The organism is Streptomyces sindenensis (assembly GCF_014649035.1).
GTDB classification, from domain to species: Bacteria; Actinomycetota; Actinomycetes; order Streptomycetales; family Streptomycetaceae; genus Streptomyces; species Streptomyces sindenensis.
Genome location: NZ_BMSG01000004.1, coordinates 284537 through 337734, shown reverse-complemented (window position 1 = coordinate 337734; position 53198 = coordinate 284537). Strand labels below are relative to the sequence as shown.

43 protein-coding genes and 1 pseudogene (1 of these 44 cut by a window edge) are annotated in these 53198 nt (G+C 71.5%); 20 read left to right on the top strand and 24 right to left on the bottom strand.

Annotation, left to right across the window (positions count from 1 at the left end):
- Window positions 1–612 precede the first annotated feature (612 nt).
- Entirely contained in the window at window positions 613–4236 is a 3624-nt protein-coding gene (locus tag IE145_RS08270; RefSeq protein ID WP_229825410.1) for an amino acid adenylation domain-containing protein, read from the bottom strand.
- A 495-nt stretch (window positions 4237–4731) separates the two neighbouring features.
- On the opposite strand from IE145_RS08270, the gene IE145_RS08265 reads away from it, so the two are divergent.
- Together IE145_RS08265 and IE145_RS08260 are read left to right on the top strand one after the other, a co-directional pair.
- Window positions 4732–7734: a 3-keto-alpha-glucoside-1,2-lyase-like domain-containing protein gene (locus IE145_RS08265; RefSeq protein ID WP_189520224.1), complete on the top strand. Its 3003-nt coding sequence runs from the start codon at window positions 4732–4734 to the stop codon at window positions 7732–7734.
- A gap of 79 nt (window positions 7735–7813) precedes the next feature.
- On the top strand, window positions 7814–8362 hold the full coding sequence (locus IE145_RS08260) for an HAD domain-containing protein (protein WP_189520223.1): 549 nt from the start codon (window positions 7814–7816) through the stop codon (window positions 8360–8362).
- Window positions 8363–8386: 24 nt separating this feature from the next.
- Here the strand turns inward: IE145_RS08260 and IE145_RS08255 are convergent, their stop codons facing one another.
- From IE145_RS08255 to IE145_RS08245, 3 genes are all read right to left on the bottom strand, one after another.
- Window positions 8387–8986, bottom strand: coding sequence for a DUF998 domain-containing protein (locus IE145_RS08255; RefSeq protein WP_189520222.1), 600 nt, complete (start codon window positions 8984–8986; stop codon window positions 8387–8389).
- A 469-nt stretch (window positions 8987–9455) separates the two neighbouring features.
- Entirely contained in the window at window positions 9456–10253 is a 798-nt protein-coding gene (locus IE145_RS08250) for an alpha/beta fold hydrolase (RefSeq protein WP_189520221.1), read from the bottom strand.
- 116 nt (window positions 10254–10369) lie between these two features.
- Window positions 10370–11098 carry a TetR/AcrR family transcriptional regulator gene (locus IE145_RS08245; RefSeq protein ID WP_189520245.1) on the bottom strand — a complete coding sequence of 243 codons (729 nt, stop codon included), beginning with the start codon at window positions 11096–11098 and terminating at the stop codon, window positions 10370–10372.
- Between the two features lie 166 nt (window positions 11099–11264).
- On the opposite strand from IE145_RS08245, the gene IE145_RS08240 reads away from it, so the two are divergent.
- The 3 genes from IE145_RS08240 (at window position 11265) to IE145_RS08230 (ending at window position 14197) form a co-directional block, all read left to right on the top strand.
- A complete protein-coding gene (locus tag IE145_RS08240) occupies window positions 11265–12473 on the top strand; it encodes a saccharopine dehydrogenase family protein (RefSeq protein WP_189520220.1) in 1209 nt (402 codons plus the stop codon).
- A gap of 163 nt (window positions 12474–12636) precedes the next feature.
- Window positions 12637–13044, top strand: a complete 408-nt coding sequence (locus tag IE145_RS08235; RefSeq protein WP_030587467.1) for a YciI family protein — start codon at window positions 12637–12639, stop codon at window positions 13042–13044.
- A 7-nt stretch (window positions 13045–13051) separates the two neighbouring features.
- A complete protein-coding gene (locus tag IE145_RS08230; RefSeq protein ID WP_189520219.1) occupies window positions 13052–14197 on the top strand; it encodes an RNA polymerase sigma factor in 1146 nt (381 codons plus the stop codon).
- A 327-nt stretch (window positions 14198–14524) separates the two neighbouring features.
- Here IE145_RS08230 and IE145_RS08225 read toward each other — a convergent pair.
- Window positions 14525–15925, bottom strand: a pseudogene (locus IE145_RS08225) (glycoside hydrolase family 6 protein); the annotation flags it as partial.
- A gap of 397 nt (window positions 15926–16322) precedes the next feature.
- Here IE145_RS08225 and IE145_RS08220 point away from each other — a divergent pair.
- Window positions 16323–17462 (top strand): PQQ-dependent sugar dehydrogenase, encoded by a 1140-nt coding sequence (locus IE145_RS08220; RefSeq protein ID WP_189520218.1) that lies wholly within the window; start codon window positions 16323–16325, stop codon window positions 17460–17462.
- A gap of 78 nt (window positions 17463–17540) precedes the next feature.
- Here the strand turns inward: IE145_RS08220 and IE145_RS08215 are convergent, their stop codons facing one another.
- Window positions 17541–18158, bottom strand: coding sequence for a helix-turn-helix domain-containing protein (locus IE145_RS08215; protein WP_189520217.1), 618 nt, complete (start codon window positions 18156–18158; stop codon window positions 17541–17543).
- Between the two features lie 94 nt (window positions 18159–18252).
- Between IE145_RS08215 and IE145_RS08210 the strand changes: the two genes are divergently transcribed.
- Together IE145_RS08210 and thpR are read left to right on the top strand one after the other, a co-directional pair.
- Window positions 18253–19908 (top strand): MFS transporter, encoded by a 1656-nt coding sequence (locus IE145_RS08210; RefSeq protein ID WP_189520216.1) that lies wholly within the window; start codon window positions 18253–18255, stop codon window positions 19906–19908.
- A 320-nt stretch (window positions 19909–20228) separates the two neighbouring features.
- Complete coding sequence (gene thpR / locus IE145_RS08205; RefSeq protein WP_189520215.1) at window positions 20229–20867, top strand: RNA 2',3'-cyclic phosphodiesterase; 639 nt, start codon at window positions 20229–20231, stop codon at window positions 20865–20867.
- Between the two features lie 25 nt (window positions 20868–20892).
- Here the strand turns inward: thpR and IE145_RS08200 are convergent, their stop codons facing one another.
- On the bottom strand, window positions 20893–21519 hold the full coding sequence (locus IE145_RS08200) for a hypothetical protein (RefSeq protein ID WP_189520214.1): 627 nt from the start codon (window positions 21517–21519) through the stop codon (window positions 20893–20895).
- An 82-nt stretch (window positions 21520–21601) separates the two neighbouring features.
- Window positions 21602–22090, bottom strand: a complete 489-nt coding sequence (locus IE145_RS08195) for a MarR family winged helix-turn-helix transcriptional regulator (RefSeq protein ID WP_189520213.1) — start codon at window positions 22088–22090, stop codon at window positions 21602–21604.
- Window positions 22091–22203: 113 nt separating this feature from the next.
- On the opposite strand from IE145_RS08195, the gene IE145_RS08190 reads away from it, so the two are divergent.
- Window positions 22204–22614: an Ohr family peroxiredoxin gene (locus IE145_RS08190; RefSeq protein ID WP_189520212.1), complete on the top strand. Its 411-nt coding sequence runs from the start codon at window positions 22204–22206 to the stop codon at window positions 22612–22614.
- 54 nt (window positions 22615–22668) lie between these two features.
- On the opposite strand, the gene IE145_RS08185 is transcribed toward IE145_RS08190, so the two are convergent.
- Window positions 22669–24210: an alpha/beta fold hydrolase gene (locus IE145_RS08185; RefSeq protein ID WP_189520211.1), complete on the bottom strand. Its 1542-nt coding sequence runs from the start codon at window positions 24208–24210 to the stop codon at window positions 22669–22671.
- Window positions 24211–24305: 95 nt separating this feature from the next.
- On the opposite strand from IE145_RS08185, the gene IE145_RS08180 reads away from it, so the two are divergent.
- Window positions 24306–25343: a MerR family transcriptional regulator gene (locus IE145_RS08180; protein ID WP_189520210.1), complete on the top strand. Its 1038-nt coding sequence runs from the start codon at window positions 24306–24308 to the stop codon at window positions 25341–25343.
- A 26-nt stretch (window positions 25344–25369) separates the two neighbouring features.
- Here the strand turns inward: IE145_RS08180 and IE145_RS08175 are convergent, their stop codons facing one another.
- The gene (locus tag IE145_RS08175) at window positions 25370–26032 is read right to left on the bottom strand and encodes a TetR/AcrR family transcriptional regulator (RefSeq protein ID WP_268246809.1); all 663 of its coding nucleotides are present in this window, start codon (window positions 26030–26032) and stop codon (window positions 25370–25372) included.
- A gap of 217 nt (window positions 26033–26249) precedes the next feature.
- On the opposite strand from IE145_RS08175, the gene IE145_RS08170 reads away from it, so the two are divergent.
- The 3 genes from IE145_RS08170 (at window position 26250) to IE145_RS08160 (ending at window position 32036) form a co-directional block, all read left to right on the top strand.
- Window positions 26250–28148: an RICIN domain-containing protein gene (locus IE145_RS08170; RefSeq protein WP_189520209.1), complete on the top strand. Its 1899-nt coding sequence runs from the start codon at window positions 26250–26252 to the stop codon at window positions 28146–28148.
- 487 nt (window positions 28149–28635) lie between these two features.
- Window positions 28636–30849 (top strand): HelD family protein, encoded by a 2214-nt coding sequence (locus tag IE145_RS08165; protein WP_189520242.1) that lies wholly within the window; start codon window positions 28636–28638, stop codon window positions 30847–30849.
- A gap of 65 nt (window positions 30850–30914) precedes the next feature.
- On the top strand, window positions 30915–32036 hold the full coding sequence (locus tag IE145_RS08160) for an AI-2E family transporter (protein WP_189520208.1): 1122 nt from the start codon (window positions 30915–30917) through the stop codon (window positions 32034–32036).
- A 204-nt stretch (window positions 32037–32240) separates the two neighbouring features.
- Here the strand turns inward: IE145_RS08160 and IE145_RS08155 are convergent, their stop codons facing one another.
- Window positions 32241–33281 carry an NAD(P)-dependent alcohol dehydrogenase gene (locus IE145_RS08155; protein WP_189520207.1) on the bottom strand — a complete coding sequence of 347 codons (1041 nt, stop codon included), beginning with the start codon at window positions 33279–33281 and terminating at the stop codon, window positions 32241–32243.
- A 162-nt stretch (window positions 33282–33443) separates the two neighbouring features.
- Here IE145_RS08155 and IE145_RS08150 point away from each other — a divergent pair, with 162 nt between their 5' ends.
- Window positions 33444–34373, top strand: coding sequence for a helix-turn-helix domain-containing protein (locus tag IE145_RS08150; RefSeq protein ID WP_189520206.1), 930 nt, complete (start codon window positions 33444–33446; stop codon window positions 34371–34373).
- A gap of 348 nt (window positions 34374–34721) precedes the next feature.
- On the opposite strand, the gene IE145_RS08145 is transcribed toward IE145_RS08150, so the two are convergent.
- The 3 genes from IE145_RS08145 to afsA form a co-directional block, all read right to left on the bottom strand.
- A complete protein-coding gene (locus tag IE145_RS08145; protein ID WP_189520205.1) occupies window positions 34722–35435 on the bottom strand; it encodes a ScbR family autoregulator-binding transcription factor in 714 nt (237 codons plus the stop codon).
- A 211-nt stretch (window positions 35436–35646) separates the two neighbouring features.
- Entirely contained in the window at window positions 35647–36495 is an 849-nt protein-coding gene (locus IE145_RS08140) for an NmrA family NAD(P)-binding protein (RefSeq protein WP_189520204.1), read from the bottom strand.
- Window positions 36492–37454, bottom strand: coding sequence for a 2-oxo-3-(phosphooxy)propyl 3-oxoalkanoate synthase (gene afsA / locus IE145_RS08135; protein ID WP_189520203.1), 963 nt, complete (start codon window positions 37452–37454; stop codon window positions 36492–36494). Before afsA ends, IE145_RS08140 begins: the two co-directional genes overlap by 4 nt.
- A gap of 160 nt (window positions 37455–37614) precedes the next feature.
- Here afsA and IE145_RS08130 point away from each other — a divergent pair, with 160 nt between their 5' ends.
- Window positions 37615–38253 carry a ScbR family autoregulator-binding transcription factor gene (locus IE145_RS08130; RefSeq protein ID WP_189520202.1) on the top strand — a complete coding sequence of 213 codons (639 nt, stop codon included), beginning with the start codon at window positions 37615–37617 and terminating at the stop codon, window positions 38251–38253.
- A 39-nt stretch (window positions 38254–38292) separates the two neighbouring features.
- On the opposite strand, the gene IE145_RS08125 is transcribed toward IE145_RS08130, so the two are convergent.
- Window positions 38293–39258 carry a GlxA family transcriptional regulator gene (locus IE145_RS08125; RefSeq protein WP_189520201.1) on the bottom strand — a complete coding sequence of 322 codons (966 nt, stop codon included), beginning with the start codon at window positions 39256–39258 and terminating at the stop codon, window positions 38293–38295.
- A 69-nt stretch (window positions 39259–39327) separates the two neighbouring features.
- Between IE145_RS08125 and IE145_RS08120 the strand changes: the two genes are divergently transcribed.
- Window positions 39328–40278 carry an NADP-dependent oxidoreductase gene (locus IE145_RS08120; protein ID WP_229825408.1) on the top strand — a complete coding sequence of 317 codons (951 nt, stop codon included), beginning with the start codon at window positions 39328–39330 and terminating at the stop codon, window positions 40276–40278.
- Between the two features lie 50 nt (window positions 40279–40328).
- On the opposite strand, the gene IE145_RS08115 is transcribed toward IE145_RS08120, so the two are convergent.
- A complete protein-coding gene (locus IE145_RS08115; RefSeq protein ID WP_189520200.1) occupies window positions 40329–40940 on the bottom strand; it encodes a LysE/ArgO family amino acid transporter in 612 nt (203 codons plus the stop codon).
- Window positions 40941–41007: 67 nt separating this feature from the next.
- On the opposite strand from IE145_RS08115, the gene IE145_RS08110 reads away from it, so the two are divergent.
- The 3 genes from IE145_RS08110 to IE145_RS08100 are packed head-to-tail and all read left to right on the top strand — an operon-like array spanning window position 41008 to window position 43954.
- The gene (locus IE145_RS08110; RefSeq protein WP_189520199.1) at window positions 41008–41949 is read left to right on the top strand and encodes a LysR family transcriptional regulator ArgP; all 942 of its coding nucleotides are present in this window, start codon (window positions 41008–41010) and stop codon (window positions 41947–41949) included.
- Between the two features lie 31 nt (window positions 41950–41980).
- Window positions 41981–43051 (top strand): methyltransferase, encoded by a 1071-nt coding sequence (locus IE145_RS08105; protein WP_189520198.1) that lies wholly within the window; start codon window positions 41981–41983, stop codon window positions 43049–43051.
- A 42-nt stretch (window positions 43052–43093) separates the two neighbouring features.
- A complete protein-coding gene (locus IE145_RS08100) occupies window positions 43094–43954 on the top strand; it encodes an endo alpha-1,4 polygalactosaminidase (RefSeq protein WP_189520197.1) in 861 nt (286 codons plus the stop codon).
- A 15-nt stretch (window positions 43955–43969) separates the two neighbouring features.
- On the opposite strand, the gene IE145_RS08095 is transcribed toward IE145_RS08100, so the two are convergent.
- The gene (locus tag IE145_RS08095) at window positions 43970–44758 is read right to left on the bottom strand and encodes a VOC family protein (protein WP_189520196.1); all 789 of its coding nucleotides are present in this window, start codon (window positions 44756–44758) and stop codon (window positions 43970–43972) included.
- A 258-nt stretch (window positions 44759–45016) separates the two neighbouring features.
- On the opposite strand from IE145_RS08095, the gene IE145_RS08090 reads away from it, so the two are divergent.
- Window positions 45017–45613, top strand: coding sequence for a DinB family protein (locus IE145_RS08090; protein ID WP_189520195.1), 597 nt, complete (start codon window positions 45017–45019; stop codon window positions 45611–45613).
- A 35-nt stretch (window positions 45614–45648) separates the two neighbouring features.
- Here IE145_RS08090 and IE145_RS08085 read toward each other — a convergent pair whose 3' ends face one another.
- The 7 genes from IE145_RS08085 to IE145_RS08055 all read right to left on the bottom strand — a co-directional run.
- The gene (locus IE145_RS08085) at window positions 45649–46314 is read right to left on the bottom strand and encodes a lysophospholipid acyltransferase family protein (protein ID WP_189520194.1); all 666 of its coding nucleotides are present in this window, start codon (window positions 46312–46314) and stop codon (window positions 45649–45651) included.
- A 285-nt stretch (window positions 46315–46599) separates the two neighbouring features.
- Window positions 46600–48201 carry a glycoside hydrolase family 13 protein gene (locus IE145_RS08080; protein ID WP_189520193.1) on the bottom strand — a complete coding sequence of 534 codons (1602 nt, stop codon included), beginning with the start codon at window positions 48199–48201 and terminating at the stop codon, window positions 46600–46602.
- Between the two features lie 171 nt (window positions 48202–48372).
- Complete coding sequence (locus tag IE145_RS08075; RefSeq protein ID WP_189520192.1) at window positions 48373–49326, bottom strand: carbohydrate ABC transporter permease; 954 nt, start codon at window positions 49324–49326, stop codon at window positions 48373–48375.
- A gap of 17 nt (window positions 49327–49343) precedes the next feature.
- Window positions 49344–50312, bottom strand: a complete 969-nt coding sequence (locus tag IE145_RS08070) for a carbohydrate ABC transporter permease (RefSeq protein WP_189520191.1) — start codon at window positions 50310–50312, stop codon at window positions 49344–49346.
- A 5-nt stretch (window positions 50313–50317) separates the two neighbouring features.
- Complete coding sequence (locus tag IE145_RS08065; RefSeq protein WP_189520190.1) at window positions 50318–51670, bottom strand: ABC transporter substrate-binding protein; 1353 nt, start codon at window positions 51668–51670, stop codon at window positions 50318–50320.
- 831 nt (window positions 51671–52501) lie between these two features.
- Window positions 52502–52663 carry a hypothetical protein gene (locus IE145_RS08060; protein ID WP_010060665.1) on the bottom strand — a complete coding sequence of 54 codons (162 nt, stop codon included), beginning with the start codon at window positions 52661–52663 and terminating at the stop codon, window positions 52502–52504.
- Between the two features lie 171 nt (window positions 52664–52834).
- Window positions 52835–53198: the 3' portion of a DUF6630 family protein gene (locus tag IE145_RS08055; protein WP_189520189.1), read on the bottom strand. 176 nt of this gene lie beyond the right edge of the window; 364 of the gene's 540 nt are visible here — the last part of the coding sequence; its start codon lies beyond the right edge, outside the window; it ends in the stop codon at window positions 52835–52837.

The window sequence follows — 53198 nt, the reverse complement described above, 5'->3', positions numbered from 1 at the left end:
CGACGCACCATGACCAGGATCATCTCTCACCACCCGATCCCCTTTGAAGACGACCCCTAGGCACTCTCGCGGACGCCCTCCCCACCCTGACCGACGCCTTCGGTGTGACTCCCGACCTCGTCCCTTCGGCCTTCGCAGCCCGCGACTACCTTCACGCCTGGTCCACCATCACCCCCTGGCACTGGGACAGCGACCCGTTGCCTTCGTGATCCGAACCGGAGATTCGTCAGCTGCCTCGTCTAGGTTCCGGCCGGCGGATCATGCGTCCTTCCGACCGGTCGCTCGTTGGTTCGGGCGCGGGTCGGGGGGATCTGACGAACCGCGAGTGGTCGTTACTGGAGCCGCATCTGCCACCCGGATCGACCGGTCGATGGTCGGCATCGAATCGACGTCCTGCGGGGCCCACCAGCACGGGGCCGGCGCCCGCAAAGCCCGCAGGGCGGCAGGCCCAGTGGAAGCACAGCCGGAATCACAGACCGCGGCCCTGGCGACCGCTTTGGCGAAGAGGGGGGGCCGGGCGGCCGTGAGGTACCTCCCCTCGGGCCGGCCCGGGGGGAGGCTGAGACAGCGTGCTCGCACAGGCCGCCCCGCCGGGGGACCACGCCTCTTTCCTCACGCGCCGCTCGTTGAACCCTGCCACTCACTGAGCCGTCCGATCAGCCAGACGAACGGCTGTGTACGGCCCGCGAGCACACATGTGCCCCCGATCACGCTCTCCAGCAGGCTCTCCACGTTCCGCGAGCACAGCGCGGCTGCTGCCTCATCGTCCATCAGGCGAAGGGAACAGGCAGGCGTCAGTCCGGTGCTGTCAGGTTCCCGGGTGACCCCGTACTCGTTGATCCGGACCACAAGATCCTCTTCCTCTCCCGGCCGCACGATCGTGACCGCGAGATGTGGCGCCGGAGCGGGAAGCCCGGGCAGGACCGATTCCAGGTGGGCCGTCAACGCATCGGCCCAGCCCGCCACGTCACCTGATGCGGAATTGCCGTTCCTCTCCCCTCGCGCGTCGGTATCACCGTGTGGCACGGGAGCTGCCGCCGCTTCCGCCTCGGCATCGATCAACGCCCGGAGCGTCTCGTCGACGTCCGCTCGGGTGTGGGACGCCGAACAGATGAACCTCAGGCGGCCTCGCCCCCGTTCGACAATCGGGTAGGTCACGGCAGCGGCATGGACGCCCCGGCGGAAAAGACCCCGCGCCACCTCACGCAGCTTCTCGCCGTCGGAGAAGAAGGGGGTGATGATCAGCCCGTCCCCCGTACCGAGTTCGAAACCGGCGTCCGAGAAGCGCCGGCGCATGTAGTGCGCGGTGTCCCACAGCCTGGCCCGCAGCGCGTCGCCCGTGGCAACCCTGCGCAGGGCAGCCAGGGCCGCGGCCACATCGGCCGGTGAAATGTTCGCCTGGAAGACGTACGACCTCGCCGACGCCCTCAGCAGGGCAACGTGCTCCTCCCGGGCAGCGACCACACCGCCGATGCTCCCGAGAGCCTTGCTCAGAGTCGTGAGGACGAAGTCGACTTCACCGGTGACGCCTTCCGCGGCGCACAGTCCGGCGCCCCGCGCTCCGTAGAGCCCGAACGAGTGGGCCTCGTCCACGAGAACGAGCGCACCGGCCTCCTTCGCGGCGGACACGATCTCCCGCAGCGGCGCCGCACCCTCGCCCATGCTGTACACGCTCTCGAGGACCACCAGCGTCGTGCGGTAGGGCGAGGACTCCTCTTTGAGAACCGCCCGCAGGCCGGCCACGTCGTTGTGCCGGAAAGTCCGCACCCGCGCACCGCTCAGGCGAGCCCCGTCCACCAGCGAGGCGTGGCAGAGCTGGTCCATGACCACGACGTCCTGTTCGCCGACGACCCCGGCGACGGCTCCGAGGCTCGCGGTGAACCCCGTCGGGAACAAACAGGCAGCCGGTTTCCCCACCATGGCGGCGAATTCGCGCTCGAAGTCCGTGTGGAGGCCGGTCTGGCCCGAGCCCGCCGCTGATATCCCCATCCCGGTACCGAACCGGCTCAGCGCCCTGCGTGCCTCCTCGACGACCTCCTCGTCGCGGTTGAGTCCGAGGTAGAGGTTCGTGGTCCAGATCAGCGCCTCGCGCTCCTCGCCCGTCACCGGGTCGGCGACCAGACCCCGCTCGGCGCTCCCGGTACGGACGATCTTTCCGTACGGGTCCAGTCCCGAGCGCGCCAGGAGATCCCGGAAGTGCTGTACGAGTACGCCTCGGTCGGTCGCCGACCAGGCCGGTACCCCTGCGGCAAAGGCCGGAGGGTGCCCGGATCGGAGCTGGTCCTGGAACACATCGAGCCGGTCCGCACCCCCAGCACTCCCGGCACCCCGTGCGCCCTGCACGCCCCCGGGCACCTCGTCGCCCGGCCCACAGTCCAGCAACCCCAGCAGCCCCTCCACCACCTCCTCGCAAGACATCTGCTCCACCAGCACCGACGAAGGCACCTCAACAGCCAGCCCCCGCGACAGACGCACCCTCAGCTCCGCCATGTCCAGCGAATCAAACCCCACCCCCGCCAACGGCTCATCCGGCCGGACCGCACCGGGGCCCGAAACACCGACAAGCACCGCCACCTCTTCCAGCACCATCCTCAGCAGCACCGGACGCCGCTGCCCCCACGGCAAGCGCAACAAGGCCGGACCGGTCCGCGAGACAGCCGGGCCATCCGAACCGGTCTCCTCCTCGGCGGCCCTCTCCTCACCGAGGCGCGCAGGGGCCGGAAGCCGAAGCCGGTCCACCTTGCCGTTCGGCAGTTTCGGCAACTCCTCCAACACCATCACATGGTGCGGAACCATGTACCCCGGCAGACGACCGGCCACCCCGGAGCGAACAGCCGAAACCGACACCGCCCCCTCCCGACACACCACATACGCCACGAGCACACTCTTGCCCTCGCCCGCGGCAGCGACCACCGCAGCCTCCGCCACCCCCGGCAACGAGCCGACCACAGCCTCGATCTCGTCAAGCTCGACCCGATGCCCCCGAACCTTCACCTGCCGGTCCACACGGCCAAGGAACTCCAACTCCCCCGACGCCGTCCACCGGCACAGATCACCAGTCCGGTAGACCCGCCCCTCCACAACCGCACCACCCAAACCAGGCACGGGAAAACCCTCCCGGGTCCGCATATCATCATGAAGATATCCCCTGGCCAACTGATCGCCCGCAAGGGCCAACTCCCCCACCGCCCCTCCCGATACCGGCCGCAGGGACTCGTCCAGCACGTACGCCCGCACGTGCGGGACCGGGCTGCCGATGGTGATCGGCCCGCTGCCCACTTCCGCGGCGGTGACGAACACGGTGGCCTCGGTCGGGCCGTAGACGTTCACGATGCGCGGCGCACTGGGGTCAGCTCGCAACCTCTCCACCAGAGAACGGGACAGGACCTCACCGCCCAGCACCGCACACCGCAATCCGCCGGGCAGCGGTCCGGCCGCGAGCAGCGCCTTCATCGCGGACGGCACCGTGATGGCCGTGCGCACGCGGTGCGCTGCGGGCAACTCGCGCAGAGCGAGGGCGTTCTCGGCCAGGATCACCGTGCCGCCGAGGACCAGCGTCCCCAGAATCTCCATCACCGAGGGGTCGAAGCAGACCGAGGCCGCCGCCAGAACGCCCGCCAGCTCCTCGTCTTTCAGGAGCCAGCGCATCGAGGCTGCCATCGCCACCACACTGCGGTGCTCCACGGCCACGCCCTTGGGTTTCCCGGTCGATCCCGAGGTGTAGATGACGTACGCGAGATCACCGTGCGAGCAGTCCGTCGGCGACACCGTCCGCGATGCCGCCGGGCGGTCCGGGACCGCGTCGAGGCGTACGCGATCGGGAGCCGCCGAGCACAACGCCTCCGTACCGGCGTCGACCACCACCGAGTCCGCCCGGGAGTGCTCGATCATGTAACGCACCCGTTCGGCCGGGTAGGCGGGATCCATGGGCACATAGGCACAGCCCGCCCGCAGCACTCCCAGCAACGTCGCGACAAGCTCCCACGTCCGCCCCAGACACACACCGACGAGCGCGCCCGGTGCCACGCCTCGGGCCGCCAGCTCCGCGGCTATCGCCTCCGCCCGGGCCCTCAACCGCTCGTAGTCGATGTCGGCCGCCCCGTCCACCACAGCGGTCCGGCTCCCCCGGCGCGCCACCTGGGCCTCGAACAGCCCCCAGACGGTCTCTTCCGGTCCGCCGTCCGCAACGGGTGTGGCCGCGTTCCCGCAGGCGGCCTCGTGTTCAGCGTGACGCATCTTCTGCTCCCAACACATAGTGACGGTGATACCCAGTCGAGCAACTTGGGCGGCATGGAGTGAGAACTCTGAAGTTCTTGCCGGGTGATGTGCGGGCTCGATGAACGAGTCCTCAGTCCCGGACCCCCTCGCGACAGTCCCGGACCCCCTCGCAACGCATTCTCCGGACTCTCGACCAGGTCCCCCATGTTCCGCCGGTCCAGTCCCCTTCAGTCACCCTTCAGCACTGATGAGACGTCAGATGCTGTGCCAACAAAGGGGTTTGGCTACTTTGCACCAACACCCGCGAACTTTGAACACTGTGGTGACGAAGTATGGACGCCGCCGGTAGAAGCCTCCTACTGTTCTCGGCGCAGCCACCGGAACCCCAGCCCCCTTGTCCTGTCCGGACGGCGCGCTGCCGCACACGTACGAGCCGAACGTTCACCCCCGGGCGCCGGGTGGCCCCACCCACCGCCGCGACGCGCCCCTCGCCGCGAGGGGCCAGGAGGAAGAATGCATCCACGGCCGCTCCACCGTTGCCGCAGACACCTCACCGGTCTGCTGGTCTCTGCCTTTCTCGTCGGCGCGTTCGCCGCCTCGCCGGCCTCCGCCGCTCCGGCACCGAGGCCGCACGACGAACTCCCGCCTCAGGAACCGGGGGTCACCCTGCGGGTCTTCGATGTGCAGGTGCCCCTCGACAAGATGTGCGACATCAAGACCGGGCAGACCCCGAACGTCGACAAGTTGATGCCCGGCATCGACTGGAGTTCGCCGGACGACTTCGGCGTCGACGATCACTTCCTCTCCGAGGTCATCGCCAACCTGACCGTTCCCGAGGACGGGACGTACGACTTCCGCCTGATCAGCGACGACGGCTCGCGGCTGCGGATCGACGACTCCACGGTCATCGATCACGACGGGCTGCACGGCGCGGAGCCCAAGGACGGATCGGCCGAACTGACCACCGGGCACCACGCATTGCGCATCGATCACTTCGATCGCACCGGTGGCCAGCAGGTCACCCTCGAATGGAAGCCGCCGGGCGCCGCCGACTTCGCCGTCGTGCCGGGCTCCGTACTCAGCACCGACGCCGACGTCGTACGGGTGACGGCACCGGGCCGCAAGGAGTGCGAAGGCGCCTTCGACTCCCCCGGCGACGGGCTGCCCCTGACCGGGACGCACCCGGACTACGCGCTCACCGATCTGCGCCCGGCGGGCTTCGAGCCGCAGGTCACCGCGATGGACTGGCTGCCCGACGGGCGGCTCGCCATCACCACCTGGGGTGGTACCGACAACACCACCGGCGAGGTCTATCTCCTCGACAACGTCCAGGGCGAGACCGATGCGGGAAAGGTGAGCGCCAAGAAGGTCGCCGACGGGCTCAAGGAGCCCATGGGCATCAAGGCCGTCGACGGCAAGCTGTACGTCTCCCAGAAGCACGAACTCACCGAGCTCACCGACTCCGACGGCGACGATGTGGCCGATGAGCGGCGGACGGTGGCGACGTGGCCGTACGGCGGGAATTTCCATGAGTTCGCCTTCGGGCTGCTCTACCGGGACGGGTACTTCTATCTGAACCTGTCCGTGGCGATCGATCTGGGCGGGGCGACCACCGATCCGCAGCCGGCGCCGAACCGGGGTTCGACCATCAAGGTGGACAAGGAGACCGGCGAGGTCGACTACATCGCCGGTGGTCTGCGGACGCCCAACGGCATCGGCTGGGGTCCCGGGGGCGACATGTTCGTCCTCGACAACCAGGGCGGCTGGCTGCCCTCTTCGAAGCTGCTCCACATCAAGCAGGACCGCTTCTTCAACCATTACACCAACCCCTCCGGCCCCTTCGACGACAAGCCAGTCGCCAAGCCGGTGCTGTGGCTGCCGCAGAACGAGATAGCCAACTCGCCCAGCACTCCTCTGCAGTTGACCGAGGGGCGGTTCGCCGGGCAGATGCTGTTCGGGGACGTGACGTACGGCGGCATCCAGCGCGCGTACCTGGAGAAGGTCGACGGGGAGTACCAGGGGGCGGTGTTCCGCTTCACGCAGGGTCTCGAAGCCGGCGTCAACCGGATCAGCATGGGCCCGGACGGTGCGATCTACGCCGGCGGCCTGGGCGCGGGCGGCAACTGGGGGCAGGAGGGCAAGCTGACCTACGGGCTCCAGAAGCTGTCCCCCAGCGGTGACAAGGCCTTCGACATCCTGGCCATGCGGGCGAAGCCGGGCGGTTTTGAACTGGAGTACACCGAGCCGCTCTCCGAGGAGACCGCGGCGAAGCTCGCCGAGAGCTACCGGGTCGAGCAGTGGACGTACGCCCCGACGCCCGCGTACGGAGGTCCGAAGATCGACGAGGAGGCCCTCGGGGTCAGTGGGGCCGCTCTGTCCGAGGATCGCAGGAAGGTGACGCTGACCATTCCCGGGCTCAAGGCGAACCGGGTCGTCCATGTCCGCTCGCCGCGCCCCTTCGCCTCCGCCGGCGGCGCTGAGCTGTGGAGCACGGAAGCCTGGTACACCCTCAACGCCCTGCCCGGCGACCAGCCGCCCGCCACCCAGTACGAGGCGGAGGAGGCCACCCTCACCGGAGGCGCGGGCTTCGACACCGAGCACGCGGGGTACTCGGGCGGCGGCTTCGTCGACAACTTCGGCCAGGAAGGGGCGGCGGTCACCTTCGATGTGGAGGCAGGCGAGGCGGGAACGTACGACGTGGGTCTGCGCTACTCCAACGGGCCCAACCCTGCGCCCGGGACGAAGACGGTGAGCGTCCACGTCAACGGTGAGAAGGTGCGCCAGACCAAGCTGCTCTCCACCATCGACTGGAAGACCTGGTCGACCGGGACCGAACAGCTGGAGCTGCGCGAGGGCCGCAACACGATCACCTACTCCTACGACAGCGGCGACACGGGGCACGTCAACCTGGACATGATCGCCGTCCATCCGAAGGGTGCCCGCGTCCAGCTCTTCGACGGCACCGGCAAGGCGGCCTGGCAGCACCCGGACGGACGAACGCCCGAGTGGCCGGTGAGCGGCGGGGCGATGGAGGTCGCCGGTGGTGACCTGCGGACCAAGCAGGGTTTCCAGGACTTCCGCGCGCATGTGGAGTTCTGGCTGCCGAACCTTCCGCCGGACGTCACCGGCCAGGACCGCGCCAACAGCGGTGTCTACCTCCAGGAACGCTACGAGGTGCAGATCCTCGACTCGTACGGTGACACCACGCTCGCGGACAACGAGGCGGGGGCGATCTACACCAAGAAGGCGCCGGACGTGAACGCGGCCACGGCTGCGGAGACCTGGCAGACGTACGACATCACCTTCCGCGCCGCCCGTTACGACGCTTCGGGCAACAAGGCGCAGGACGCCCGGGTCACGGTCGTGTGGAACGGCGTCACCGTCCACGACGACGTCGCCGTCGACGGACCCACCGGCGGCGGTGCGGCCGAGGGCCCGACGGCCGGTGCGCTCAGGCTCCAGGACCACGGCAGCAAGGTCCGCTACCGGAATGTGTGGGTCGAGCCCCTCACCTGAACCCGCCCGCGTCCTACCGGCCCCCACCGGACTCCGGCCAAGGTCGAGGTCCGGTGGGGGTCGTCGCTATCGTGCCCGCGTGACTCCCACAGCCCTGCGTCCGCTGCTGTTCCTTGATGTCGACGGACCGCTCATCCCCTTCGGCGCCTCCCGCCCGTACCCGACCTACGAGACCGGCCCGGAAGACCCGGGCGCCCGGGAGAATCCGCTCCTGGCCAGGATCAATCCACAGCACGGGCCGCGCCTGGCGGCTCTGCCGTGCGAACTCGTCTGGGCGACCACCTGGATGGAGGACGCGAACACCTGGGTCGCCCCTCGTATCGGCCTGCCGTCGTTGCCGGTCGTCGGCCTGCCGGGGCCCTCGGAGGCCGGTGGCGCCGTCGGTTACGAGGAGGAGGAAGAGGACGTGCGGAGCGGGCTGCACTGGAAGACCCGCACCCTCGTCGCCTGGGCCGCCGGCCGGCCCTTCGTCTGGGTCGACGACGAGATCACCGGCATCGACCGGTCCTGGGTCGCCGTCCACCACCCGGGCCCCGCTCTGCTCCACCGGGTGGAGCCCCGGCAGGGCCTCAGGGGCGGCGACTACACGGTTCTCGACGCCTGGCTGCGGTGCCGGGCGGTCGCGTAGCCCTTCCGGCTCCCTGCTCCGGATTCATCCCGGAGCCCGGTCGGTGACGCCTCTCCGGCAGGAGAGAACCACCAGGAAAGGCCACAACGCCTGGAGAAACGTCACGACGCGCTCCGCGGTGCCGGGGGCCCGTGCGCTCTGGAGCTCCGCCAGGAACCACAAGGCACTCGCGAACATGAGCGCGCTCGCGGCGAGCGACACGTCCAGGCGCAGCCCCCAGGGCACCGGCCCCCCGCCTCGGACTGCGGCCAGGGGCGGCCACACCGCCAGGAGCACCACGCCCACCGTGGCCACCGCCCCGTGCTCCAGCGCCCCGCCGCTGCTCGGGGCGGGCACCAGGGTCAGGGCCAGCGCGGACAGTCCACCGCCGGCGAGGGCAGCCCGGCCGGGGAGCGCCGCCTGCCGGAGCGCGTGCGCCGTCGCCACGTAGCACGTCCCCAGCACCAGGAGCATCCCCGTCATCAGCCAGTAGCTGGTGGCGCCGTAGGAGGCGAGCACGCTCAGAGTGTCCGTCGCGGGGTCGTACGCCGGGCCCTGGCGCACCTGCGCGATCGTCCAGGAGCCGACCAACAGGATGGGAGCGCATCCGGAGGAGACCAAGGCCCACCGAGGAGCAGATCGCATTCGGACAGCATAAATCCGGCCATCTTGCCTTGCGCTGATCTCCGTCCGCTTCGGGCTGCCGTGCCTTCTGCCGGCGGCCGGGCGGGTGCCGGTGGCGGTAGCGGTAGCGGTAGCGGTAGCGCATAAAGCCTGTGGTGAGGAGGCAGCAGGTGAACCGCCCCGCACGAATCGATGTGGGCCGCGAGCAGGTCATGCGTCACCGCGAGGCGGCCCATGGGTTCGATCGGGGCTGCTCCTCCGGCAGGCCGGACTCTTCGGGTCGCAGATCGTCGGTACGTGGCGGGCTCGCGGTTCGGGGCGACGGGTGGAGGTGACGGTGACGGGGTTCTCCGCGCTGTCCGCCGCGGTGCGGCGGGCGCTGAAGAGGGAGGCGCGGACCGTCGCCGAGGTCCGCGGGGCGGAGGAATCCCTCCCGCGGGTCGCCGAGTGAAGCCCGGCCCCGGGCGCGTCTGCGTGTGTGTGACGGCCGTCAGGGTGTGGTGGCCCCGGGCTTCGCGCGGCGGATGGGCATCATCGTCTCCGCCGCCTCCTGCGTCAGGTGGTCGAGGATCAACCGGTTGACGAGAGCCGGCTTCTCCAGCGGGACCAGGTGGGACGCCCCGGGCACGACAGCCAGTTCGGCGTCCGGGATCGCGCGGTACAGGGCTGTGGTGTGCTCCAGCGTCATCAGGTCGTCGTCGCCGGACACCACCAGGGTGCGCGCCTCGATGCGGGCCAGGTCCTCGGGCGTCAGCGTCGGCTGGGTGCGCCACATGTCGAGCACCTTCGCGGCCACCACCGGCCAGTGGTCCGGGCCGTCCGGTGCGACGGGTTCGTACAGCTCCCGGAAGAACGCCAGGTCGGGTCCGGACGGCGTCATCCCGTCCAGTATCGACGGCTCGGTGAAGCACTCGGGGCCCGGGCGGAAGTTGGCCCCGATCGTGACGACCTTGTGTACGAGGTCGGGGCGGTCCCCGGCGACGAGCAGTGCGACGACTCCCCCGTCACTCCAGCCCACCAGGTGTGCCGGTCCTTCGACGACCGTCTCCAGGAAGGCCACGGTGTCATCCGCCATGTCCTGGTACGTCAGAGGGCCGGCGACATCGGCCGTGTGCCCGTGGGCGCGTCGTTCCGGAAGGTACACGCGGTGGGCGGCGGCGAGGTCGGTGCGCTGGGCGCCCCATGTGTCGTTGGTGCAGAAGCCGCCGTGCAGCAGGACGAGGGGATCGCCCGTGCCCTCGGTCTCGTACCAGGTTCTGACACCTGGCAGGTCCGCGTACTCGCCCATCGTCCAGGCCTCTCCGGGGCTGTCGTCTCGTTCCGCGCCTCCGGCCAGTCTGCGTGGTGGTCCCCGGGGCCGCCACACGGGTGGGTGCGGCCTCGCGGGCGGTGGGTGCCCGGAGGTCAGGCATGGTCCGGGTCGGTGTCCCGGCGCGCGCGCCCGATGCTGGCCTCCGCGCTGTCGAGCAGCATCTCCAGGGCCGTGGGGTACGCGCTGTCGTTCATCCTCGCGACCAGCAGCGGGGCGAGGGCGGCGATGTTCGGGTGGGTTCGGGCCGGCAGTTCGGCGTAGGTGGCGCGCCAGACCCGTTCGTCGGCCGCGCGGGCCTCTTCGGGCAGGGCGAGGCTCGCGGCGTCCAGTGCGGAGAAGGCGAGTGCCTGGTCGACGAACGCCTGGTAGATCCGTACGACGTCCGCGTCGGGCAGGCCGGTCGAGCGCAGGATGCCGAGGACGGTCTCGTCGCCGGCGATCTCGTTGGCCCGGCCGCTGACCCGGCTGGCGGTCAGCACGGCGGCCTCCGGGTGGGCCAGATAGGCGGCGTGAATGCGCAGGCCGATCTCGCGCAGGTCGGTGCGCCACTGTCCGGTGGACCGCCGGCCGTGCATCGCGCGGGCGATCAGTTCGTCGGCGATGGCGAGGGTCAGGTCGTCGATGCCGCGGAAGTAGCGGTAGAGGGTGCTCGGGTCGGCGCCGAGGGCGAGGCCGAGGCGGCGCACGGTCAGTCCGTCCCTGCCGTGTTCGTGGAGCATGCGCAGTGCGGTCTCGACGATCAGCTGCTGGGTGACGACGACGCCGTGGCGTGTCGGCCGCCTGCGCCGTCGCGCCTCCTCCGGGACGACCTTCTTCGCCATCCGGACCTCTCTTCTCATGCTCTCGATGCCGGTTCAGCGGTGCTCACCTGCTGGCCTCCCACCTTACGCCAACGCCGTTGACGTTACTCGGGTGCGCCTCTTTCATGGACGAATCCATGGGCACCGGCCCGCAGGGCCCGGCCCCTCGACGAAAGGCACATCCGCCATGCGCGTACTTCTCGTCGGTGCAGGTGGCGTGGGGACGGCGATCACCAGAATCGCCGCCCGCCGCTCCTTCTTCGACCACATGGTCGTCACCGACTACGACCTCTCCCGCGCCGAAGCCGCGGTGGCGGCGCTCGGTGGGGACGAGGGCAGGTTCACCGCGCTGCGCGTCGATGCCTCGGACGGGGCGGCGGTCGCCGCGCTGATCGCGGAGCAGCGGTGCGACATCCTCGTGAACGCCACCGATCCCCGGTTCGTGCTGTCGTTGTTCGACGCGGCGCTGGCCGCCGGGGTCGACTATCTGGACATGGCCATGTCCCTGTCGTCCCCGCATCCGGAACGTCCGAACGAGGAGTGCGGGGTCAAGCTCGGCGACGGGCAGTTCGAGCGTGCCGGGGCGTGGGAGGAGGCGGGGCGGCTCGCGCTCGTCGGCGTGGGTGTCGAGCCGGGGCTCTCCGATGTCTTCGCCCGGTACGCGGCGGAGGAGCTGTTCGACGAGATCGAGGAGATCGGTGTCCGGGACGGTGCGAATCTCACCGTCGAGGGCCATGACTTCGCCCCGTCGTTCTCGATCTGGACCACGATCGAGGAGTGCCTCAACCCGCCGGTGGTCTGGGAGAAGGACCGGGGCTGGTTCACGACGGCGCCGTTCAGTGAACCCGAGGTCTTCGATTTCCCCGAGGGCATCGGTCCGGTGGAGTGCGTCAATGTCGAGCACGAGGAGGTCCTGCTGATCCCGCGCTGGGTGGAGTCCCGGCGCGTCACGTTCAAGTACGGGCTGGGCGAGGAGTTCATCGAGACCCTCAAGACGCTGCACCGGCTCGGCCTCGACCGCACGGACAGGGTGACCGTGCCCGGCGGCACCGTCTCACCCCGGGACGTGGTCGCGGCCTGTCTGCCCGACCCGGCCTCCCTCGGCGAGCTGATGCGGGGCAAGACCTGTGCCGGTACCTGGGTGAAGGGCACGAAGAACGGCGCGCCCCGCGAGGTGTACCTCTACCACGTGGTCGACAATCAGTGGTCGATGCGCGAGTACGGCTCCCAGGCCGTGGTCTGGCAGACGGCGATCAATCCGGTGATCGCCCTGGAGCTGGTGGCGGGCGGTGTCTGGAGCGGCGCGGGTGTGCTGGGCGCCGAGGCGCTGGACCCTCGCCCGTTCCTCGATCTGCTGGTCGAGTACGGCTCTCCGTGGGGTCTGCGCGAGCAGTGAAAGCGGGCCGTTCGCGGGCCGTTCGCAGACCCGCCACGGGCCGGCGTCGGGCCGTCGGAAGAAGTCGAGAAGTTTTCGGGCGGCGATGTCGAGAACCCGGATCCGGCTCCGTCCCCGTAGTGAGAGCGGCCAGAATGGGCCGCCCTGCACCGAGGAGAGACTCATGGCCAAGTACCTGCTGCTCAAGCACTACCGCGGCGCCCCGGCAGCGGTCAACGACGTACCGATGGACCGGTGGACGCCCGAGGAGATCTCGGCGCACATGCAGTACATGCAGGACTTCGCGGACCGGTTGGAGAAGACCGGGGAGTTCGTCGACGGTCAGGCGCTCGCGCCGGAGGGATCGTGGGTCCGGTACGACGGTGAGGGGCGCCCGCCGGTCACCGACGGGCCGTTCGCCGAGACCAAGGATCTGATCGCCGGCTGGATGATCATCGATGTGGACAGTCACGACCGGGCCGTGGAGCTGGCCGGGGAGCTGTCCGCGGCTCCGGGGGCCGGCGGGAAGCCGATCCACGAGTGGCTGGAGGTGCGCCCGTTCCTGACCGCGCCGCCCACCGTCACGGAGTGACGCACCGATGGACGAGCTCCTTCCGCGGAGCCTGACCCCGAGTGTCCTCGCCGTCCTCGTCCGCCGCGGAGCAGACTTCGCGGCGGCCGAGGACGCGGTGCAGGACGCCCTGGTCGAGGCGGTCCGCGTATGGCCGAAGGACGCGCCGAGGGATCCGAAGGGCTGGCTGGTCACCGTGGCCTGGCGACGGTTCCTCGACGCGACCCGGGCGGATGCCTCCCGGCGGCGTCGCGAGGGCCTTCTCGACGAGGAGCCGGTGCCTGGCCCGGCGCCGGCGGTGGACGACACGCTCCAGCTCTACTTCCTGTGCGCCCACCCGTCGCTGACGCCGTCGTCGGCGGTCGCGCTCACGCTGCGCGCGGTCGGGGGGCTCACGACCCGGCAGATCGCCCGGGCGTATCTGGTGCCCGAGGCGACCATGGCGCAGCGGATCAGCCGGGCGAAACGCACCGTTTCCGGGGTGCGTTTCGATCGGCCCGGCGATGTCTCCACCGTGCTGCGGGTCCTCTACCTCGTCTTCAACGAGGGGTATTCCGGGGATGTGGACCTCGCGGCGGAGGCGATCCGGCTCACCCGGCAGCTCGCGGCCGCGATCGACCACCCGGAAGTGGCGGGGCTGCTCGCCCTCATGCTGCTCCACCATGCCCGGCGTGCCTCCCGGACCGCGCCCGACGGGAGCCTGGTGCCGCTCGCCGAGCAGGACCGGGGGCGGTGGGACACCGGGATGATCGCCGAAGGCGTGGGGATTCTCCAGGCGGCCCTCGCCCGGGACCGGCTGGGCGAGTTCCAGGCCCAGGCCGCCGTCGCGGCGCTCCACGCGGACGCCCCGACCGCGCAGGAGACCGACTGGGTGCAGATCGTCGAGTGGTACGACGAGCTGGTCGGTCTGACGGACAACCCGGTCGTGCGGCTCAACCGGGCGGTCGCTGTCGGCGAGGCCGACGGTCCGCGCGCCGGGCTGGCCGAACTCGCGTCGCTGAGCGACGCGTTGCCCCGTCATACGGCGGTGGCGGCGTATCTGCACGAGCGTGACGGCGATCTGTCGACGGCCGCGCGGCTGTACGCGGAGGCCGCCCACAAGGCCCCCACGCTCGCCGAGCGCGACCATCTGACGCGGCAGGCCGCGCGGCTCAACGCCGGCCTTCGGCGGTGAGCCGCGCACGACCGGGGCTTCGGTCTCCGTCTCCGGCGGCGGTGGCCGTGGCGGTGGTCCGGTTCGGCGTACTTCTTCAGCGACGGCGCCGGCCAGGGGGCGACCTGGAGCGCCGTGCCCAGGGCCGCCAGGGTCACCCTGCCGGTGAAGGCGTCCGCCGCGCTGAACGACCAGTTCCGGTGACCGCGTCGACGTGTGCTGAACCGGGCGCGCGGACCGTGGCCGTCGGGGAACGGTTCCCGTCGGCCACGGCCCGCGTGTTTCACCGGCCCGCGTGTTTCACCGGCCCGTGTGAGTCACCGGCCGTGCGTGTCACCGGCCCGCGGTGCCGCTGCCTCCGTCGAGCGGCGGGTGGGCGTTGCGGAGCAGTTCCTGGAACTGTCCGGAGAACCAGTGCCCGGCCACCGGGGAGTTCGGCAGGGCGCCGGTGAGGTTGTAGCCGTTGCGGCCGTTGCCGGTGTACGTCGGGTCGCACATCCGGTCGAAGCCCTTGCCCTCGTCGTTGTCGATGGGCTCGCTGCTGCCGTCGGACTCGCCCGGGGGCTTGGCCCAGACGTAGGCGTCGATCCCCGGCTCGGGTGCGGCCGTGGGCCTCTCGCCGATGCCCGCGCCGCTCTGGTTGCACCAGTTGCCGGCGTGGATGCGGCGGTCGGTCCGGCTGCCGTCGACGTAGGCGTCGGCGCTCGTCTGCGGCCCGGGGCCGGTGGGCCGGGCGGAGCCGCCCCAGCCGTTGCGGGCGGTGTCGATGAGCATGCCGAGGTCGGAGGCGAAGCCCTGGCGGACCAGTTCGGTGCGCAGGGCCTGGGCGAACGAGAGCTCGTCGACGTAATGGTTCCAGTCGATCCAGCGCGACTGGCGCACCGTGGTGCCGTTCACGGAGTCGGTCACCGCGAAGTGCGGTTCTTTGAGCGCCGAGTAGTTGGCGGTGTTCACGATGAAGCCGTGGACATCGGCGACGGTGGCGCCCTCCATCGTCGCGGCCTTCTTGAACTGCTGTGCGGCGGGGATGAAGTTGGAGTCCCAGCCGAGCCAGCCGTGGTGGGCCGCGTCGACGTAGTTGTAGACGTTGGGGATGGCTCCGAGCGTGTGAAGGGCGTACCCGATGCCCTTCTCGTAGTTGCCGTTGGCCTTCATCGTGGCGCACTCGGGCGTCGAACCGGCCGTGCCTCCGGCGTTGGTGACGAGGTTGGGCAGCGAGTCCGGTTCGATGAGTGTGACGATGCGCAGAGAGGCGTAGGCGGGGTCGTCGAGGATGTCGGCGATGGGGTCGATGTAGTCGCTCTTGTAGCGGTCGAGTTCGGCGGGGCCGAGTTCGCCGTTGGAGGCGAGCGCGGCGCAGTCCCGGCCGGGCAGGTTGTAGATGACGACCTGGAAGAGGTCGGCTCCCTGGCTCACGGCGGTGTCGAGGTGCGCTCGTAAACCTCGTGCGCCGGGTGTGCCGTCGATCGCGGCGATGCGGTCCATCCAGACGAACGAGGGCTCGTCGGCGATGGCGGCTCCGCCGGGTTCCGCGGCGGCCCTGGCGGACCAGTCGGGGTTCACGTAGGCGGTGGCGCCCTCATAGGGGTTGTCCACGCGGGCCGCGGCCGACGCCTGTCCGGGAACGGCGACCGCGAGTGACGCGCCCAGGATCAGAGCGGACAGTGCGGCGGCGGCCCTTCGGCGGGGCGCCTGCGGGACGGCGGTGTGCCGTGGTGCGTGCGGTGTGGTGGTGCCTCTGCTGCTCATTGCGGCTCCGTGCTCCTCTCGTACGTCCGTCGCGGTGTCGACGGACGGTTCGGGGGTCCGTGACGCTCAGGAGGTGAGGTGTTCGGTGGGGGAAACGTGCGTGGGAGCGCTCCCAAAGTGACGCGACATCCAACGCCTGTCAAGCAGCCCGGCGCAATTACCTTGCATTGTGCGGCAGTTGACGGGATTGGAGCGCTCCCATACGCAGGAGACCGAGTGGTTCTCGGCCGAAGACGCGGCAACGCTGGTCTAGTCCAGGCCGCGCCGGTCCCTCTATCCTCACCCTTAGCCGGTGACACACCGCCCCCACCCAGGTTGCCTGCCGGCGCGTACCCCCACTCAACTCCGTACGAGCAGCCGGGTGACTCCCCCCATTCGCCGCCTCCAGGAGGCCACGGTGACATTTCGCACCAGAAGCTCGGCGATCATCGGAACACTCTTCCTCGTCACATCCCTGGCACTGGCCACGGCGTCGGCGGACGAGCCCGCCGACGCCCCCGTTCAGCAGGTCAGCGCCTCTCTGACCGAAGTGGCCAGGGCTCAGGGGCCGTCGGCCGGGGCAGCCGGGCCGGACGACACGGTATGGATCGCCGAACGCGCGGGCACCGTGAGAGTTCTGGACGATTCAGGGCTCGGGGAGCCCGTCCTCGACATCTCCGACGAGACCACCACCGACGGCGAACGCGGGCTGCTGGGCGTCGCGTTCGACGAGACGTTCGCGCACTTCTACATCTCGTACACCGATCTCGAAGGCACCAGCACGATCGACGAGTTCGCGGTGGAGGACGGCGGGCTCCAGCCGGAGACACGGCGCACGGTCCTCACCCAGACCCAGACGTACGCGAACCACAACGGCGGGGACATCAGGTTCGGCCCCGACGGCTACCTGTACATCGCCTTCGGTGACGGCGGTTCGGGCGGCGACCCGCATGGCAACGGGCAGAAGCTCGACACCCTGCTCGGCAAGCTGCTGCGGATCGACCCGAGCGGCGGCGAACCGTACGCGATCCCGGCGGACAACCCGTTCGTGGACGACGCGAACGCGAAGGACGAGATCTGGGCGTACGGGCTGCGCAATCCGTGGCGGTTCTCCTTCGACGCGGGCACCGGCGACCTGCTGATCGGTGACGTCGGCCAGAGCGACTGGGAGGAGATCGACTGGGCCCCCGCGGACAGCGAGGGCGGCGAGAACTACGGGTGGGCCTCCATGGAGGGCACGCACCCCTTCCGGGGCGGCACGGAGCCCGCGAACCATGTCCCGCCGGTGTACGAGTACGACCGCACAGGCCTCGGCTGCTCGGTGACCGGCGGATTCGTCTACCGCGGCGACGCGCTGCCGGACCTCCGGGGGAGCTATGTGTTCAGCGACTACTGCGACGGCACCCTGCGGACGCTCCAGCTGGACAACGGCGAGGTGACCGGCGTCGGTGACCTCGGGGTCAGCGGCGGGGAGGTCATCTCGTTCGTGGAGGACGGTGACGGCGAGCTGTACGTGCTCAGCAGCGACGGCGTCGTCTCCCGCGTCGATCCCGCGTGAGCGGCTGATCCACGCGGGGGCCGCGTGGACCGTGAGCGGGGCCTCGCCACGCGTGGACCGTGAGCGGGGCCTCGCCGGTCATGATGACCGGCGAGGCCCCTCCCTGTCCGTGCCTCCTCCGCGCTTCTCCACGCCTTCTCCGCGCTGGTGGCCGCGGCGGGCGTCCCGGTCGAAGATGCCCAGCAGCTCGCACGGACCGCCCTCGGCGCCGATCGCGTGCGGGAGCATCGTGGGGAACTCCGCCGCCTGGTTCGTCTCGATCCGCAGGCGCCGGTTGCCCAGGAGCAGGATCGCGGTGCCGGACAGGACGACGAGCCACTCCCGGCCCGGATGTGCGCGCAGACGTGAGGGGTTGTCGGGCGGCGGCTCGGTCATGCGCTGGCGGATCACCGTCATGCCGGGCTCCGCCTTGACGGGCCACCGCATCTGACCGTGGGCCCCGTCGATCATCGGGTTGGAGACGATGTCGTCGGACGCGGTCTCGACGAGCTGGTCGAGCGAGGTGTCCAGGGCGCGGGCGAGCGTGACGAGCTGGTCCAGGGCCAGCCGGCGCCGGCCGTTCTCGATGCGGCTGAGCGTGGACTGGCTGACCTTCGCCCGGGCGGCCAGCTCCTCCAAGGACCAGCCCTGGGCCACGCGCAGGGCGCGGATCCGTTTGCGTACCAGGCTGTCCAGCTCACCATCTTCTTGCGTCATAGGCATAAGTGTATGCCATCTGTGCAAGGTGTGCTTAGCGTCGTCCGTGGTCGGCCCCGGAACCGGTGGGCTCGCTCGCACGGAAGAGGAATCCATGAGTACGAACCATCCCGGTCCGGTGGGCGTCGGTCCGGACGACGCCCCGGACACGTCGGGCGAGGCTGTGCCCGACGCGCGTCAGCGCCGCACGATCCTGATCACCGTGTGCATCGCGCTGATGGCCGTGATCGCCTCGGTCTCGGGGCTCAACGTCGCCCAGCCCGACCTGGCCGTCGCGTTCGACGCCTCGCAGAGCACGATCCTGTGGATCATCAACATCTACACCCTCGGCCTGGCCGCCCTGCTGTTGCCGCTCGGCGCGATCGGCGACCGGCTGGGCCGCAAGCCCGTGCTGGTGGCCGGTCTCGTCGTCTTCGGCCTGGCCGGTGTGGTGGCGGGTCTCGCGCCGTCGGCCGAGGTCATGCTCGCCGCCCGTCTGTTCAGCGGGGTGGGCGCGGCCATGATCATGCCGATCACCCTCGCCGTGATCACCTCGACCTTCCCGGAGGAGGAGCGGGGCCGGGCGATCGGGGTGTGGACCGGGGTCGCGGGAGGCGGCGGCGTTCTGGGCATGTTCCTCTCGGCCGCGCTGGTCGACGCGGCGAGCTGGCGGTGGCTGTTCGTGTCCCCGCTGGTTCTCGGCGCCGTCGCTCTGGTGATGACGCTGCGGTTCGTTCCCGACTCCCGCGAGAGGTCGCGGCACGGGTTCGACGTCGGTGGTGCGCTGACCTCGGTCGTGGCGGTGGTCGGGCTCATCTTCGTCCTGCAGGAAGGACCGGAGCGCGGCTGGACCGCGCCGGTGACGCTGCTCGGTCTTGTCGTCGGGGTGATCGCCGCCGCCGGTTTCGTGGCCTGGGAGCTGCGCCGCGGGGAGGGAGCGCTCCTGGACGTCCGGCTGTTCGGCGAGCGCGCACTGGCCGGAGGTTCGGTCACCCTGCTGGTGGTCTTCGGGGTGCAGGCGGGCATCTTCGTGGTCCTCTTCCCGTTCCTCCAGGCCGTACTCGGCTGGTCCGGGCTGCTGTCCACGCTGGCTCTCATGCCCACGGCCGTTCTGATGATGATGGCCCCGGGCCTGGCCCCGCACCTCGCCGGGCGCATCGGCGCCCGCGCGACCATGGCCACGGGCATCCTGCTGGCGGGCGTGGGGCTCGCGGTCATGGCCGGGATCGTCTCGGTCGACGGCGGCTACCTGTCCGTCCTTCCCGGCATGCTGGCGATGGGGCTCGGCATGGGCCTGGCGATGACGCCCTCCACCGAAGCCATCACAGGCGCGCTGCCGCGCGAGCGCCAGGGGGTCGCGTCCGCGCTGAACGACGTGACCCGGGAGTTGGGCACCGCGCTCGGCGTCGCCCTCCTCGGCGCGCTGCTGTCCGCCGGCTATCGCGGTGCCATCGACGGCCGACTCGCCGGGGTCCCGGAGGGTCCGGCCGACATCGCGCGCGGAGGCGTCGCCAACGCCGTCGAGGCCGCGAACGGCGCGGGCCCCTACGCCCAGGCGCTGATCGACGCCGGACGCCGGTCGTTCGTCGACGGCTGGCAGAACGCCATGTGGGCGGGGGCCGCCGTGATGGCAGCTCTGTTCCTCTACGTCCTGGTCCGGGGGCCGCGACGTCCCGCCCGTACCGGGGCGAACGCCGAGCAGCCCGCCGGGCCGGATGCCGCGGAGCCCCTGGCCTCCACGGAACGGGTCGACGCGGCGACGACGGCCTGAGCCGTCCCGGGCGGAGCCGATGTCCGGAGCGGGCCCGTGGCCCCCCTTTGCCCCAACGGCGATCCGGATCTCCCGCGCCTGCCCCTGTCCCTGCCTGCGGACGACGACGGCAGCGACGGCCGTGGCCACCACGACTGCGACCGGCGCGGCGGCACGGAAACCCGGCGGCACGGAAACCCGGCAACGCGGCTGCGCAGGTGAACGGCTGAGGGTCGCATCGACGGACGGCGGCGAGCAGCGCCGCTCGCCCGGCGGGCGCCGGAGCCGTTCGTCGGCCCCGCGTCGCGACGCGGGTGTGGGCTGCACGTACGGTACGGCAGGTGAACGAACCGCTCGAAGCCGTGACCGGCCGCCCTGCGGACGGACGTGCCCCGGCCCCGACGACCCGCGTGTTCCTGGCGCTCGCGCCGCCCGACGACGCGAAGGAGGAGCTGGAGCAGGTACTGCGTCCGGCCTATGACGCCTACCCCCGCATGCGGTGGAACCGCATCGAGGACTGGCACATCACCCTGGCGTTCCTCGGGGAACTTCCGGTCGCCGCCGTTCCGCCCCTGATGAACCCGCTGGCCGGGCTCGCGGCCCGGCAGCGGCCGTTGCGGCTGGCGCTGCGCGGCGGCGGGCACTTCGACGAACGGGTGTTGTGGACCGGGGTCACGGGGGACCTCGACGGGCTGCACCGCCTCGCCGCCGACGTACGCGCCCTCGTCAGGGAGTGCGGGGTCTCCTTTCCCGAGCGGCCGCTCCGGCCGCATCTGACGCTGGCCCGGTCCCGCCGGGGCGACCACACGAACACGGTGGAGGCCGCGGCCTCACTCACCGCGTTCGCCGGCCGGGGCTGGGTGGCCGGGCGCCTCCACCTGGTCGGCAGCAACATCGGCCGCGGCCCCGGGCCGATCCACTACCGCGACGTCGAGGCCTGGGACTTCCACCGGGGGGCCGGCGGGGTCTACGGCGGCTAGGACCTGTCGTCAGCCCCCCTGGTGGTCACCTCGTTCCGGGCGGCGTGGGCCGGGCGTGATTCAGCAGAAACTCGGTCGCCCGCGCGATGGCCTCGGCGGACGTGTCGTGGACGGCCTCGGACTCGTCCTCCCGCAGGTCCGCGCCCGTGGCGGTGTACCACCAGGCGTCGGCGCCCGGGTCGTGGTGAATCACGGCGTCGCCCCCCGCGTAGTGGAGCGGAATGGACTCGCTGGCGGACTTCTTCGGTACCGCGTGGGGCCACTTGAGGCGGGCCGACTGGCGCTTGATGCCACCCCAGGCCGCGCCGAGCTGTGCGTAGCTGCATCCGCCGCGACCAGCGACGGTGGCCGCGCTCTCGGCCAGCCGGTCCACGGACCGCTTGGCTTCGTAGAGCGAGCGCAGCATCGCCAGCTGCACGTCGGGCGCGGCCATGAGCGCGGCGTCGAAGGGCTTTTCGGCGGTGCGGTAGGCCACCGCGCGCGTCGAGATCCGTTCGGCCAGCGACCGGACCGCTGCGAGCAGTTGCTCGTCCATGGCGAACGTGTCGTCGTCAACGGGCTCGTTCCAGGCGGGGTCGACCGGGGTGAGGACCGTGGCCCAGAAGTTCTCGTCGCTCTGATCAGGGGTCGGGATCGCCTTCACATCATCCATGCGACAATTTTAGCTGTCACGGATCGCACGGACAATTGAGTTTGTCGCCCCAGTGAAGTGACAGGTAACGCTGTCCGATCTCTCAGTCGCCGTCGACCACCTCCCCCAGCGCACCCGTGAGCCGCCCCAGCACCTCCTGCAGCCCGAGAACCTCCTCCAGCGACAGGCCCGTGGCAGCCAGCACGCCACGGGGGACGGACAGGGCGCGCTCGCGCAGGCCCGCACCCTCAGAGGTCAGTTCGATCACGACGGAGCGCTCGTCCTCGCGGCTGCGTTCACGCCGGACCAGCCCGGCGCTCTCCAGCCGCTTCAGGAGGGGTGACAGGGTCCCCGAGTCCAGGTGGAGACGCCCCCCGATGGCCTTGACCGGCTGCGGGCCCTGCTCCCAGAGGACCAGCATCACCAGGTACTGCGAGTAGGTGAGGCCGAGATCCTTGAGCGCCCGCCGGTAGTAGCCGCCGAACGCCCGCGAGGCGGCGTGCAGCGAGAAGCACACCTGGTGATCCAGTCGCAGCAGCTCCGCGTCGGGAATGGCGGAGAGGTCGGGCGAGGCGCTCGGGACAGAGGTCATGACACCAGCGTACCGTCGCACAGCCTATTGAGTTGTGCACAATTCAATTGTGTGCCATCTTCGTGTCTGCAGTCACGACCAGCCGGGTCGGGGCTCCAGAGGAGGGCCATTCCATGGACGCGTTGTACACCGCCGCCGCCACCGCCAACGGGCGTGAGGGCCGTGCCGTCAGCTCGGACGGCCAGGTCGACCTGCCGCTCGCCATGCCCCAGGCCCTCGGCGGCAACGGCAAGGGCACCAACCCCGAGCAGCTCTTCGCCGCCGGGTACGCGGCCTGTTTCGCCAGTGCCATGGCCGCGGTCGGCCGCCAGATGAAGGTCGACACCAAGGACGCTTCCGTGACCGCCGAGGTCTCCATCGGCAAGGACGGCGACGGCTTCGGGCTCGCGGTCGTCATGCGCGTGGAGCTCCCGGACTCCCTCGCGGGCGAGACCGGGCGGAAGCTGGTCGAGGCCACCCACGCCTACTGCCCGTACTCCAAGGCCACCCGGGGCAACATCGACATCGAGCTGGTCATCGAATAGCCGTCACCGGGCCGGCAGTCCCGGCCACGGACCCGCGAGCCGTGGCCCGGACGCTCACCCCTTCAAGCGGTCCAGCACCGCCCCCACCGCGCGGTGCACGGCCTCGCGCGCCCCGTCGGCCGGGTCCAGCGTCTCGAAGCCGTGCCGCCCCTCCGGTACGTCGATGATCTCCAGGTTCGCCCCGCAGCGGGCGGCCTCGGCCACGAACTCCTCGACGGTCCTGGCGATTTCGGCGCTCTCCCGGCCCGCCCGGACGAGGACGACGGGAAGGCGACCGGCACGGGAGAGCGCCCGGACGGGGTGGAAGCGCGACCCGGTCAGCCCCCAGCCCGGCAGCGGCGCGAGGATCGGGTAGTTCGCGGCTACGCAGCGCAGCCACACCGGGGGGTCCGTCAGCCACTCCGCCGTGATCGGGCCCCCGCCCGAGAAGAACCACAGGGCGACCCGGTCCGCGTCGACTCGCGGATCGGCGCGTACCCGCTCCACCGCGGCGGCCACATCGGCGGCGGCCTGCTCGTAGTCGGTCACGGCGTGCAGACAATGGTCGAGCGTCACGCCCACGACCCCTTGCCCGGCGACCTGGCGTGCGTACCCCGTCAGGGTCGGCCAGTCCCGGGGCGTGGGCCTCGCCCCGGGAGGCACCGGGCCGCCGTGCACGAACACCACGGCCGGGTGCGGCCCGGGACCGTCCGGCAGATACAGGTCGGTGTTCCCGGTCCGCTCGCGTGAGCGTTCGGGTACGTCGAGGAGGAACGGCCGCAGATGGGCGGGAGTGCGGCCGGCCTCGGCGGGGGTCAGCAGGTGTCCCCCGCCGGACGCGGCCTCGATGAGTACCCCGGCCAGCGCATCCGGCGAGGACAGCATCGGCCAGTGCCCCGTGGGCAGTTCGAAGAAGGTCACCCGGGCTTCGGCGAGCGCTTGCAGGGCGGGAGTGCCGACGTCCACCATGATCTGGAGCATCTCCACGCCCGGCCCGTTGCCGGTGCACAGCACCCCCGTCGCGGGCACCTCGGCCAGGGCGCCGGTGAGCCGGAGCGGTTGGAGCAGTGTGCCCAGCGGCTGCGGGGCCGCGAGGGCGGTGAGACCGTCGAGCGCCGCCTCGGAGAGGCCCTCGGTGCTTCCCCAGCGGGGCCACGCGTCCCTGGCCGGTGGCGGCAGTTCACCGCCCGCCGCCCCGTCCCCGGACCCGGCGGCGCGCTCCGCCACCTCCTCGCGCAGGAGCTGGTCGGGCACGGCCGCCAGCGCGGGGACGCCGTCCTGCGGCATCCCCGAGTCCAGGTACACGATCCGGGCGATCGACCGGGCCCGGCGGTCGGCGGCGCCGAGCACCGGGTGGATGCCGTAGTCGTGGCCGACGAGCACGATCTCCCCGCCGGGCTCCCCCGCCGCCGGTACGGCCACCGAGTCGATCACCGCGAGTACGTCCGCGATATGGGTCTCCAGGTCGACGGCCGCGCCCCCGTCGGCGGAGGGGCCGCCGAGCCCGGTGAGCGCCACGGTGCGGACCTGGGCGCCCTCCGCCGTCAGCCGCGCCGCGGTGTCCCGCCACACGTGCGGTCCGGTGAACGCCCCGGCCACCAGGATGAATACGGTCATGGCCCCTCCTCGTCCCACTGTCTCCCGCGCCCCGGACCCGAAGCCCCCGGCCGCGCTCGCAGGTACCGTAGGAACTCCCCCTGGTGGAGGTTCAAGTGTTCTCGTCGCACGACGGTCTGTGCACCATCGGTGAACTGGCCGAGCGCCTGGGCGTCAGCGTCAAGACCGTCCGCTTCTACTCGGACCGCGGGCTGCTGCCGGAGGCGTCCCGGAGTGCCGGCGGGCATCGGAGGTACGGTCCGGACGCCGTGGAGCGGCTCGGCATGATCCGCTCGCTGCGCGCCCTGGATCTGCCGGTTCCCGAAGTGCGCCGCATCCTCGACGAACTGGACGCGCAGGACGGCCGGGAGGGGGCCGGGGCGGGTGGCGCGCTGGAGGATGCCGTCGCCGGGCGGCTGCGCGCCCTGGGGTCCGAACTCGCCGCGCTGCGCTGGCGGGAGGCCGCGCTGAGGCTCGTACAGGAGTGCTCTCCGGCCGAACGACCCGGCCGGCTGCGGCTGGTCGGGGCGATCGCCGCCCCGCCGAGCACCGCCGCACTGGCCCGGTTCTGGCGTGCGTGGCTGCCACCCCGGATGCCCGCCCGGTCCGTCACCGCGTTCCTGGAGGCGGCGGTTCCGTCCCCGCCCGACGATCCCCGGCCGGCCCAGGTCCTCGCCTTCGCCCGGCTGCACGCCTTCGTGACCCGGCCGTGCGGCGGCGAAGCGGGGGCCGGATCCTGCCAGCCCCGGGCGCACGGCGTCGAGGGGGCCCGCGCGTCGGCGGTGCTGTACGCGGGTCTGGCGGAGGCGTACGAGCTGGCGGGCGCGGAACTGCGCCGTGGCGCGGAGCCGGCTGCCGGGGAGACGCTGGACGGATTCGTGGACGCGTACGCGAGCACGTACGGCGCCCGGGACACGCCCGCCTTCCGCCGCGTGCTGGCGCGACGGCTCGCGGACGATCCGCGCATCGACCGGTACTGGGAACTGACGGCCGAGGTGATCAGCGCTCCCGGCGGTCCTCCCGAGCCGACCCCGGGGTCGGCGCACGACTGGCTCCTCGCGGCCCTGGAGGCGCAGGTGGCGGGAGCGGCCGGCCACGGCGGTGCGCGGCGCGGGCCCGTCGGTGGGGCGCCGGTTTCCGTCGCCTCCGTGTAGCCGCTCCGCCCCCGGGACAGCCCGCCTCAGCCTGCTGTGTGCGGGCCGAAGCGTTCGGGGGCGAGAGCCGCCAGCAGTGAGGTGACCACCAGGTCGGTCGAGGCGGCCATGTCCACGGACTCCGGCGCCAGAAGCCACTGGACCTGGAGTCCGTCCATGACCGCGATGATGGCGTTGGCCGCGTTGTCGGCCGACTCCGCGCGGTTGGCGGGCAGTTCGCAGGCCTCACGCAGGGCGTCGGCGACGAAGGCGCGCAGCCCGTCGTAGCGGTCGCGGAAGTAGTCCTGGGCGGGGTGGTCGTCGGTGACGGACTCCGCCGAGAGCACCGCGTACAGCCGGACGATGCCCTCGCGCTCCGCGTTGCGCAGTGCGGTGTTCACCAGGTGGCGCAGGAAGTCCAGCCCCTGGGGGCGGTCGGGGCCGAGCTGCTCGATGTCCCGCTGGTCGCGCAGTTCGAGCACGCTGGTGAGAAGAAGAGCCTTGGAGCGGAAGTAGTGCAGCACCCCTGCCTGGGTGAGCCCGACCCGGTCCGCGATCTCGGCGAGCGAGGCGTTGTTGTAGCCGCGGGCGGCGAAGGTGTCCATGGCGATGGCCAGGATGTCCTGCTGCCGCTGCCGGGCTTCCGGACTGCGCGGCGTGCGGGGCGCCGCCGGACCGCGTGCCGGTCTGCTCACTGACTGGTTGCTCACCGGATCAGCTTAAGCCTGCCGGGCCCCTGGTGAAGATCTTCGGGACAGCGTGAGAGAACACCGGAGCCGACTACTTACTAACCACTTAGTGGGTGTGCTTTCATGCCGTTGTCCCGCCCTCTCGTGACCGGCACGCCCGGAGCGAGGCGTCCGCCGCGCCCTCCTTCCGCCGGGGTGCCGCCTGTCAGCAGGTACGAACCCAAGGAGAGCCGCCACCATGCCAAGCTCCACTCCCCCGCGTCTCAGAGCGCGCGCGGCAGGCGCCGCGCTCGTCGTGACCGTCGCCGCGCTCGGTGTCGACGGTGCTGTCACCCCCGCCCGGGCGGCCGACCCGGTCGCCCGGGTGTGGATCACCACACCCGACGGGTCCAAGAAGCTCACCCCGGAGGGGAACATCCCCTTCACCGAGTCCCCGCAGGCGATCGACATCCGGATCGACGCGAACAGCAAGGGGCAGAAGTTCACGGGCGCGGGGGCGTCCGTGACGGGCGCATCCGCCCATCTCGTCCAGGGCCTTCCCCCGGCGCAGCGCTCCTCGCTGCTGACGTCGCTCTTCTCCGCGGAGGGCGACGGCATCGGGCTCAACTACCTGCGACAGCCCCTCGGCAGCACCGACTTCGACGCGAACACCGACCCGTACACGTACGAGGACACCCGGGGCGCCTTCTCCATCGACCGGGACCGGAGCCAGATCATCCCGGTCCTGAAGCAGGCCACCGCCGTCAACCCGGCCATCCGCTTCATGGGCTCGCCCTGGTCGCCTCCGGCCTGGATGAAGACCAACAACTCGCTCAACGGCGGGAGTCTGCGCGCCGAGCACTACCAGACCTACGCCGACTACCTGGTCAAGGCGATCAGGGCGTACGGCCAGGAGGGCATCACGCTCACCGATCTCACGGCGCAGAACGAGCCGGAGTTCGCGACCGGTTACCCGTCGATGAGCATGACCTCGGCCCAGCAGGCGGACTTCCTGCGGGTCCTGGACCAGGCGCTCACCGCCGCGAACCTGCCGACCAACATCCTGGCGTACGACCACAACTGGGACCACCCGAACTACCCGCTCGACGTCTTCGCCCGGACGGGCGGCATCCGGCGGATCATCGGGGCGGCCTTCCACTGCTACGGCGGGGCGCCCGCCGCCCAGAAGCAGATCGCCGACACCGGAAAGCGGGTGTTCTTCACCGAGTGCTCCGGCACGGACAGCGCGAACCCGGCGACGACGTTCGGCGACACGCTCAAGTGGCACGCCGAGAACCTCGTCGTGCAGAACATGCGCAACGGCGGCGAGACGGTGATCAACTGGAACCTCGCCCTCGACCGGAACGGCGGCCCCCACCAGGGGCACTGCACCAACCGCTGCAACGGCATCGTCGAGATCGACGGCGGTCGGGTCACCCGTAACGCCGAGTTCTATGTCCTGGGCCACGTCTCGAAGTTCATCGAGGCGGGGGCGGTGCGGATCGGCTCCACCAGCCAGGGCGCCGGCGGGGTGCAGAACGTCGCCTTCCAGAACGGCGACGGCAGCCGCGCCGCCGTGGTCGTCAACACCGCTTCGGGATCACAGCGGTTCTCCCTCACCGACAGCGGCAGGTCGCTCGTGTACACCCTGCCTGCCGGAGCCGTCGCGACCTTCACCTGGGACGGGAGCGGCGGAACGACCGAGCCGCCCGTGGGGTCCATCGATCCCGCCGCCTGGTACCAGGTGCGCAACGTCAACAGCGGCGCCTGCCTCGACGCGGCCGACTGGGGTACGGCCGACGGCACCGCGCTGCAGCAGTGGGCCTGCGGGACCGGGGCCAACCAGGGCTGGCAGTTCCGGCCGACCGACTCCGGGCACTACCAGGTGGTGAACCGGCACAACGCGAAGGCCTGGGACGTGGACGGGGGCCCGGGGGCGACCGCCGACGGCACCAGGGTGCACCTGTGGTCGTACGTGGGCGGCGTCAACCAGCAGTGGCGTCCACAGGCTCTGGGCGGCGCGGGGCAGTACCGCTTCGTCGCCCGCCACAGCGGCAAGTGCCTCACCGTCGACAACTCCTCGACGGCCGACGGGGCCAGGCTCTCGCAGCAGCCCTGCTCCGGTTCCTCGGCACAGGCGTTCTCCCTGACCCGCTGAAGCGGGCAACGGGTTCGCGGCGGCTCTCCGGACCGGGGAGCCGCCGTGGCGCGTCTTCGCGGCGCGGAGGGGCCCGAGGGGAATTTCTCGATGCGCTGGACCCGGGAGCTGAGCTCGGGGTCGTGCCGGCCGTCCGCGAGAGGGGGCGAAGACTTCCTGCACGGGACGGCCGATGTCGACCGTCGCTTCGAACTGTCTGCTTTTGACTCTCTCCGGTCCGGTGGGACGCGGCACCGCCATCTATTGTCCGCCGTCAGTGTCGGACGGGTCTGACGTGAGCGCATGCCGGAAGCCCCTGACCGGCGGCCGCCCCGCTCCCGCACGATGGGGCGACCCGCTCCCGCTCCCGGACCGTTATTGCGGTCGGGGGTTTATCACGCGTATATTGGATTCTTCTGCGCACACGCAGAAAGGCCCCACGCGGGGGCCTTATGGATACGAATATATCTGGCGGGGAGCCGTTTTGTCAAACCGGGAAAGCGACGAATTGCGGGAAGAGCAGGAATTCATCGATCGGCTCCATGCCCGGGTCGACGCACTGCGCGGGGTGGCGGCCGAGGGGGTCGAGCACGCGTTGACGCCGGTCGGCACGGGCCAGCAGGCGCGGCTGGAGCGGGACATCCTCGTCGCGGAGCGCTCGGGACTGCTCGCGGCGCTGGACGCGGTGGACGGATCTCTGTGCTTCGGCCGCGTCGACCGCTCCGACGGGCTCGCGCACCACATCGGCCGGATCGGGATCCGCGAGGACGACGCCGACCACACGCCGGTTCTGATCGACTGGCGTGCGCCGGTGGCGCGTCCCTTCTATCTCGCCACGGGGCACACGCCGATGGGTCTGCGCCGGCGCCGCCACATCACCACCGAGGGCCGCACGGTCACCGAGCTCCATGACGAGATCCTCGATCTCGGGGACGACGACCGTACCGGTTTCGAGGACCCGAACGGCGACGCCGTGCTGCTGGCGGCGCTGAATTCCGCGCGCACCGGACGCATGGGCGACATCGTGCGGACCATCCAGGCCGAACAGGACGGCATCATCCGGGCCCCGCACCGCGGTGTCCTCGTCGTCGAGGGCGGCCCCGGCACCGGCAAGACGGCCGTCGCGCTGCACCGGGCCGCGTTCCTGCTCTACGAGCACCGCGAGCTGCTGGCAAAGCGAGCCGTGCTCATCGTGGGGCCCAACCCGGCGTTCCTGCGCTACATCGCGGAGGTGCTGCCCTCGCTCGGCGAGACCGGGGTGCTGCTCGCCACGCAGGCCGAGCTGTTCCCCGGGGTGCGCGCCACGGGGACGGACACCCCGCGCGCCGCCGCCGTCAAGGGCGGCGAGCCGATGGCCGAGGCGCTCGCCCTGGCCGTACGCGACCGGCAGCGGCTGCCGGAGCCCGGGGCGGCGATGGTGATCCCGCACGAGGACGGCGGGGATCTGGTCCTGGACTGGGAGATCGCTTACGAGGCCCGGCAGGCGGCCCGCGACACCCGGCTGCCGCACAATCTCGCCCGTCCGCACTTCGTCTTCCGGGTCATCGACGCGCTCACCGCGCAACTCGTCGAACGCATCGGCGCGGACCCTTACGGCGGGCCCAACTTCCTCGGCCCCGACGACGTGGCCCTGCTCGGCCGGGACGTCGCGCTGAGCAAGGAGGTGCACGCGGCGGTGGACGAGCTGTGGCCGCCGCTCACCCCGGAGGGCTTCCTCGCCGACTATCTGGCCGACCCCGTGTACGTACCGGACGAGGACGCCGACGCCATCCGGCGCGAGCCGGCCGCCGGGGCGTGGACCCCCGCCGACGTACCGCTGCTCGACGAGGCGGCCGAGCTGCTCGGGGTCGACGACAGCGCGGAGCGGGCGGCCGCGGAGGCGGCCCGGCAGGAGCGGGTCGGCTACGCGCAGGGCGTGCTGGAGCTGTCGCGCGGTTCGGAGAGTTACGAGTTCGAGGACGAGGAGTCCGAGGTGCTCGCCGCGCACGACATCATCGACGCCGAGCGGATGGCGGAGCGGCACGAGGAGGCCGACCACCGCACGGCGGCCGAGCGGGCCGCCGCCGACCGTACGTGGGCGTTCGGGCACATCATCGTCGACGAGGCGCAGGAGCTGTCGCCGATGGCGTGGCGGCTGCTGATGCGGCGGGCGCCGACCCGGTCGATGACCCTGGTCGGCGACCCGGCCCAGACCTCCGAGGAGGCGGGCGTCGGGTCCTGGGAGCGGATTCTCGCCCCGTACGTGGGCGACCGCTTCGAGCACGTGACGCTGGAGGTCAACTACCGTACGCCCGCCGAGATCATGGAGCTGGCCGCCGGGGTCCTGAGGGAGAGGGACCCGTCGTTCACCGCGCCCGTGTCGGTGCGGTCGACCGGCGAGAAGCCGTGGACGCGGGATGCCGGGGAGGATCTGGCGGGCGCGGTGGCCGGGGCCGTCGCGGAGCTGACGCCCCGGGAGGGGCGCCTCGCGGTGATCGCGCCGCGGGCGCTCCACGAGGAGATCGCCGCTCCGCTGCACGGGGTGACGGCGGGTGAGGCCCCGGACCTGACGCGGACGGTGGTGCTGCTGGATCCGCGTCAGGCCAAGGGACTGGAGTTCGACCATGTGCTGGTCGTGGAGCCCGGCCGGTTCGGCACGAGCGATCTGTATGTGGCGCTCACCCGTGCCACCCAGCGCCTCGGCATCGTTCACCGGGAGGTGCTGCCGTCGGCGTTGCGCTGACGGTCGGGGGCCGGGGGGCGATAGGGGTGGCCGGAACGGGGTTGCCGAGCCCATAGGGTGACGCCATGTCTTCGCCATTGAGTTCGACAAAGACTGCGGCCGCTCTCCGCACGTCGGCACGGGTCTCCGCAGAACTGCTGCTGGTCCTCGTGGCGGCGGCCGTCGCGTTGTGGGTACTGGGCCGGATGTGGTCGGTCGTGTGGCCGCTGATAGTCGGTCTGTTCCTCACGACGCTGACCTGGCCGCTCGCCCGCTTCCTTCGCCGGCACGGCTGGTGGCCGGCGCTGGCCGCGTCGGTGGTGACGGTGTTCGCCCTGCTCGTGGGGGCGGGCATCGTGGCCCTGATCGCGGTGCCGGTTGCGGACCAGTCCGGGGAGCTGGCCGACCGGGTGGTCGCGGGCATCGACAAACTCCGCGAGTGGGCGGCCGGTCCGCCTCTGAACATCGGCGACGACCAGATCACCGGCGCCCTCGACAGTGCGACCGACCGGCTCCAGGACAGTGTCGGCAGTGTGGTCACCACCGCCGTCACCGGGGTGAGCACCGTGGTCAACGGGGTGGTCACGGCGGTTCTGGCGCTCTTCCTGATGTTCTTCTTCCTCAAGGACGGCCCACGTTTCCTCCCGTGGCTCACCCGTCAGCTTCCCGGCAGGCTCGCCACCGACATCCCCGAGGTGGCCTCCCGCAGTTGGGCGACCCTGGGCGCGTTCGTCCGGTCCCAGGCGTTCGTCGGTCTGCTGGACGCGGTCTTCATCGGCCTCGGTCTGTGGATCCTCGACGTGCCGTTGGTGCTGCCGCTGGCGGTGCTGACGTTCGTCTGCGCGTTCGTCCCGATCGTGGGGGCGCTGTTCGCCGGGTTCGTGGCGGTGGTCATCGCCCTGGTCTCGAACGGCCTGATGGACGCCCTGCTCGTGCTGGGGATCATCATCGTGGTGCAGCAACTGGAGGGCAATGTGTTCCAGCCCATGATCCAGAGCCGGGGGCTCGGCCTGCACGCGGCGGTCGTGCTGCTCGCGGTGACGCTGGGCGGCAGCCTGGCCGGGGTGGTGGGAAGCCTGCTCGCCGTGCCGGTGGCGGCGGTGCTCGCGGTGGTCTGGAACTACCTCCGCGAACAGCTCGTGGAGGATCCGCGGGAGCCGGAGTCCGGGCCCGAGGATCTGCCGGAGGGGTCGCCCGCCCCGTCCTAGGAGTCTTCACCGGGTGTGCGCCGGGCGATCGACGCCATCGGCGCCGAGCCGTGTCCGTGCCGGCCGGCGCGGTCGTGCTCCCCGTCGGCCAGGGTCTCGGCGGGGGGGGCGGAACGTACGCGTCAAGCGTCGAGGGCGTCCGGCGAGCCCTGACGGGCTCGGGCCGGACGCCCTCGGCGCTGACGCCGCCCCAGGGGGCGGGCGTCAGATGGTCGCCGTGTCGATCACGAAGCGGTAGCGGACGTCGCTCGCGAGAACCCGCTCGTACGCCTCGTTGACCTGGCTCGCCTCGATCACCTCGATCTCCGCGCCGAGCCCGTGCACGGCGCAGAAGTCCAGCATCTCCTGGGTCTCCGCGATACCGCCGATCGCCGAACCCGCGATCGACCGGTTGCCCAGGATCAGGGAGAAGAGGTTCAGCGAGATCGGCTCCTCGGGGGCGCCCACGTTGACCAGCGTGCCCTCGGTGCGCAGCAGGCCGAGGTAGGCGCCGAAGTCCAGCGGGGCCGAGACCGTGGAGAGGACGACGTCGAAGGTTCCGGCCAGCTCCTCGAAGGTCTTGGGGTCGCTGGTCGCGTAGTACTGGTCGGCGCCCAGCTTCAGCCCGTCGTCCTTCTTCCGCAGCGACTGGGACAGGACGGTGACCTCGGCGCCGAGCGCGTGGGCGATCTTGACGGCCATGTGGCCGAGGCCGCCGAGACCGACGACGGCGACCTTCCTGCCGGGGCCCGCACCCCAGCGCTTGAGGGGGGAGTAGGTGGTGATGCCCGCGCACAGGAGCGGCGCGGCCTCGTCGAGGGCGATGCCCTCGGGGATGGTGACGGCGAACTTCTCGGTCACGACGAGGTGCGTCGAGTAGCCGCCGTAGGTGGGCTCGCCGCTGCGGTCGAGAGCGTTGTACGTCTGGGTGTTGCCCTCGGCGCAGTGCTGCTCGCGACCCATCAGGCAGGCGTCGCACTGTCCGCAGGAGTCGACCATGCAGCCGACGCCCACGCGGTCGCCGACCTTGAATCGGGTGACCCCGGGGCCGGTCTCGGCGACGATCCCGGCGATCTCGTGGCCGGGCACCATCGGGAAGATGCCCTCACCCCAGCCGTCGCGGGCCTGGTGGATGTCGGAGTGGCAGATACCGGCGAACTTGATGTCGATCAGGATGTCGAACTCGCCCACCGGACGACGCTCGATCGTGGTGCGCTCCAGCGGGGCCTTGGCACGGGGAGCGGCGTAGGCGGCAACGGTGGTCATGCCGGAGGTTCTCCTCTGGGTGATGCGGTAGGAACGTGTCCCAGCCTCGCTCCGGGTCCGACGTTTACCCAGGCCACCGCTTTGCCTACGACCGGTGGTCCTACCACTGACGGGGACAGGCTCGGCCGCCTACGACCGCGCGACGCAGGAATAATGGAACCCATGGACGATCAGCCGGAGGCCGCCGTACCCGAGCCGCTGGACCGGCGTGCGGAGCTCAGCGAGTTCCTGCGCACCCGGAGGGCCAAGCTCCAGCCGCAGGACGTGGGACTGCCCGAGTTCGGCCGGCACCGCCGGGTGCCCGGTCTGCGCCGGGAGGAGCTGGCGCAGCTGGCCGGGGTGTCGGTGGCGTACTACACGCGTCTCGAACAGGGCAACGGGCGCAATGTCTCGGCCGAGGTGCTGGACGCGATCGCGCGTGCGCTGCGGCTCACGGACGCCGAGCACGCGCATCTGAACCATCTGGCCCGGCCGGCCCGGCACAAGAAGAAGCGCCGCCCGGCGAAGACGCAGCGCGTACGGACCGGGCTGCTGTACCTCCTCGACAGCATGGAGGGCATCCCCGCGTACGTGGCCGGGGCGCGGTCCGACATCCTCGCGTGGAATCCGATGGCGGCGGCGGTGTTCGGCGACTGGGCCGCGCTGCCGACGGCCGAGCGGAACTGGGCCCGCCTGGTGTTCCTCTCCCCCGCCTACCGGGACCTGTTTCTGAACTGGGACTCCAAGGCCTCGGACATGGTCAGCTATCTCCGGCTGTACGCGGGGTGCCACCCCGACGACCCGCAGTTGTCGGCCCTGGTGGGCGAACTCTCTCTGCGGAGCGAGGAGTTCCGGCTGCTGTGGGCCACGCACAACGTCAAGGAGAAGGGCCACGGCACCAAGCTGATCCGGCATCCGCTCGTCGGCGACCTGACCCTGTCGTACGAGACGCTGAACCTCCCGGACGACGAGGACCAGCAGCTGGTGACCTACCACGCGGAGCCGGGGTCGGAGTCGGCCCAGGCCCTGCGCCTGCTGGCGAGCTGGGGCGCCGACGCGGGCCGGGCGGATGTGACCGGCGGCGGGGTGCGGGGTGCGGCCGACGAGCGATGAGGGCGGGCTTCCGTCCGGCCGGGGCCGGTTACGCAACGGGGTCCTGGTCGATGGCACACCCGGCGGCGGCCACGGCGGCGGCCAGGGGTATCGGCACGGTGACGCGCCGGGCCAGGCCGCCCGCGGCGTAGACGCGGTCCACGCCGGTCCGCGCGGACCGCGTCCCCGGTGCCGTCCGCGCAGTCGGACGACACCGGTCGCGTAGCTGCCGGCGAGCTCGTCACCGCAGCCGGTGGGGCCGTAGTTCTCGTGCGTGGCCATGACGGGGAGTCCACCGCCGTCGGCGGAGCCGGTGCCGGGAACGGCAGGCCGGGAACGGCAGGCCAGGCCTTCGAGGTGCCCGACCGGTCAGGTCGTCTCCACGCTCATCTCCGCCGCCGGCGCCGCCTTCTCCTCCGCCTCGCCGACGGTGAACGCCGCGAGTGCGGAAGCCCGGGGCGACGGTGCCGCACCCGTCCCGGCCGGGTCCAGGAGCGGCAGGGTCGTCGCGGCGGCGAGCCGGGGCAGCAGCAGTTGCCAGAAGCCCGTGAGCCGGTACGGGGAGAGCCAATCGGCGTCGTGGCGGCCGAGCACCTCGAATCCGGCCGTCACGGCGACGGTCGCGGCTGCCGCGTCCTCGCGGGCGATGCCGTCGGCGAGTGTTCCGGCGGCGGCGGCCTCGTCCAGCAGTTCCCGCACCCGGTGGTGCCACTCCATCCGCAGGTCCGGGGCGGCGGCCCGCTCGCCGTCGCAGCTCAGTCTGAATCCGGCGCGGCTCACCGGGTCCCCGCGCAGCCGGTCCACGAGGGCGTGGGAGGTGTCGACGAGTGCCTGCAGGGCGGTGTCCGTCCTGCGCCGGATCGCGGCGGACATGTCGCGCAGCCCGTGGGACGCCTCCGCCACCACGGCTTCCGCGACCGCGGCCTTGTTCTCGAAGTGGAAATGCAGCGCCCCCGTACTGACGCCTGCGCCGGAGCTGATCAGCACCAGTCTGGCCTGGGCGTAACCGTGCTGTTCGAAGACGACGGCGGCGGAGCGGATGAGCGCCTGTCGGGTCCGGGTGGCGCGCTCCTGTTTGGTCATGGAGTTATCAAACCAACTTACCGGTTTCATTTCCAGGGAACGGGAGATCACGTCAGAAGCGCCCGGGCCCGCTTTCCGGCCGTGTCCGGGCACGCGAGCCACCGGAAAAGGACCGGGAAAGAGGAACGCACGGGGCCGGCCCATTCCGTGGGCCGTTGGGCAGGTGGGCAGGTGGGCGGTCGGCGTGCTTCCGCCCAGGCGGGCAGCCGCCCTAACCGGCTGCGAACGCGTCCGCGTGGTCGGCCGACCAGGTGCGGTACGGCCTGGCCCGGTGTCCCGTCAGCTCCTGGACCGTGGGCACCACGGCCGCCTTCGCACCCGCCAGCTGTCGCTCGGCGCTCTCCAGGAAGGCCTCCGCGACGGGCCGCGGGTACTTCGCCAGCAGGGCCGCGCGTGCGGCGTCCAGACCCAGCTCCTCGAAGCGCAGCGGCCGCCCCAGCACCCGGGAGAGCTCTGCCGTCTGTTCCCGCGCGGTGATCGCCTCCGGCCCCGAGACGGCGTACGCCCTGCCCTCGTGGCCCGTGCCGGTGAGTACGGCGACGGCCACCGCGGCCACGTCACGGGGGTCGACGCACGCGACGGGGGCGTCGCCGTACAGGGCGCGCACCACTCCCGCCGAGCGGATACCGGGCGCCCAGGACAGCGTGTTGGACATGAACGTCCTGGGGCGGACGAACGTCCAGGCGACGCCGGATTCCCTGATCGCCTCTTCGTTCTCCCGCTGACGCCGGGTGATGAAGTCGTCGGCGCCCGGTTCCTCCACCGCCATCATGGAGAGCTTGACCAGGTGGCGGACGCCCGCCGCGAAGGCCGCCCCGGCGACCCGCTCGTCGTCGGGCTCCGTGGGGCTGTTCGTCACCAGGAACAGCGAGTCGACGCCTCGCAGGGCCCGGTCGAGGGCGGGGCGGTCCCCGTACGCCCCCTCGACGATCTCGACCCCGGCGCCGCGTACCGTCACACGCTCCGGGCGGCGGGCGAGAATCCGTACGGGACCGGCGGCCGCCAGCAGTGCGGCGGCCTCGCGGCCCACCGCTCCGGTCGCACCCGTCACGAGAATCACTGGGAGAGGACCTCTCGGCCGTCGGCCCGGGGGCCGGAGAGGAGTGTGGAGAAGACCGGCTCGCCGTCCTGATGCCCTGTCACCCGGACCGTCACGGTGTCGTCGGCCTCTTCCGGCAGGACCGCCGCGCTGATCCAGCACGGGCTGCCGAACTCGGCGTACTGGTGGAACCGGGTGCTCGCCTCCGCCGGGACGATGCCGCCGGGTCCCGCCGCGAGGCAGGCCGCCTGACGGGCCGCCTCCAGCAGCAGCATGCCCGGGACATGGTCGTTGGGGCGCTGGAACAGCGTCGGGTGCCGCGTGTCCACGCGCAGCTCCCAGACGCCTTCACGGCCGGTGTCCGAGAGCACCACGTCCTCGGTCCTGCTCCGGCCCGCACGGGCGGCGGCGACCGGTGCCGCCTCGGGTATCGATATCCCCTCGGCGGGGGCGTCGCCGCGCATCCGCCGGTACACCTTGGGGCTGGTGAAACGGGTCGCGCCCATCCCCGTGGCCGCCAGTTCGCCGCCCCGGTGCACCGCCCAGCCCACGCGCCCCTGCACGGGCAGTCCGCTCCGCCACTTCAGGTCGGAGCAGAACACCTCCACGTCTATCTCCGTGGGGACTCCGCCGACGCCCAAGTGGTCCTGGTGGCACACGTAGTCCAGGTCCGCCATCAGGAAGTGGTAGCCGAGCGGAACGCCGTACCCGGCGTGGAAGGCGAGCATGGCCGCCTGCCGCATCGCTTCGGCGACCAGCAGCGGATCGTGCCGGTCGCCGCCGACCGGGGCGAAGAACGGGTGATCGTGCGGCAGGACCGCCGCCACCGAGAACCGATCGTGCGCGAGACGGACCCAGTTGCGGGGAAACGCGTCCTCCGGCCTGGTCCGGTGCACCATGTCGATCCCCACGGGATGCACCATGTCGGCCTCCGAATCCATTGCCGGCACCGAGTCGATCAGGGCTGCTGCTTCGGGCATAACTCCCCCCAGGGGTCATGTGATGGCGAGCCGTTCCTGCGATGCACGTGCGCTGATAAGATACAGACTCAGCGGTTTTTTTTCTATCCCCGGCAGGGCCGCCCCTCCCCACACCGTCCCGGCCGTTTCCCGGGCCGTCCGGCCCAGTGAAGGAGACAGGATGGCCAGGCAGGACCGGGCGATCCGCACCCGCCAGGCAATCCTGATGGCAGCGGCGCAGGCTTTCGAGAAATACGGTTATCAAGCCGCGACGATCACCGAAATACTCAAAAGCGCCGACGTGACGAAAGGCGCTCTCTACTTTCATTTTCCGTCCAAGGAAGATCTCGCGCTCGGTGTTCTCGATGCCCAGGAGCCGCCGCAGACCGTTCCGGAGCAGTCCCTCAAGCTCCAGGAACTCATCGATCTGGGGATGCTGTTCAGCCACCGCCTGCAGACCAGTCTCCTCGCCCGGGCGGGCGTGCGCCTCTCCATGGACCAGCAGGCCCAGGGCCTCGACCGCAGCGGCCCGTTCCTCCGCTGGCAGGAAGCCACCCATCACCTCCTCGCGCAGGCCAAACACAACGGTGAGCTGCTCCCCCACGTCAACCCCACCGAGACGGCCGACCTGTACGTGGCCGCCTTCACGGGCACCCAGGCCGTATCCCAGACTCTCACCAACTACCAGGACCTGCAGCGCCGCCACATCACGCTCCAGCAGCACATACTCCCCAGCATCGCCGCACCCTCGATCCTCACCGCCCTCGATCTGACGCCCGCGCGCGCCGAACGCCTCGGTCTCCTGGCCCCCGAGGGCTGAACCGGCGGGTCCGGGGCCCGCGCCGGCCCTCTCCCCCGTCTACGGCTGCCCGGCCGCGAGGACCGCACCGCGGAACGTACGCCGATAGGCCAGTGGGGTGACGCCGATGGCGGCGTACAGATGCTGGCGCAGCGACGCGCCGGTGGCGAACCCGACCCGGCCCGCGATCTCGTCCACCGCCAGGTCCGTGGACTCCAGGAGGTGCCGGGCCCGGTCGACCCGCTGCTGGACGATCCATCGGCCCGGGCTCATGCCGACCTCCTCGTTGAAGCGGCGGACGAAGGTGCGCCGGCTCATCCGGGCGTGCTCGGCGAGGCTCGCCAGGCTCAGCGGCCCTTGGAGGTTCCGCAGCGCCCAGTCGCGGGTCGCGGCGGTGTCGTTCGCCGCCGGAGCGGGCACCGGCTGCTCGATGTACTGGGCCTGTCCCCCGTCGCGCCAGGGCGGTACGACGCAGAGCCGGGCCACCCGGTTGGCGATCTCGCTGCCGTGGTCCGCGCGGACGAGGTGCAGGCAGACGTCGACGCCGGAGGCGGCCCCGGCCGAGGTCAGGACGTCCCCGTCGTCGACGAAGAGGACGTCCGGGTCGAGCCGCACCTCGGGGTACCAGGTGCGGAAGAGCTCCGCGAGCGCCCAGTGGGTGGTGGCCCGCCGGCCGTCCAGCAGTCCGGCCGAGGCGAGGAGGAAGGCGCCGGTGCAGATCGACACGATGCGGGTGCCGGGACGCACGGCCGCGAGCACCGCGACGGCGTCCGCGGGCGCCTCGCGGGTGAGGCGAGAGGTGTCGAAGGGCGGGATGACCAAGGTGTCCGCCGTCGCCAGCACCTCGGGGCCGTGTTCGACGGTGATCGAGAAATCGGCGTTGGTGCGCACGGGCCGGCCGTCCACCGTGCAGGTCACGACGGAGTAGCGGCCGTCGGCCGCGCCGAGGACCCGGTTCGGGATGCCGAGCTCGAACGGATACACCCCGTCGAGGGCGAGTACGGCGACGCGATGCACGTTTTCCATGGCACGATCCTGTCGAAAGTTGGCAATCATGCCATGGTACGCCGGGTGGACAGGAGTGAGGCTGGACGCATGACGAAGAACGAGAGCATGCGCGCCATCAGCCAGAACGTCTACGGAGGTCCCGAGGTACTGGAGGAGGTCCGGCTTCCCCGGCCGGTCGCGGGACCGAGTCAGATCGTGGTCGCCGTACGGGCGGCCGGAGTGAACCCCACGGACTGGAAGCACCGGGGTCAGGCGCTGTTCCTGGACCGGCTGCCGCTCGTCCTGGGCTGGGACGTGTCGGGGGTCGTGGAGTCGGTGGGCTTCGGGGTGACCCTCTTCAAGCCGGGCGACGAGGTGTTCGGCATGCTGCCCTACCCGTACGGGGTCGGCTCCCACGCCGAGTTCACGGTCGGCCCGGCCCGCGCCTTCGCCCACAAGCCCGAGAACATCGACCACGTGCAGGCGGGCGCCCTCCCGCTCGCCGCGCTCACCGCCCGCCAGGCGCTCGTCGACACGGCGGACGTCCGGCCCGGGCAGCGGGTGCTGATCCACGCCGCCGCGGGCGGGGTCGGCCATCTCGCCGTGCAGATCGCCAAGTCGCTGGGTGCGTACGTCATCGGCACGGCGAGCGCCGCCAAGCACGATGTCGTGCGCGGGCTCGGGGCGGACGAGGTCATCGACTACCGCACGGTGGACTTCGGGGACGCGGTGAGCGATGTCGACATGGTGCTCGACCCGCTTTCGGGCGACACGCGGGCACGCTCGCTCGACGTACTGCGCCCGGGAGGCACACTCGTGTCGCTGCTGCCGGGCGGCGGTCCGGCCGAGGCGGCGAAGGCCGCCGCACGGCAGATCCGGGTGGAGAACCTGCTGGTCGAGGCCGATCACGCGGGTATGACGGCCATCGCCGACCTGGTCCGGGCCGGTGAGCTGCGCGCCCATGTCGAGGCGGCCTTCCCGCTGGCCGAGGCCGCCAAGGCGCACGCGCTGGGCGAGACGGAGCGCACCACCGGCAAGCTCGTCCTCGTGGTGTCGTAGCCCGCGGGGCGCCCGGCTCCTCGTCCCCGCAAGGAAGAGGAGCCGGGCGTTCAGGCGCCCAGCGCCAGTTTCGTACCGAGGCCGATCATCATCACGGCGACCAGGCCGTCCAGCACCCGCCACGCGGAGGGCCGCGCGAGGACCCCGCTCAGCAGCCGGGCGCCGAACCCGAGCGTCACGAACCAGCACAGGCTGGCGAGGATCGCGCCGATGCCGAAGGTCCAGCGCAGGGGCCCCTGGTCGGCGGCGACGGATCCGAGCAGGAACACGGTGTCGAGGTACACGTGCGGGTTGAGCCACGTCATCGCCAGGCAGGTCAGCACGACGCCCCGGCGCGACGCGGCCGGGGCGTCCGCCGCGTGCAGGGCGGACGGGCGCAGTACGCGGCGGGCGGCGAGCAGCCCGTAACCGATCAGGAACAGGCCGCCGAGCAGGCCGACGACGGTCAGCGCCGAGGGCCAGGCGACGACGACCGCGCCGACCCCGGCGACCCCCAGGGTGATGAGCACGGCGTCGGACAGGGCGCAGATGCCGACCACCGCGAGCACGCCGTCCCGGCGGACGCCCTGGCGCAGCACCAGGGCGTTCTGGGCGCCGATGGCGACGATGAGGGAGAGGCCGGTACCGAATCCGGCGGCCGCGGCGGTCAGGGCGTTCGTCATGCGGCCGACGCTACGGAGCACGGCAACGTGACGTCCAGCTAAAGATTCTTACGTATCATTAGTGTTCATGATGTCAGAGCTTCCCCTCGACCAGGTGCGCACTCTGCTGGCCGTGGTCGACGAAGGCACGTTCGACGCGGCGGCGAACGTGCTGCGGCTGACCCCGTCGGCGGTCAGCCAGCGGGTGAAGGCACTGGAGCAGCGCACGGGCCGGGTGCTGCTGATGCGTACGAAGCCGGTGCGGCCCACCGAGTCCGGCGAGGTGGTGGTGCGCTTCGCCCGCCAGCTGGCCCGGCTGGAGCGCGACGCGCGGACGGCGCTCGGGATGTCGGGGCCGGGTGAGCCGACGCCCCTGTCGATCGCGGTCAACTCCGATTCACTGGCCACCTGGTTCCTGCCCGCCCTGCGGCGCGTACCGCAGGAGCTGGACCTCGCCTACGAGCTGCACCGGGAGGACCAGGACCATACGGCGGCGCTGCTGCGGGAGGGACTGGTGATGGCCGCGGTGACCTCGTCGCCGGAGGCGGTGACGGGGTGCTCGGTGCGCCGGCTCGGCCGGATGCGGTATCTGCCCGTGGCCAGCCCCTCCTTCGCCGACCGATGGCTGGGACGGCGGTCGGGCGGCGATGTGCGCGAGCTGATCGGCGACGCCCCGGTGATCAGCTTCGACCGGCGCGACGATCTGCAGGACGCCTTCGTGCGCCGGCTCGCCCCCGGGTCCCGGGCGAGTGCCCGGCGCCACCTGGTGCCCACCTCGGAGGGGTTCGCGAGCGCCGTGGCGGCGGGCATGGGCTGGGGCATGGTGCCCGACGTCCAGGCGGGGCCGTTGCTGCGCGACGGCCGGGTGGTGCTGCTGACCCCGGACCACACCGTGGACGTACCTCTGCACTGGCAGCAGTGGAAGCTGGACTCACCGGCGCTGGCGACCGTGGCCGAGGCGGTGGCGGCCCAGGCCGCCGAGACCCTCACGGGCGGAGGGCCGATTGCCCCTCGACACCTTCCAGGTTAGGTTTACCTAACTCACCGGGGAGGTGCGGAACATGACGGACGGTCAGGATCGCGAGGCCCGCAACAGCGAGGACACGCCGCTGGACTGGCGGGCGCGCGGGGCGCTGTCCCGGATCGTGCTCGGCCAGATGGCCACCCAGGCGCTGGGCGCGGCCGTGCGGTTCGACGTCTTCGACCGGATCGGGCCGGGCGCCCTGAGCGCCGACGCGCTCGCCGGAGCCCTCGGCACCCATCCGCAGGCGACGCTGCGCCTGCTGCGCGCCCTGGCCGGTCTCCAACTGCTGTCCGAGACGGAACCGGGCGTCTTCCGGACCACCGCGGCGGGCGACTTCCTGCGCACCGGCACAGCCGGTTCGATGGCCGCGATGGCCCGGATGTTCACCGATCCGGTCATGCTGCGGGGCTGGGACCTGCTCGACGAGAGCGTGCGGACGGGCCGGACCACGTTCGACACGGTGTTCGGGACCGACTTCTTCGGCCATCTCAAGGAGCACCCCGAGCTGTCCGCCGCGTTCAACGAGGCGATGAGCCAGGGCACGCGGCTGACCGCCGCCACCGTGCCGCACCACTACGGCTTCGGACGCTTCAGCACCGTGGTGGACATCGGCGGCGGCGACGGCACCCTGCTCGCCTCGGTCCTGCGGGAGCACCCGAAGCTCCGGGGGGTCCTGTTCGACACGGCCGAGGGGCTCGCACAGGCGCCGCGGCGGCTGGCCGACGAGGGCCTGACCGACCGCGTCGCCCTGGAGACCGGCGACTTCTTCGCCTCGGCCCCGGCCGGCGGCGACCTCTATCTGCTGAAGAGCATCATCCACGACTGGGACGACGAGAGGTGCGCGACGATCCTGCGGCGCATCCGGGACGTCATCCCCGCCCACGGCTCCCTGCTGATCGTCGAACCGGTGCTGCCCGCCACCGTGCCGGCGGACCCGCCGGGCGGCGTCTACCTCTCCGATCTCAACATGCTGGTCAACGTCGGGGGCCGGGAACGGACCGCGGCCGATTTCGCGTCTCTGTGCACGGCGGGCGGCTTCGTCCTGCGCGGCGTGACCCCGCTGCCCGCGCCGAACATCTTCCAGATCATCGAGGCCTCGCCGGCCTGACGGGCCGCCGCGGGGGCCGCAAGCCCATGCACAGGAGTACGTATGCCCCAGCCCACCGTCCGCTCTCCGCTCCGCCGCCGACGTGTCCTCGCCGCGCTGGCCGGCGGGATCGCGGCCGCGGCGGGGGCGGGGCTGTTCCTGTCCCACGCCGCCGCCACGAAGTCCCCGGACAAGGGCGCGCCGGAGGTCGTGCCGCCCACGGCGAACGCGACCTTCGACTACCAGATCGGCGGCGCGTACACCCCGCCCGCCGGGGTCGAAGCCGTCTCCCGGGACCGGGGCGCCCGGCCCGCCGAGGGCCTCTACAACGTCTGCTACGTCAACGCCTTCCAGGCCCAGCCCGACGCCCTCGACCGGTGGGAGGACGACAATCCGGATCTGCTCCTGCGCGATGCCGACGGCGACCCGGTGATGGACGAGGACTGGGACGAGGCGCTGCTCGACACTTCGACCCCGGGCAAACGCGCCCGGCTGGCGAAGATCGTCGGCGACTGGGTCGACGGCTGCGCGAAGTCCGGTTTCCAGGCGGTGGAGCCGGACAACCTCGACTCCTACGAGCGCTCCGAGGGGCTGCTGACCCGGGCGGACAACGCGGCGTTCGCGAAGCTCCTGGCCGACCGCGCGCACGCGGCGGGCCTGGCGATCGGCCAGAAGAACACCACGGACCTGCTGGGGCAGGGCAAGGAGATCGGGTTCGACTTCGCCGTCGCCGAGGAGTGCGGCCGCTACGACGAGTGCGCCGACTACGCCTCCGCGTACGACGACAGGGTCTTCGTCGTCGAGTACACCGCGGACGACTTCGAAGAGGCGTGTTCGTCCGTGGGAGCGAAGGTCTCCGTGGTGCGACGGGATCTCGGCGTCGTCCCGGCCGGGCGGCCCGGTCATGTGTTCCGCGCCTGCTGAGCCGGCGCGCGGCGGCTACGCCGGGTGGGCGCAGACGGTGAAGGCGCCGCCGTCGGGGTCCCTGATCACCGCTTCGCTCCCGTCGGCGGGCGAGGCCGCCGACGGGCCCACCGTTCCACCCGCCGCGCGGGCGGCCTCGGTGACCGCCTCCAGGTCCTCGACCCGGAAGCGGACGTGCCAGCGCGGGCGCAGCAGGGGGTCGGCCGACGCCGCGTCCCCGCCGCCGCGCAGGGTGGCCACGGTGCGGCCGCCCTGCCGTACGACGACCGCGTCCTGCCGGTAGGCGTAGCCGACCTCGCAGCCGCCGGGTTCCTCCGAGGCCCAGCCGAACACCTCGGCGTAGAAGATCGCGGAGTCGAAGGCGTGGCTGGTGCGCAGTTCGAGGGAGGCCGGCGCGCTGTCGCGGCCGAACGACCAGGGCGGGGTCCGGCCCTCCCAGAAACCGAACGCGGCCCCTTCCCGGTCGGCGGCCAGGGCCCCCCGCCCGGGGCCGATCCGGATCGGGCCGACGGCGATGGTGCCGCCCCGTTCCCGGACCCGGGCCGCGGCGGTGTCGACGTCCGGGACGGCGAAGTACGGGGTCCAGGAGACGACCGTGGGCAGTCCGGGGGCGATCTGTCCGATCCCGGCGACGGGCAGGGTGTCGACGTGGGCGACCGAGAAACCCTCGCCGAGGGCGCCGGAGCGGAAGGTCCAGCCGAGAACGGTCCCGTAGAACTCCTCGGCGGACCGCAGGTCCCGGGTCATGAGGCTGACCCAGCAGGGGATCCCGGGCACCGGAGTGCTCTGTTCTGCCTCGGTCATCGGGATCCGTCTCCTCGCCCCCGGTGGTGAGCCGGCGGACGCCAGCGGCGGTCCGGCCGGGTGGGCCTGATGGTCACCGGCCGTTCACAGACCGGAACGCTCCGTGATGTCGGACATTCTCGGAGCATCACGTCTCCATACCTACGCCGCCCCGGTCGCCACCGCCACCCGGGACGCGTCCCCGGACGGGCGGGATGCCCGCCGCCGCCCGGCCCGGGGTGGGGGTGTCCTGTCAGTGCCTGGTGACAGACTGCGGGCATGACCCTTTCGCAGCCGAAAGCCGATCTCCGGCGTTATCTGCAATCCGCTCGCGATTCCCTCCTGTGGAAGCTCGAAGGGCTCTCGGAGTACGACGTCCGCCGTCCTCTGACACCGACCGGCACGAACCTCCTCGGGCTGGTCAAGCATGCCGCCGGGGTGGAGCTGGGCTACTTCGGCGAGACGTTCGGGCGGCCGTTCGGCGAGGTGGTGCCCGCCTTCGAGGACGACGCCGAGGCGAACCAGGACATGTGGGCGACCGCGGACGAGTCCCGTGCGGACATCCTCGCGCTGCACCGCCGGGTGACCGAGCACGCGGACGCGACGATCGCCGAGCTGCCCCTCGACGCGGTGGGCCGGGTCCCGTGGTGGCCGGACGACAGGAACCGGGTGACGCTGCACCAGATCCTGGTCCATGTGATCTCCGACCTCCAGCGGCATGCCGGCCATGCCGACCTCGTGCGGGAGCTCGTCGACGGGACGGTCGGGCTGCAGTCCGGCAACGAGAACATGCCGCCGGGCGACCGCGCCTGGTGGGAGGGCTATCGGCAGCGCGTGGAGCAGGCGGCCCGCGACGCGGGGCAGCCGCTCCCCTGACGCGGGGCGTGCGGAGCCCCGCGGCCGTGGCGCGTTCAGCGTCCGGTGAGCGCCGCGGGTTCACCGAGGTGGTGCGCGGCGGTGCGCCAGGCGGCGGTGACGGCGGCACGGGCGGTGGCGGTCGCCGCCGCCACCTCCGGCGGGAGGTGCAGCGGTGAGCCGAGGTGGACGTGGAGGCGGGGGCGGCGGGCCGGGGCGGTGAGGAGCCCGGAGATCTGCTTGACGCACCGGCCCGAGGTCACCCGGCGCGCGCCTGCCTGGCCGAGCGGCACGACCGGCGCCCCGGACGCGTGCGCGAGGCGGGCGAGGCCGCTGCGGAAGCCCTCCGGCGGGGCCTCGGCCGCGTCCAGGCGGCGGGGCAGGCGTCCTTCGCCGTAGATGAGCAGGTGGCGGCCGTCCCCGAGCGCGGCGGCGGCCGCGTCGAGGGAGCCCGCCGCGCGGTGGGTGTGGCGGTGCACGGGTATATGGCCGCCCTGTTCCAGGAGGCGGCCGAGGACCGGGATGCGCCACAAGCCCGCGGTGGCCATGACGACGGGTTCGACGCCGAGGCGCCGCAGGGCGGCGAGGACGATGCCCGGGTCGGCCAGGGAGGTGTGGTTGGCGACGATGATGCTGCCGGCGGCGGGGGCCGTGGCGTGGTCGGACGTGACGGTGAGGCGTCCGAGCGAGGGGACGACGGCGGCGGCGATGCGGCTGAGCACGGTTCTCCCTGGGTCCGGCGGGCGCGGCCGTCCCGGTGGGCGGCGGTGCGGTGCCGGGTCCGGCCTTCTCGGCCTCGCCCGCCACGCCCTCATCTTCGTGGCGGCCGGGGCGCGGAACCTGAGTGCGGATACTCAGCTCTTCTGGGGCGATCGCCCCCGCATCGGGTGCGCGGGGACGCTCCGGCGGGGCGTCGGGCCGGCCGGGGCGCGGTGCCGGGTTGTTCCGGTTCCGGGCGCCGGGGCGGCGTCCGGAACCGGTGTTCCCGGGACGGTGGGCGCACGGGTTCAGACGGCCAGCCACACCGCCGTGTCCCGGGGCAGTCGGCCGTCGGCGTCCAGGGGTCCGCTGCTGAACAGGACCTCGGTGTGGGCGGGGAGCTGGGCGGGGTGCTCGGCGAGGTTGACGGCGCAGACGAGGTGCTCGCCCCGGGCGAAGACAAGGAGATCGGGCTCCTCGTTCAGCCAGCGCAGCGGTTCGGCGTGCAGGGCGGTCAGGGAGCGCCGTTGCCGCAGGGCTTCGCGGTAGAGGGACAGCATGGAGCCCGGGTCCCGTTCCTGGAGGTCGGCCGCGCGGGCCGGCCAGTCGGCGGGCAGCGGGAGCCAGGGTTCCACGGTGGAGCCGAAGCCGGCGAAGGGTTCGCCGGCCGCCCAGGGCAGTGGGGTGCGGCAGCCGTCGCGGCCGGGGGCCCGGCCCTGGGAGCGGAAGTACATGGGGTCCTGGATGCGGTCCAGCGGTACGTCGGCCTCGGGCAGGCCCAGTTCCTCACCCTGGTAGAGGTAGACCGAGCCGGGCAGGGCGAGCGAGAGGAGTGCGGCGGCGCGGGCTCGTCGGGTGCCGAGTTCCAGATCGCTGGGGACGCCGAACGCCTTGGCCGTGAAGGCGAATCCGGTGTCCTCGCGGCCGTAGCGGGTGACGGTGCGGGTGATGTCGTGGTTGCAGAGGACCCAGGTGGCGGGAGCGCCGACGGGGGCGTGTTCCGCGAGGGTGTCGTCGATGGCGCGGCGCAGCGGCCCGGCGTCCCAGGGGCAGCTGAGGAAGGTGAAGTTGAAGGCGGTGTGCAGTTCGTCGGGGCGGAGGTAGCGGGCGAAGCGCTCGGCGTCGGGCAGCCAGACCTCGCCGACGAAGATGCCGCCGAACTCGTCGGCGATGGCCCGCCAGCTCCGGTAGATCTCGTGCAGCTCGTCGCGGTCGACGTACGGGTGGGGTCCCTGGTGTCCTTCGAGGTCGGGCAGGGCCGGGTCCTTGGCGACGAGGGCGGCGGAGTCGATGCGGACCCCGGCGACGCCTCGCTCGAACCAGAAGCGCAGGACGTCCTCGTGTTCCCGGCGTACGGCGGGGTGCGCCCAGTTGAGGTCGGGCTGTTCGGTGGCGAAGAGGTGGAGGTACCACTCGCCGTCCTCGACGCGGGTCCAGGGCACTCCCCCGAACTCGCTCTCCCAGTCGTTGGGGGGCAGTTCGCCGTGTGGGCCGCGGCCGGGGCGGAAGTGGAAGAGTTCGCGCTCCGCACTGCCGGGGCCGGCGGCGAGTGCGGCCTGGAACCAGACGTGCTGGTCGGAGACGTGGTTGGGGACGATGTCGATGATGGTGCGGATGCCCGCCTCGCGGGCTTCGGCGATGAGCTTCTCGGCCTCGGCGAGGTCGCCGAAGGCGGGGTCGATGGCCCGGTAGTCGGCGACGTCGTATCCGCCGTCCGCCATCGGGGACAGGTACCAGGGGGTGAACCAGAGGGCGTCGACGCCGAGTTCGGCCAGGTAGGGCAGCCGGGACCGTACGCCCGTCAGGTCGCCGGTGCCGTCCCCGTCGCCGTCGGCGAAGCTGCGGACGTAGACCTGGTAAATGACGGCCGAGCGCCACCAGTCGTCGGCGGCGGGCTGGCTGCCTTCCATAAGGCGGGTTCCTTTCGGGCGGGCGCGGTCGCCGGCGGGGTGGGCCGGTCCGCGCGACAGGGAGGAGCGGGGGTGCTGGGGAGGGTCTGACGCCGCCGCCCCGGAGCGGGGCGGGAAGGCCGGGGACGGCGGCGGGTCCTGAGGGGGCGCGCCACCGAGGGGTGGCGTGGGTCAGCCCTTGGTGCTGCCCGCGCTGATTCCGGCGATGATGTGCCGTTGGAAGACCAGGAACATCAGGACCATCGGGATGCTCGCGATGACCATGGCCCCGATCAGTACGGTCAGCGGGACGTTCTGCGAGAGCTGCACGAGGGCGACGCTGATCGGCTGTTTCCCGGTGTCGGAGAAGACCATCAGGGGCCAGAGGAAGTCCTGCCAGACGGCGACCAGCGCGAAGATCGAGACGACGCCGAGGACGGGTCTCGACAGTGGCAGGACGATGGACCAGAGGGTGCGCAGCCTGCCGGCCCCGTCGATCTCGGCGGCTTCCAGGACGTCACGCGGGATCTGATCGAAGAACCGTTTGAGCAGGTAGAGGTTGAAGGCGTTGGCGACGGCCGGCAGCCAGATGGCCAGCGGGTCGTTCAGCAGGTTGACGTGGATCAGCGGCATGTCGGCGATGGTGAGGTACTTCGGTACGACGAGGGCCTGCACCGGGACCATGAGGGTGGCGAGGATGCCGCCGAGGATCACCTTGCCGAAGGCGGGCCTGAGCTTGGACAGGGCGTAGGCGGCGGCGGTGCAGAAGACGATCTGGAGCACCCAGGCGCCGGTCGCCTGGACGACCGTGTTCCACAGGTGGGTCGGGAGCCGCATCAGGTCCCAGGCGTCGGTGTAGCCGCTGAGCTGCCACTGCTCGGGGACGAGGGTGGGCGGGGTGCGGACCACTTCCTCGGGCGGTTTCATCGCGCCCGTGACCATCCAGTAGACGGGGAAGAGGAACGCGAGCGCGAAGAGCAGGACGACGAGGGTGAACACCGACCAGTACGTGACCTTGCCGCGGCGCCCGGCAAGCGCCAGCGGCGAGATGACGGTGCGTACGGAGCGGGCGGCCGGTGTCTCGCCGGAGCGCTTGGCCCGGGCGCCGGCCGGCTTGGTCACCGGGGGCGGAGCTGTCTGTGTCATGGCGGGCGACGCTCCTCTCAGTCGGTGCGGGTGAGTCGCAGATACAGGGCGGAGAAGGCGCTGAGCACCAGCAGGAGCATCACGCTGAGGGCGGACGCGCCGCCGAAGTCGTTGTAGAGGAAGGCGTACTTGTAGATCAGGTAGAGCACGGTGACGGTGGAGTTCTCCGGGCCGCCGCCGGTGATGACGAAGGGTTCGGTGAACACCTGCATCGTCGCGATGACCTGAAGGAGCATCAGCATCAGGATGATGAAGCGGGTCTGCGGGATCGTGACGTGCCGGACGCGCTGCCAGACGGACGCGCCGTCGAGCTCGGCCGCCTCGTACAGCTCGCCGGGTATGCCCTGGAGGGCGGCGAGGTAGATGAGGACGGTGCCGCCCATGTTGGCCCAGGTCGCGACGATGACCAGCGAGACGAGCGCGGTGTCGGCGCCGTTGGTCCAGTTCGACGTGGGCAGGTGGAGGAAGCCGAGCACCTCGTTGGCGAGGCCCGCCCCCGGATCGTAGAACCACTTCCACAGCAGGGCGCTGACGACCGGCGGAATCATCACGGGGAGGTAGACGACGACCCGGAAGAACGCCTTGGCGTGCGGGAGTTCGTTGAGGACGAGCGCCATGACGAAGGGAATCGCGAACCCGATGACCAGGGCGAGCACCGTGAAGGTGAGGGTGTTGCGCCAGGCGGCCGTGAACTCCGGGTCCTGGAGGACCCGGGTGAAGTTCGCGGTGCCGACCCACTCGGGGTCGGAGCCGGGGGTGTACTTCTGGAACGCGATGATCAGCGACCGGATCGCCGGATACCAGGAGAACAGGATGAAGCAGAGCAGTCCGCCGATCAGGAACCCGTAGGCGGTGGCCTGGTCGGCGATCTTCCTGCGCAGGGGTTGCCGGGGCCCGCGGACCGCCGGGGGCGCGCCCCCGGGGGAAGGCGTCGCGTCGGCGGACCGCCCTCTCCCGGGCGCCGTGGGGCGGGTGGTGGTCTTCATGGCTCTCAGCCTCGGGCCAGGATTCCGTCGATCTTGGACTGGGCGTCCTTGAGGAGGGCGTCGATGTCCGCGTCCTTCTTCGTCAGGACGGCCGAGACGGCGCCGTCGAGGACCGCGTAGATCTGCTGGCCGTGCTTGGGCTCCAGCTTCATGTCGAGCTGCTGGCCGCCGTCGATGAAGGCCTGGTAGTTCTCGACCGGGACGTTGGCGGACGCCTTCTTCAGCTCCTGGTCCTTGGCGTCGGTGGCGCCGGTGAACAGCCGCGGCTCGGGCAGGCCGACCGGAGACTTGTCCGAGGCCGCGCGGGCGTAGTTGTTCATGTAGCCCTGGCCCGGGGTGAGGAAGGTCCACTCCAGCCACGTGAGGCCGGCCTTGATCTGCTCGGGGGTGGCCTTCTTGTTGAACATGTAGCCGTCGCCGCCCATGAGGGTGCCCTTGCCGCCGGGCATCGGGGCGAAGGCGAGGTCCTCGTACCTGCCGCCGGCCTCCTTGACGATACGCGGGACGTTGTCGGGGGCGGCCAGGTACATGCCGAGCTTGCCGGAGCCCATCATCTGGAGGGTGTCGTTGATGATGAGGAGTTGCTTGGCGCCCATGGAGTTGTCGCGCCAGCGCATGTCCTTGAGGTTCTGCAGGACGGCCTTGCCCTCGGGGGTGTCGACCGTGGCCTTCTTGCCGTCCTCGCTGACGACCGCGCCGCCCTGGGAGTAGATCGAGGCGGTGAAGTGCCAGCCGCCCTGGTTCTGCGCGCTGTACTCGGCGAAACCCACGGTCCCGTCGCCGAGCGCGGCGATCTTCTTGGCCGCGGCCTGGACCTCCGCCCAGGTGGTCGGCGGCTTGCTGGGGTCGAGGCCGGCCTTGGTGAAGAGCGGCTTGCTGTAGAGCAGGCCCATGGAGTAGTTGGTGCGCGGGATCCCGTAGATCTTGCCGTCGACGGTGTAGGCGTCGCGCAGGGGCTGGGCTATGTCCTTGTACGCCTTGAGGTCCTTGACGTACTCGGTGATGTCCGCGGCCTGGTTGATGGAGACGACGCGCTCGGTGTCGGTGAAGTACGTGTAGAAGACGTCCTCCATCTGACCGCCGGCGAGCTTCGCGTCGAAGGTCTTGGGGTCCTGGCACGGGAAGGCGTCGTGCGCGACGACGTCGATGCCGGGGTTCTGCTTCTCGAACGTCTTGACGTCCTCGTCGAACCGCTTGTGGTCGATCTTCGCACTCGGCTGGGGCCAGCAGTTGACCGTGATGCGCGTCTTGCCGTCCGCCGCGCTGTCGCCCTCGGAGCTGCAGGCGGCCAGGCCGGTGACGGCCAGTGCGGTGGCGATGGCGGCGGTACAGGTACGACGAAGAACAGAACTTCTCATCGGTGGACCCCTTTAGGGCAGGAGTGCGGGAAACCCCACAGCCCCGAGCTGTGCGGCGAGCCACACTCAACCACCGCCGACGAATGCCCGCAAGATGTCGCGCAGGTTCCGTAATTATTCGACAGTCTCTGCCGATGGCGCGCCAAGCGGGCACGGAGCGTGCGCAGGGGGTGCCCGGGGGTGCGCGGACCCTCGGGGTGACCGCAGAGGGGCCGCGAGGCGGTCAGGGACCGTGAGGCGGTCAGGGGGCGGCGAGGTACGGGCCGGTCGACGGCGTCAACCGGGACGCGGCTTCACCAGGCACGCGCCGCCGCCAGCGGGACGCGGGCAGCGCCGCAGAGCAGCGCCGTAGGGCAGCGCCGTAGGGCAGCGCCGTAGGGCAGCGCCGTAGGGCAGCGCCGTAGGGCAGCGCCGTAGGGCAGCGCCGTAGGGCAGCGCCGCAGAGCAGCGCCGCAGAGCAGCGCCGTAGGGCAGCGCCGTAGGGCAGCGCCGTAGGGCAGCCTCGCGGGGCGGCATCGCGGGCGGCGCGACAAGCGGGTTTCCGCCCCTCGGCGGCCGGCTGGGAGCGCTCTCCGCGCGGTTGCGCGGACCGCTCACCGAAGCACGGCCACCGGGGCGATCGCGGCGGGTGGCCGGGGGCCGCGGCGGTACGGGGCCCGTCGTCCGGGCGCCTGGCCTACCGCGGCCTCACCCACGTCCACCGGCAACGGTTCTTCAGCAAACCGTCGCGTCACGAACGCAAGAATATGGCAATAGTTGCAGGACGTTTATCGTCCCGTGATGGACACAGCTGCCCGGGGGCGGCTGCGACCGGATGGCTCCGGCTCTCTGCTAGCGGGCTGCGGCTGCTGCCCGCACGGTGCCGAAGTCGAGGGCGCGGTCGGCCTCGCGCAGGACTTCCTCGGCCACCCGGCGGACTTCGGCGGGCACATCGCCCTGCTCCTCCACGAGGCCGGCGTAGATCGGTGCTTCGGTGCTGTCTGCGGAACTCATACGGTTTGTTTCCCCGTCGTCGGGTGCGGAATGCCTGCGCGGGTCTGCGGAGGCGGGGCGAGTGTACGTGGTGGGCGGCGGCGGTCGCGATTCCGTTCCGGCGCGCGGACCCCGCCGCACCTGCTGGAACGGCGCTCCCCGCGGCCCCGTTGGCGGCGGGCGAGATCTCCGTCACGGTCCGCCGGGGTCCGTGCCGAGGTGGTGCACGGGAAAGCCCGCCCGGGCGGCGAGCGCGGTCAGCTCGTCGGCCCGGGCCGCCGGCAGGCCGACCACCGGGTAGCAGTCGGAGTCGATGTCGAGGACGGCCAGAGCCGCACCGCTCTCGCGGTAGCGGCGGCCGCAGGCGTCCAGGTACGCGTCGGTCGGCAGGGCCGTCGTACCGGCCTCGAAGAGCACCCATGGATCCACGGCGGGCCGCGACTCCAGCTGCCGCAGCCGGGCCCGGATCTCCTGGGGGTCCTCCTTCCAGTCGAACTCCGCGAGCAGACCGTGGGCGGCGAGCGCGTCGACGAGGGCGATCCAGGCCAGGTCGTCG

What these genes read in the sequence shown, in the direction of transcription:
- IE145_RS08090 (WP_189520195.1), top strand. Translation starts at nt 45,017, where the DNA reads ATGACCCTTTCGCAGCCGAAAGCCGATCTCCGGCGTTATCTGCAATCC.
- IE145_RS08100 (WP_189520197.1), top strand. Translation starts at nt 43,094, where the DNA reads ATGCCCCAGCCCACCGTCCGCTCTCCGCTCCGCCGCCGACGTGTCCTC.
- IE145_RS08080 (WP_189520193.1), bottom strand. Translation starts at nt 48,201, where the DNA reads ATGGAAGGCAGCCAGCCCGCCGCCGACGACTGGTGGCGCTCGGCCGTC.
- IE145_RS08270 (WP_229825410.1), bottom strand. Translation starts at nt 4,236, where the DNA reads ATGCGTCACGCTGAACACGAGGCCGCCTGCGGGAACGCGGCCACACCC.
- IE145_RS08070 (WP_189520191.1), bottom strand. Translation starts at nt 50,312, where the DNA reads ATGAAGACCACCACCCGCCCCACGGCGCCCGGGAGAGGGCGGTCCGCC.
- IE145_RS08130 (WP_189520202.1), top strand. Translation starts at nt 37,615, where the DNA reads ATGGCCAGGCAGGACCGGGCGATCCGCACCCGCCAGGCAATCCTGATG.
- IE145_RS08235 (WP_030587467.1), top strand. Translation starts at nt 12,637, where the DNA reads ATGGCCAAGTACCTGCTGCTCAAGCACTACCGCGGCGCCCCGGCAGCG.
- IE145_RS08200 (WP_189520214.1), bottom strand. Translation starts at nt 21,519, where the DNA reads ATGGATGATGTGAAGGCGATCCCGACCCCTGATCAGAGCGACGAGAAC.
- IE145_RS08120 (WP_229825408.1), top strand. Translation starts at nt 39,328, where the DNA reads ATGACGAAGAACGAGAGCATGCGCGCCATCAGCCAGAACGTCTACGGA.
- IE145_RS08060 (WP_010060665.1), bottom strand. Translation starts at nt 52,663, where the DNA reads ATGAGTTCCGCAGACAGCACCGAAGCACCGATCTACGCCGGCCTCGTG.
- IE145_RS08105 (WP_189520198.1), top strand. Translation starts at nt 41,981, where the DNA reads ATGACGGACGGTCAGGATCGCGAGGCCCGCAACAGCGAGGACACGCCG.
- IE145_RS08095 (WP_189520196.1), bottom strand. Translation starts at nt 44,758, where the DNA reads ATGACCGAGGCAGAACAGAGCACTCCGGTGCCCGGGATCCCCTGCTGG.
- IE145_RS08110 (WP_189520199.1), top strand. Translation starts at nt 41,008, where the DNA reads ATGATGTCAGAGCTTCCCCTCGACCAGGTGCGCACTCTGCTGGCCGTG.
- IE145_RS08150 (WP_189520206.1), top strand. Translation starts at nt 33,444, where the DNA reads ATGGACGATCAGCCGGAGGCCGCCGTACCCGAGCCGCTGGACCGGCGT.
- IE145_RS08155 (WP_189520207.1), bottom strand. Translation starts at nt 33,281, where the DNA reads ATGACCACCGTTGCCGCCTACGCCGCTCCCCGTGCCAAGGCCCCGCTG.
- IE145_RS08075 (WP_189520192.1), bottom strand. Translation starts at nt 49,326, where the DNA reads ATGACACAGACAGCTCCGCCCCCGGTGACCAAGCCGGCCGGCGCCCGG.
- afsA (WP_189520203.1), bottom strand. Translation starts at nt 37,454, where the DNA reads ATGCCCGAAGCAGCAGCCCTGATCGACTCGGTGCCGGCAATGGATTCG.
- IE145_RS08125 (WP_189520201.1), bottom strand. Translation starts at nt 39,258, where the DNA reads ATGGAAAACGTGCATCGCGTCGCCGTACTCGCCCTCGACGGGGTGTAT.
- IE145_RS08265 (WP_189520224.1), top strand. Translation starts at nt 4,732, where the DNA reads ATGCATCCACGGCCGCTCCACCGTTGCCGCAGACACCTCACCGGTCTG.
- IE145_RS08170 (WP_189520209.1), top strand. Translation starts at nt 26,250, where the DNA reads ATGCCAAGCTCCACTCCCCCGCGTCTCAGAGCGCGCGCGGCAGGCGCC.
- IE145_RS08195 (WP_189520213.1), bottom strand. Translation starts at nt 22,090, where the DNA reads ATGACCTCTGTCCCGAGCGCCTCGCCCGACCTCTCCGCCATTCCCGAC.
- IE145_RS08115 (WP_189520200.1), bottom strand. Translation starts at nt 40,940, where the DNA reads ATGACGAACGCCCTGACCGCCGCGGCCGCCGGATTCGGTACCGGCCTC.
- IE145_RS08245 (WP_189520245.1), bottom strand. Translation starts at nt 11,098, where the DNA reads ATGGCGAAGAAGGTCGTCCCGGAGGAGGCGCGACGGCGCAGGCGGCCG.
- IE145_RS08160 (WP_189520208.1), top strand. Translation starts at nt 30,915, where the DNA reads ATGTCTTCGCCATTGAGTTCGACAAAGACTGCGGCCGCTCTCCGCACG.
- IE145_RS08145 (WP_189520205.1), bottom strand. Translation starts at nt 35,435, where the DNA reads ATGACCAAACAGGAGCGCGCCACCCGGACCCGACAGGCGCTCATCCGC.
- IE145_RS08065 (WP_189520190.1), bottom strand. Translation starts at nt 51,670, where the DNA reads ATGAGAAGTTCTGTTCTTCGTCGTACCTGTACCGCCGCCATCGCCACC.
- IE145_RS08240 (WP_189520220.1), top strand. Translation starts at nt 11,265, where the DNA reads ATGCGCGTACTTCTCGTCGGTGCAGGTGGCGTGGGGACGGCGATCACC.
- IE145_RS08255 (WP_189520222.1), bottom strand. Translation starts at nt 8,986, where the DNA reads ATGCGATCTGCTCCTCGGTGGGCCTTGGTCTCCTCCGGATGCGCTCCC.
- IE145_RS08250 (WP_189520221.1), bottom strand. Translation starts at nt 10,253, where the DNA reads ATGGGCGAGTACGCGGACCTGCCAGGTGTCAGAACCTGGTACGAGACC.
- IE145_RS08190 (WP_189520212.1), top strand. Translation starts at nt 22,204, where the DNA reads ATGGACGCGTTGTACACCGCCGCCGCCACCGCCAACGGGCGTGAGGGC.
- IE145_RS08185 (WP_189520211.1), bottom strand. Translation starts at nt 24,210, where the DNA reads ATGACCGTATTCATCCTGGTGGCCGGGGCGTTCACCGGACCGCACGTG.
- IE145_RS08215 (WP_189520217.1), bottom strand. Translation starts at nt 18,158, where the DNA reads ATGACGCAAGAAGATGGTGAGCTGGACAGCCTGGTACGCAAACGGATC.
- IE145_RS08230 (WP_189520219.1), top strand. Translation starts at nt 13,052, where the DNA reads ATGGACGAGCTCCTTCCGCGGAGCCTGACCCCGAGTGTCCTCGCCGTC.
- IE145_RS08210 (WP_189520216.1), top strand. Translation starts at nt 18,253, where the DNA reads ATGAGTACGAACCATCCCGGTCCGGTGGGCGTCGGTCCGGACGACGCC.